A 57,671-nucleotide genomic window follows, 5' to 3' on the forward strand; every position below is an offset into this window, starting at 1 on the left:
CAGCTAGGCGCCATTTTAACTCATGGTAGCCCAGATGATTCGGGGGATAGAACCCTAGTAGGTGCCGATTACCGCTACCAAAGTACGCTGTTTAATGACTATCCTCTAGTTGCCCATGCCTTCTACCAGCAAGCGGAGCTGGCAGATAAAGTGCAGCCTAACGATGCTGATAAAGCATCATATGGCGCCTCGCTGAGGCTGCTAAACGACGCTTTTTATTTACGCGGGCGCTTTCAATATATAGGTAAAGACTTTAACCCTGCTTTGGGGTTTGTGAATCGCAGAGATTTACGCTACTACGAGAGCGTGAGTCATTATCGGATACGGCCGAAATCGGGTTGGTTAGCTCAGCATATTAATTATTATCAGTTCACTGGTTTTTATTATCTAAGGGAGAACACTGAGGGGCATCGCCAAGGGCAAAGCGTATTTATAAGGCCGCTTCAGGTTGAAACCAAAGGTGATAACTTCTTTTTCCTCAGTCACAACCGCTATCAAAAAATACTCGAGCGACCATTTAACTTTACCGATAAATTGACCTTCACAGCCGGAGAGTATAACTACAGCCACAATGAGCTCTATTTTAGAACAGCGAACAGTAAACCTTTTTACGTCACCGCCAGACTCGCAAAAGGGATGTTTTACGATGCCGACTTTGAACGACTCAGCACCACCCTTAATTACCGCCCGAATAGGCATTTATATTTGGAACTGAGCCGCGATATGTACTACTACGATACCGACACCGCCGCTGATAAGCTCTTCAACACTCAATTACGCGTGAATATCGCCTTTAATACTGAATGGTCGTGGAATAATCTGCTGCAGCATAACACCCAAGCTGACAGTTTTTCGGTATTCAGTCGAGTGCGTTATGAGCCATCGCCAGACGCCGTGTACTTGCTTAGCCTCAACCGGGGCTACGATTTGCAGCAGGGCTGGCACCAACGGGAGCAAGTGTTTGACGAAACAGCTATAAAAATGGCCTACACCTACAGATGGTAGCGCCACGAAGCTAACAGCTCCCTCCCCCTTTTTAAGCCATAACCTGTTATTGCGCGTGTGTTGTATACAGATCACTGCTAAACGCACGCGTACCACCATAGACAATGTGCCCATTTTCAACATCAAAGCCATAGTAAGCATTAAGCGGTTGCTGAGTTAACAGCTGCAAAGAGGTTGGATTTATCTTGTAGGAGGAAAGCTGCGCCTCTTTATAGTTATTTAAATACAACACCCCGTTATCAATAATGGCATTCGCATAGCTTGCCACTTCTCCTATCGGCTCAGCCTCGGGTAGCCGGCCATCAAGAATCTCGGAAAAGGAAAAACGATACAACTCATTGCTTTGATTTATGAGGTAAGCAAATTGTGGCTCGCTGTTATCGACGAGAATGCGTACCCAAGGAGCGTCTAGTTCAGCCAATAACTGCATCTGTCGGTTATAAATCCTCACTCGGCGCTGGTGCTGATTCTTCACCGTTAAAGAAAACAACGTCGGGTTAAGCCAAGACAGTGCAAAGCCATAGCCATCTATGTGTGCTCGTTTGGCTATACCGTGCTCTACAATATCCACCAGCCAGAGCTGACGATTATCATGATTAACTACGGCCAGCTTATCGTCTGGTGAAACCGCCAGCTCATTTAATACCATATGCTCGGACATAGGCACTATTTGCTGTGCTCTTTGTCCTGGGGCCTGAAAATAAATATGGTCGCTGCCAGCACGATTGGAAACGAAGTAAATACCGGGTTGAGTATGAGCGAATGCCGGCAATCGCTCATTGCCATTACTGTTGTCCAGCTCAAATCCAGGGTTTTGCCAGCGAATATCTATGTTTTTATCGTAGGTTGAGTAGATGTAATCTTTCTCATTGGGGTGGCGCGCCAGCGCGCAACATAGTCTATCGCCTAAACTGGCGATTACCTGAGACTCACCGCTTTGAATATTCAGCATTTGTAGTTGTGCGGGTTTTGATGCGGAAACATAAATAAGCTGATGCTGCGCATGGCCCCAAATAGCTTGATTCAACTGCTGCGCGACATCAATCAAAGGCTCTGCCGCCCCAGTAGCAAGATCAACCTGGTAAAGTCGACTTTGCCCTTCACTATTATTGGCAACCAATAACAAATTTTTGGCTCCGGGCTTTAAATCAAGATCAACTAAATGCCATTGCTCAGGCAACTCAACAGCCACCGGCTCAAGGCCTTGGTTCAGATTAATTCGATAGAGCCTATTTCTATGCTCATGGTTGCGGGCATGACCAAGCAGCCAAACCGACTCGGTTTGTGTATCAAAAGTGTATCGGTGCGATATTAAGCTCTCGCAATCAAGTATTTGTGCACTTGGTGCAGTCAGTGCTGCACTTTCACGACTAAACGGCACCTTGAACCAGCCGCATTGGTCTTGGTAGTAGCCTTTAACAATCAGTGCGTTGGCGGTTTGAGCAATAAGGGAGTCAAAATAGTAATCTTTACTTTCAATAACCGCACCAACATCGTCATTATTGTTGTCCAAGCGCTTATGCCATAACTCATTACCATTGGCATAGGTATTATTGATAAAGGTTACAGTGTTCCCTTTTGGCGCCACCACTAGGCTTCTTTTAGCCCCATCAACGCGGGTTAGTACGGTATTTTCACCGTAATTTAGGCCGCCGTTCTCGCCATTTTGCCAAAATAACAACAATACAACCACCGCACAAATTAGTACGGGCAACGCAGCTTTAACGGCAAGGTTGCGGCTTTTGGGCTGGGTGTTGGTGTTAATTTCATCCACATGCACGTTTGTGTTGAGGCTATCTTGAGTGTGTACAGTGGCAATAAAGCGGTAGCCCTGCTTTGGCACAGTTTGAATATAACGCGGCGATTTAGGGTCATCGGCCAATGTTTTTCGCAAGCTGGCAACAAGCTTATTAATAGCGTTGTCGGTGACTATCACCCCCTGCCAGATGGCTTGTTGCAATTCGTCTCGGCTAATAATTCTATTTGGGTTGGCAAGAAAAAACCGCAACAGCGCAACCATTCTTGGGTCTAAGGAAACGGAATATTCTTGGTTCTTTAATTCATGGGTGCTGGTATCAAACCGATACTCGCCAAAGAAAATACATTCCATTGATGGCTCGAATTGTTCTTTTTATTGCTCCCTAGTCTATAAGGAAGGCGGTTCAATGCAAGCTTAGGTTGTAACAAAATCGTCGGTGTAATCACGCGCTTAGGTTTCAGTACTGAGAATCACGCTTTGGCCTGAAATAAGCGTGGTTGCAGGCTTTAATCAGCATTGCGGCGAGACTCTTGCTCATGGCAGTAGGGAGTTATATTGGTTCTTTAAAGTAATTAAGCCCTAGCTTATTGCGATTCTTGGGTTGGTAAGTAGATAATTGGACAGGCATAAGAGTAATTAAAATTTTAATCTGCTTTCGGTAATAATGAGCGAAAGTCTATAAATCCATTTAACTATTCTATTTTTTCATACACTGGGGTAAATCACCAATGGAGATAGGTAGCCCAGCAATACAATTAAACTTTCCCTTTGCGGAGTCGAACGCAAAGGAGAGCCCATCATCTACCCATTCAAAGTCTTCAAACCAACTCCCCCCTGACCTATCGTGATTGATATTTACAACCTCGTTGCTTGGTACGCTAACTGAGCACACCTTATTGCTACTTGTTAAACCAGCGTGGAGGCCGCCTTCATAGTTTTCAATGATAAAACAGGGTTCGTACTCTGAGTTAAAACTAATTACCCTAAAAGTTCCCTTTCCTTGCACCCAATGAGTTGAAACAAAGTTAATACTTTTTGGGATAACGCCTGACTCTTCAGCACACAATGAAAACGAAAAAGGAATAATTAACAATAAAAATCTCACACCACCTCCACTTAAAAAAGCACCTTTAAATATGCATTAAACTAAATTTAAAATAACCGCCCTTAACAACCAAATCCATCTTAAACCTTACCAACATTCATATTTATCGATGGTTTTAAGCATTGTTTGCCTTATACATTAATATATTGGAAACTATGAAAAAGACATGTGTTGCGCGAACGGGATCCAGCCATTAGGCTGCCGCTGCCCCCAATTACAAGGAAGGTATCAATGTTAGAACAGATAACCCAATGGATAGAGCATACCAACAATGAGTTTACACCGCAGAGGCAGAGTTGTTATCAGTTAATGGATAACTTTGCTGATTTTTATCCTACGGCCTTTCTACATAACGCCTATTTTGTTGTCGTTGATACACTTCCTAAGCCCGACTTCCCAGAGCTTCGCCAACTTGGCCTTGGCACTTTTATCGATATGGATGCCGCTGGTATCACTTATAACAACACCTATTACTTGCAGCCTCATGTGGCAACAAACCTCCGTGTTCACTTTCATGAGTTAGTGCATGTTGCCCAATGGCAGCACCTTGGTATGGCGCAATTTATTGCCCGCTATATGCAGGAAATTCAAAGTGTCGGGTATATGGATACGCCATTAGAAAAAATGGCCTACGCCTTAGATAATCACTTTAGCCTAGATGGTGCCCCTTTCGATGTGCCGCGTTATGTAGCGCAGCATTTGCAGTGCGACAACGCAGAGCACACATCGGTAAGTGAAACGCTAGCTTTTTAATAGCACCTCAAAGCTCGTAAATACAATGGGCATAGAGGGAGTAAACACCTTATCACTGCCTGCGAGTACCCGCTGGTAGTAGTCTTGGTGTTCGCGGCGCCAATACGCCAACGAACCATCACCTTCGCCTTCTAAAGCAGCGTGAGCCTCAGTTACGGCGGAAAAGCTAAGCACCTCCACCGCACATATGCGGATCACGCACTGTGCGTGCCCCTGCCAATTGGTGACAATATGAATATCTCCAACTTGCGGTAGCGGCTCTGCGGCAGCTTCTAACTCCCACAAACTCGGAGCTGTGGCTTGTTTTCTTCCTTGTAATACCCACCGCGCGCAGGCATTGGCGTCGTGTTCATTATCGCAGAAATGCCAAACACCTTGCAGCCGAGCCTGCGCTCGGGGCTCACCCACAAGCGTATCCAGGTAGCGCAGCCATAGTTCTGTGACCGATGAGTGGGCGTGCTCAGCAACTTCAGTATTCGCTCTTTCGCTCATCACAGCTCACTAGGTTAGCGTGCCCACAACCCGCACCTCTGTAAGAATGGAATTGGCAATAAAACATTGGCTATGGGCCTTTTCATGTAGGGCATCTAGCTGCTGCTGTGAAGGTGTCGTGTGGTCGGCAAATTTAACCTCTGGAAACAGGGTTATTTCCGTCATTGCCAATTTACCGGCTTGGTTTTTTGCTATCACGCCTTGGGCATGATCATGATAAGCACTGATCTCCAACCCTGCTTTGCTCGCTAAGGCTAAAAACCACAGCATATGGCAGCTGGATACCGAAGCAACGAAGGCCTCTTCGGGGTCCACGTATTCACTGACCGAGTAGGGTATGGGCACCACTTGCGGTGACGACGAGGCCATAACCTCAATTCCGCCATCAAATTGCCAACGATGGCCTCGGCTATACGTGTTATCTAAAAAGCTCTCACCCTGAGGGAGAGACCATATCACCTTAGCTGTGTATTTTGACATGACTGCCCCTATTACTAATTATGTTCGCCAGTACGTTTAATAACTCGTGTTTTCGCTAACATATCATGCAAGCCTTGGTTCTTTTTTGAAATAAACAGGGGCAGTAGTAGCACTATATTAAACGAAACTAACATACAAAAGAGTATCGACCTCAAAAACAACTGCCATATCGAGGCCTTTTTCTCGCTAAGCTCGTCAACAATAACCAGCTTAAATATGCGCTTACCAAGGTTAATGTTGAGCGCCCAATAGACAAAAAAGCCAACTGGTACACAAACAAACATCACCAGTTCGACAGCCGGCGGCTCTTTTATAGTGTTGGTAAACAACAAGAGCTCGAGCAGGCCAACAAGGGCTGCTACTACGAACGCTGCATCAATAAAAAATGCCGGTATTCTCAGTGCGGCGGTTTTATTGTCTTTCATTATCACTTTCCTTAGTGTGTCATTATTATTTTGTCCGTACCCGCTTTATCAGGGTTTGTATATGCTCCACTACCCACTGCGGCTGCTCATGGTGTATAAAGTGGTAACTTTTATCGGTCAGTATCGCCTCTCCTTGTGGGAAGGCTTGGGCCCACTGGCTATGCAGGTCGCCCCACATAGCTCGGCCTTGATCAGTAAATAAAAGCAGTGAAGGCTCTTCATAGGTTTTCACCGAAGCAATAACGGTTACTGGAATATCGGGTATGTCTGGGTAGTCTGGCAATGGCCGCTTGGACCAAAAATCTAAATACTGATTAGACATGCCATTTTTCATATCATCGCGCTTAACTTGCGCGATTTGCCGCTCAGCGGTGGCCAAGTCAATTTGCCGCATAATATCAACGTCATGCTCGGAGGCCGGGTCAATAAGCATCAGTGCCGCTATTTTATCGGGGTAACGCGCAGCGAAGGTGCGCGCGATGTACGCACCATAGGAGTGCGCGATATAAACCACCGGCTCAGTGATAGCTAATGCTTGCAGCAAAGCCAGCGCTTCTTGAGCATACTGCTCTGAGCTATAGTGTTTTTTTACCGCACTGGAGCCGCCATTACCGACGCGAGAGTAGCGGATCACTCGGGCATGCTCGGCTAACGCGTAAAAGATAGGTTGCCAATCATCCAACCCGGCAGAGCCGCCAGCTTCAAGTAGCAAGGTAACATCGCCGCTCCCTGCGATTTCATATTCAACGTCATATGCGCCAATTTTCACTGTGGGGTAGTCGCGCGAACCGGCATAAAGTTGAGCGCTGGTGCAAATAAGTAGTAAGCCCAGCAAGCAGTGAGTGAATCGTTTCATTGTTTCTTCCTTGAGCAGATGGCTTGTTAATCCTGCGCTTCCATGGTTAATAACAGCTCTTTAATATCGTCTTTAGCGCCGCTGATGTGGCGATATAAAAACGCACAGGCATCGTCTACGCGTTGCTCGCGGCACAGTTTAAGTAACTCACGATGCTCTTCCGGTGCAGTATCTAACCCCCCGGCAAGAAGAATATGCATGCGCACGTAACGCTCTGAATTTTTGCTAAATTGCTCAACTAATTCACGGGTTTGCGGGCGCTGCGCACGGCTATATAATTTGGCGTGAAATGCGCTGTTAAGGTGCCCAGTTGCGGCTTGCGTATCCCCTGCTGCCATCGCCGCTTCTAAATCTTGCAATAGCACCTCGGCTTCGCTGAAATCAGCATCGGTGAGCTTAGTTAAAGAATGACGCAGTAGCTCGGCTTCTAACAGTGCCCGTAAGTCAAAAATTTCATCCACCTGAGATGCACTCACCTCGGTTACCGTTGCTCCTTTATGGGCCTCAAAGTTCACTAACCCTTCAGATTCAAGCTGCAGTAGAGCCTCTCGCACGGGAATACGGCTAACATTGAGCTCTTGTGCCAACGCCGCTTGGCGCAGTGGCGCACCTGATTTTAGCTCGCCAAGTAAGATTTTTTCGCGAATTGCTTCAGCAACTAGTTGGGTACGGGTTTTATGCTCAATTGCCATATAAGAGTGTTGGTAGGTGGTCCATGGAATACAGTATACCACCCTGTATTTATCTTGCGAGTGCTATCTATGTACCTGTTTTACAATTAGAAAAATGCGGACAACAGAGGGAGTGTTGGCCGCATTGGGGGGACACTTAAAACGAAAACGTTATCGGCTCAGCGCTGCACACACAGTGGCCGCAAGAACCGCCGCATCGCCTCTAAACCGACCGAGGTCGAGCGCACATCGGTGGCAGCCGGGTATGGGCCGCCATGATTCATTGATTGGCACACCTCTACACCGGTAGGCATTTGCCCATAAATCAACCGCCCTACCTTATAACTTAAGCGTTCAATAAGCGGCTGATGCTGGGTTTGTTCACCATAGATTGAAGCGGTTAGCTGCCCTTTTAAGGCATCAATAACGCGCAATAGCTGCTGCTCATCATCGTAACGAACAATAAGGGCTGCCGGTCCGAACACCTCTTGATGCAGCATCGGCGTATTGATAAAATCCTCAGCGCTGCAAGTAAACACCTGTACTTGCGCGTGGAATGGCGCACTTTTATGCCCTTGTGCCAACACTTGTACACCGTTGCATTGGGCTAACGCTTTGGTATCACGCTCATAGGCGTCAATAATACTTGGGCTAAGCAGGGTATCCGATGGCGCATCGCCTATGTGCTCGCGTACTGCCGCAATAAGCTCATCGCTGCCGTGTGTTGGCACTAACCATAGCCCTGGGCTGGTACAGAACTGGCCATGACCCATCAGCAATGAAGCACACAGCTGTTGCCCTAAAGTACGCGCACTTGCCAGCGCCTGGGGTAAAATAATCTGTGGATTGATAGCGCCAAGCTCACCATAGAAAGGGATCACCTCTTCACGGCTATGTATGGTACTCATTAACGCCTTGGCCACGGTTAAAGAGCCAGTGAAACCCACCGCCTTAATTTGCTTAGCACTGACGAGTTGGTGAGCAATGCTATGATCGGTACCCTGTAACATGGCAAAGGTTCCCTCAGGCATCTGACAGCGGCTTATTGCTTTAGCAATGGCTCGGGTCATCAACTCGCTGGTTCCCGGGTGTGCTGGGTGACTTTTGACTATCACCGGGCAGCCGGCGGCTAACGCCGCTGCGGTGTCTCCCCCGAGAGTTGAAAATGCATAAGGAAAGTTAGAGGCGCCAAAAACCGCCACTGGCCCCAGGGGTAAAAAACGCAAGGTGGTGTCAGGCTTAGGCAACGGGGTGCGATTTGGCTCGCCAGCATCGTGATAGTGCAAGTGCAAAGGCGCCAGATTGTCGGCTAAGGCATCAGCAAATGCGCGTAGTTGATTCATCGTCCGCCCACGCTCACCTTGTAACCGGGCCAAGGGCAAATTGGTTTCTAGATGAGTGGTATTGAGTAACTCATCGCCGAGCGCTTCAATTTCATCGGCAATAGCGTGCAAAAACTCACTGCGCTGCTGATACGAGGTGCTCCGATAGGCGATAAAAGCGCGCTCAGCGCTCGCGCAGGCACTCTCTACATCCTGCAAAGAGGCATTGTAAAAGGGTGTGGCCATGTCCTCATTGCGCGCCGGGCAAAAGGCATGAAATACCTGCTGTTGCTCACTTTGCCACTGGCCAGCGATAAAGCTAAGGCCACTCAGGCCTGCTGCATAGTTCTCCATCTTGGTCTCCTTATAACACTTGAAAGCCGAAGCCGTAGGGGTCGTCGTCATCAACCACAATGCAGTTGTGACCGGTGACGCGAGCCCAGCCCTCGATACTAGGAATAATGGCGGTGCGCCCTGCGATTTCGGTCACCGCCTCGATGCAGCCAATAAATTGGCTGCCGATGTAGCTTTCATGAACAAAGGCTTGCCCGATAGGCAAGCGCCCCTGCGCATATAACTGTGCCATGCGCGCGCTGGTCCCGGTGCCACAGGGCGAACGATCGATGGCCTTGTCGCCATAAAACACTGCATTAGCGGCATCGGAGCTGGTGTGTTTGGGCTGTCCGGTCCACAGCACGTGAGATGCCCCGCGCATGGTGGGGTCTTGCGGGTGGATGCACTCGACTTGGGCGTTGACAATATCGCGGATCAACGGGCTGTAGCGCAGTAAAAACGAAGCATTGCAATGCTCTATACCAGCAAAATTGGCTTGCGGCTCAACAATGATGTAAAAGTTGCCACCAAAACTAATATCTACGCTTAGCGCCCCCAGCTCAGGCACCTCAATAGTAAGTTGTTCAAAGGCCAAAAAGGCAGGCACGTTGTATAGCTTGATTGCTTCGACCTTGTCGCCACTACGACGCACATGAGCATCTACGCGCCCGGCCGGCGTATCTAAGCGCACCCGATGTGGGTCTTGCGGTGTCAGCAGGCCATTTTCCAATGCAAATGTCAGGGCGCCTATGGTGCCGTGGCCGCACATAGGTAAGCAGCCCGAAGTTTCAATAAATAAAATCCCGGCATCGCCATCTGCTGTGGTCGGCGGATACAAAAAGGCCCCTGACATCATGTCATGCCCGCGCGGCTCGAACATCAGCGCTTGACGGATCCAGTCGTAATGCTGCAAAAAGTGTTGTCGTTTCGCACTCATACTCTGGCCGCGCAGCGGTGGGTGGGCGCTTGTTACCAAGCGCACCGGGTTACCACAGGTATGGCCGTCAATACAGAAAAAGGTCCCCCGGTTCATAGGCTAGTCCAGGTTGTACTTGCTTAAGTCGATACGATTGGCAATGGCCGTGTTATAAAGGCGCTCCACTTCAGCTTTTTGCTCTGTGGTTAGTGGCAAGCGCGGTGCGCGCGTGCGCTCACTGCCTCGTCCAGCCAGTTGCTCAGCGTATTTAATGCATTGCACTAAGGTGGGGATGGTGTCTAAACGCAGCAGTGGCAAGAACCACTGCCAAAGCTCCCGCGCCTCCTCATAACGCCCCTGTTGAGCCAATTGGTAAATGGCCACAGACTCACGAGGAAAGACATTGGTAAGCCCCGATATCCACCCGGTGGCGCCGAGCATTAAGGACTCAAGAGCAATGTCATCAACACCACCAAACACCACAAAACGCTCACCAAACGCACTAAGCAACTCGGTGATACGGCGTGTATCTTCGGTCGCCTCTTTCACCGAAACGATGTTTGGCTCAAGCGCTAAGGTGTGCATGCCGGCAATAGACACATCGACGCCATAGGTCACCGGGTTGTTGTAAATCATAATAGGTAACTGGGTCGACCTAGCAATGCGCTGATAGTGATCAATGGCCTCGCGCTCAGTGCTGCGGTACACCATGCCCGGCAATACCATTAACCCATCCACTCCTGCAGCTTGCGCATCGGCGACAAATTCAATAGCAAATTGCGTGGTTGTTTCAGCCACCCCGGTTAATAGCGGCACACGTGTACCAACCACCTCTTTTGCCATTGCCAACACTTGGCGCTTTTCTTCACTGCGCAGCGAGCAGTTCTCACCGACGGTGCCAAGCACAATAATGCCATGCACCCCCTCATTAATAAGGTTATCAATCATCGCTGCGGTGGCTTTAAAGTTGATGCTGTCGTCATCATGAAATTGCGTGGTGACTGCCGGATAAACACCCTGCCAATTTACGTTCATATTAGTTCCTCTGTTGTCGTTATGCTTGCCATCATAGATATATTGTATACAATATTCAACATACAAAATTAACAAAGCCAGCTAAACGAGCGCACTCATAAACGTAATAGCATGAGTTATAAGCAGTTTAATTTTATAAAAAGAAATATCTAAGAGGTGAAAACGAGGAATGCAAAGTCAGGCTCAACATCATGCTGCTAACAACCGCGTTGCGGTGCTCGGTGCCGGCGTTATTGGCTTGAGCTGTGCATATCAATTGCACCGCCAAGGCTATCAAGTCACCTTGTATGACCCTGAGCCGCCGGGCAGCCAATGCTCTTTTGGCAATGCCGGCCACTTTGCCACCGAACAAGTGTTCCCCATGGCCTGCTCTTCATTACTCCCTAAGCTGCCTAAAATGCTGATCAGCCAGCGCTCTGCCCTGCGTATTGCGCCCACATACCTACCCCAGCTACTACCATGGCTTGCTCGCTTTGGGGCCAATATGATGCCGCATCGTTATCGTCGCCACACTGAAGTCTTGAGCACCTTAAACAGCCATGCCCTTGGCGCGTGGCAGCGCTTACTCGCAAATGATTACCACCAGTACGTACAACACCAAGGTTCGCTGTTAACCTTCGAGAGCACGACAACAAATAAAATTAAAGCCGTGGCTGCGCAGTACTCGCACCAAGGCGTGGACGTTTCGATACTCAAGCGCGCTCAGGTAAAAGAGCTAGAGCCTGCTTTAACTGCCCATATCGACGGCGCGCTTTATTTTGAAGCCGTGGGTCACAGCACCGACCCTGGCGCATTAAGCCAATACTTATTCAGCCAGTTTTGTGCTTTAGGCGGGCACTACCGCGCCGAGAAAGTCACTTCCTTGACCTGTGCGCATTCACATTGTCGGGTGAGTAGCGCACACAGCCGCGAGCTTTATCGCAAAGCGGTTGTTTGTACCGGCGCATGGAGTAAAGTACTGTGTCAGCAATTAGGCTATGCCCTGCCGCTGGAGGCGGAGCGCGGCTATCATTATCAGTTATCCGAACACCTCGGGCTCAAACGCCCGGTGGCCAGCTTTGAGCGACAGTTTATTATGACGCCCATGAGTGCAGGCCTGCGACTGGCCGGCACGGTTGAATTTGCCGGTTTGCAAGCGCCTGCAAATATGGCGCGCGCTCACGCTCTATTGGCTCATGCGCGGGAGTTGCTGCCGCAACTAGGCACTGAGTTTGACGAGCAGGCCTGTTGGCAAGGGGCGCGACCCTCTTTGCCAGATTCATTACCGGTCATTGGCGCAGCCCCCAGGCATCCAAGTCTATTGCTGGCGCTGGGCCATCAACATTTGGGGTTAACCCAAGCAGCCATCACCAGTGAGTTGATTGCTGCACTCATTAATCAACAACCCACCGCGATGAATATCGATGCCTTGAGCATCGCGCGGTTTCAAGGTAACAGGAGCAAAGCGTTATGAAAGGCATTGGCTATCAAAACCAACAACAAGCCTTAGCACAATTGAGCGATATGACCGGCGATATCAGCGCCATTGAAGAGCACGAATATCGCCAACGCATCGCCAAAGCCCAGGCTTTTATGCAGGAAAATGGCATTGATGCCCTTTATTTAAATGCTGGTACCAACATGACCTATTTCACGGGACTAAAGTGGTATGCCAGTGAGCGCTTGGTGGGCGCGTTACTGCCTGCCCAAGGCGAGCTGGCCTTCGTGGCGCCTTTTTTTGAAATAGGCTCGTTGCGAGATTACCAGGTGATTGATGCCGATATTCATGGTTGGCAAGAAGAGCAAAACCCTTATGCATTAATTGCCGAGGTGCTAAAAGGCATGGGTTGTGGCGACGATGCGGTGCTGGGCATTGACGAAAGCGCGCAATTTTTCATCGCCGACGGTATCACTAAAGCGGCGCCACAATTAACGCTGGTCAATGCTGACGAAGTCACAGCCCATTGTCGCATGCACAAATCCACTCACGAGCTTGCCCTTATTCAGCGGGCAATGGACATGACCTTAGAAGTGCACAAAGCCACGGCGTCGATGTTACATGAGGGGATCACCACAACTGAGGTCGAGGCATTTATTAATGCAGCGCATAAAAAAGTCGGTGCCAGCGGCAACTACTTTTGCATAGTGCTCTTTGGCCAAGCCACCAGCTTCCCCCACGGAGTGAAAGACCCACAAACACTGAAACAAGGGGATATGGTGCTAATTGATACCGGTTGCCAATTACACGGTTATCTCAGCGATATCACTCGCACCTATGTGTTTGGTGAAGCAAGCGCTCGACAACAACAGTTTTGGCAGTATGAGAAAAACGCCCAGTTAAAAGCGTTTGCTGCCGCCCAAGTAGGCAACACCTGTGGCGATGTAGATAAAGCCGCGCGCGATTATCTCAGCGCCCAAAGTCTGGGGCCAGACTACCAATTACCTGGTTGCCCCCACCGTACAGGGCACGGCATTGGTTTAGATATCCACGAATGGCCTTATTTAGTCAAAGACAACCCTCAGGTGTTAGCAGAACATATGTGTTTTTCTAATGAGCCAATGCTGGTGGTTCCCGGCGACTTTGGTATCCGTTTGGAAGATCACTTTTACACCACGGCTGAGGGGCCAAAGTGGTTTACTGAGCCGGCACACAGCATTGATAACCCATTTGGGTTGTAACAAAGAGGTCGCAGCCGATGTCAAATTGAACTCAGCTGCGACCATAACCCCCTCAATCATTGTGGCTTTTGTTCGACAATAATCGCCACTACGGGGTGGGCACTGAGGTTTGTGACGCGATGGCGCCAAGACGGATGCCACATGACCTCACCATCGGCTACAGTGACCTCTTGCATCCCCTGCTCGGTTTCAATAGCAAGAGTTCCGCCACGCTGAAAATAAACCGTTTCACTGTGATGGCTGTGCCACTTATCTCGTTCATTGGCGGCCAGCGTCATTTTCAAGGTCAATACTTGGTCATTCTCAAACAGCACTTGATACTGCGCTGGCGCAGCGTTCTGCGCTGGTATCGCCGCCTTAGCTACTCCTTGCAGGCTTGCCAACAGTGTCATCATGGCAATAACTAACTGAGTATTCATTTAGCCCACCTCTTTACGCATGCCCCGAATGGGGTAGTAATTGTTAACATCACGTATCCATTTGAGGCCACTAACCAAGGTATTGAGCTCGGGGCGTACAAAGGGGTTGTTAGAAATATCCACTACGTGCAAGCGCTGCTGAGCGTTGACCACAAAGAGTCCGGGCTCAGCAAAGGGGTGATCTGTTTCCTCTGGCGAGCGAGGATCCGAGACATACAACCCCAAAGCCCGCATCTGAGCAAGGCTTAAGTTATAGGCAATGGGGAAAGTCACAGTCAACTCCTCAAGGTGCTTTTCAAGTTGTTCTTTGCTATCAGCAGAGACAGCAATAACATCAACCCCCAGACTATGTAGTTGCTCAGTCACGGCCGATAACTGGGTAAGATACTTGCTACACATGGGACAATGTCGGCCCCGATAAACCACCAGCAACTGCCAGTCATAAGGTGATCGGGTATGCCCTAATTGCACTTCAGCGCCCGCCAACGTCGGCACTTTAATAACTGGAAACTCGCTGCCAGCGTGTAACTTTTGCGTATATTCGTTCATGGCGAGCTCCTTAAAAATGTGCTTCTAGGTGATCTTGAAAGCGCGCAAAATCGGCCTCAGGCTGAGCATTTTTCATCACGTCAAAAGCGCTAAATGTCGGCATTGGCGTCATATCAAAGAACTTAAAGTTCATATGCATGGGCATTAATAAATCGTCGATGCTATGACCGTCAAAAAACTCTTCAGGGTCATTAAAGGCTTGTTGCGGCGCATTGGCCGTCACCGACAACATATAACGAGTACCGCCTAAGGTACCGCCACGGCCGTAGTTTTTTTGCGGTGCATCGGCGCTGCGTCCATCGCCATTACACAGTGCTCCGCCCATACCAGCGGTATACACTTCATCCATATACTTTTTGAATGACCAGGGGACCCCCATCCAATTCAAGGGCATTTGCACTAACACGATATCGGCCCATTGGTGCTGTGCCAGCGCAGCTTCCACATCAAACCCCTCTGAGGGTTTGCTTATTTGGATGTTGTAACCTTTGTTTGCTAAAAGTGTTTGTGCTTTATCAACAAAGCTTTGGTTGAGATTTCCCGGCGAAAACGGGTAGTGATGGTGTGCATTAATGATCAGTACGTTACTCATATGCAAGTCTCCTAAGTGAATGTTTAACTTTAAAACCACGTGGTTTATAATAGTGACCTACAAACCAAAAACAATTAGTATACTTTTAGTAACCTAATAAAAAGACGAGGGTCTATCATGCAAAGTTCTGTAAAAACAGATAGTAAGGGCAGAAAAAAAGTGTTGAACGCGTGCACCGAGCCTTGCGCTATTGAAAAAGGGATGCGCCTTATCGGCGGAAAGTGGACAGGTTCAGTGATCTATCACTTAAAAGATGAGCCAGTGCGTTTTAATGACTTAGTACGCATGCTAGGCGGAGCCAGTAAAAAGATGATTGATCAGCGCCTTAAAGAGTTAGAAGCCAACAACATGGTTATACGCAAAGTGATCAGCACGCGTCCTGTGGCAGTAACTTATGAGCTTAGCGAGTTTGGCAAGTCAGCCTTGGGTATACTTGAAGAACTCAGGCAGTGGTCGGAGTCGAATAACCTGCCAAGCTAAACGTTATCGTCTTGCTTTTTCAGCCAAGCTCTCGCCTCATTAATATCGGTAAAAAAGGCCACTTTTTGGGTCGCTAATGCGGGCGTGCGCTGCATCAAAATATGCCTATTCATGGTGCTTTGAATGACAAAGGCTTTGGCTATCAGTGCTTGCGAGTTCAACCAGTCATTATAATTATCGAGGGTTTGATAAGCTTCTGGTGTGCCTCCTTCGAACTCCGTGTTATCAATTAACATTGAGAACTTCGCACCGTCAAAACCCGCAACAAGCGCTTTTACTTTACGTGCATATTCTTGTACGCCGAGCGCGTTAAAGCTGCCAATAAAGCGCGCCTCTATTACCCCATCCTGGGCGCTAACTTGCGATGTACCATGGGACAAACTTGTCATTATTATATTATTTGCCAATGAAACCTGAGCAATTATTAACACTCTTTTCATAGATAAACAATGACTCAGATCACTGCTCCAACCATTGCCTTCGATAACCACTGACCTTTGTAGCCTGTACAGGCGAGCGGCACTACTTCAGGGTATATAAATATAGATTGAACCTTTAAGCTCAGTGATAAGGCTACTTGTGTTATTGCTGCTTTACCGAGCTATGAAAGCAAATAAGTGCGACTGCCGTGAGCGCAGCTATCCCGGCGAACAGCCCCCACATTAGTTCTGGACGCCCGAGCACTAAGGTAAGCTGCGAGTAACTCCACCCAGATAAAAACCCGGCAAACAAAAAGCCCAGAGCCATGGAAACAAAGTAGTAACCCATGTAGAGCGCCGCTTGCTGCTTTGGGGCAATGCTGGCTACGTATTCTTGGCTTTTTGGTGAAGTGAGCATCTCTGCCAAGGCGATAAGCAAAATAACGCAAACCACAGCCCAACCACTGGCATGCATATCCATCGTTATGAGGTAGCAAAACGCGGTGGCCATCACCACTAATCCTGCGCTTAATACATAAAATGTTTTAAAGCGCTGACACAGTGCGCTTACCGCGATTTGCAGCAACACGATGGCGGCAAAATCTAAATTAATAAGGTACTCTGGATTGACTTGCCGATACGCCGAAAGCGCATCGACCATGGCCGTAAGTTGCACCGTACTCAGTTGCGCTTGTTGCTGAGCCAACAGTGACAAACGCTCCACCAGCACCGCCAGCTCTGCGTTGGGAACATTGACTTTGTAATGCACCCACTGCAACCGTAACGCCTCTAAATCGATGTTGCTTGGGCCTTGTTGCAGCTGCAAAAACAATGCATTAACGGCTTGTGCTAAGGCATCTTGGTCGACATGGGCAAAAAAGTTCACCGCCGAATCACCAAATACTGCCAGTAGCGCCAGCACATCGCCGGTATCAACGTAGTCGCGAATATACAAAGGCAAGGTATAAAAAAGCTGGTTATAGACGGTCCAAAATCCCGTCAGAATCAACAAGTACAAGGCAAAACGCGGGTTACTAATACGGATAGGTTGTCGCCACCAAGTCTTGGCGCTCATTGTTGCAACGGGTAGCCTATCCCAGAGCAAATTGGCCCCAACCCACAGAGCAATCAAGAGAAATGCACTGCCATAGCTGAGCCATTGTACACCGGCGCTCATCAGCACGATTACACTCAGGGCAATAAGCAGAGCAAACCGGGCATTGCCCAGGACCTGCTGCGCCTGCTTCAATATCAAACTGAGTGAGGCGTGTTGTTGACGCAAAGCAGGCGGATCACGGTAAAACAACAACACCGGAATAAAGTTCAGTACTATCCATGCTGCCGACATAAGAAAAACCGCATCCCAGCTAATCGCTCGCATGGCTCCAGCAACCATAGGGCCTATAAAACCGCCAATATTAACCATGGTATAAAAAACGCCAAAGCCCACGCCCCGGTTATGATCATTGGTGCTGTGGGAAATGGTACCAACCACCACAGGCTTAAAACAGGCCGCCCCCAATGCCACCAACGACAGCGCAGCAAAAAACGGCCAAAAGCTACGCGCCTCCCCTAACAGGTAGTACCCTGGTGCCATCAGCATAAATGACACGATAAACATCTTGCGATAGCCCACTCGATCGCCCAAGGCCCCTGTTAACACCGGCAATAAATACAAAAAGAAGGGAATAATGCCTTGAATAGCACCGCGTTGACTATCGCTAAAACCGACTCCTCCATGACTTTGTGGTGTAGTCATATACACCGATGAAACCGCGAAAAAGCCATACCAAGCGAGGCGTTCAAATACCTCCATTAAGTTAGCAATGTAGAATCGAGCACCGAAGCGCCAGTGTTTGGTTGCGGGTTGTTGAGCTTGCTGCGAAGTGGTCATAATGATGTCTTTTTATTATTGTATACAATATACATATCATACTTGTAGTGTGCTTCTCAACCACAACCAGCGCCCCTGACCAGCGAAGCAAATATCCAGCGACTAACACCCTGTCTTACTGACGCTTACAGGCATAAAAAAAACCGAGATAAACTCGGGCTTTTAGCATGGTTTCAGTTATTCGCTAGGGGTATTGAGCAGATACTTATCAAGCCACTGCTCTTGCTCCCATAAAACATGAAGCAGACTCTTACGGGCTCGGTAGCCGTGGGCCTCGTAAGGCAGCATTACCAAACGTGCATCCTTACCTAGGCCCTTCATCGCCGCATACATGCGTTCACTTTGCATTGGGAAGGTACCGCTGTTGGGATCTTCCTTGCCGTGGATCATCAACATCGGTTCGTTAATCTTATCGACATGGAAAAATGGCGACATGTTGGCGTACACGTCTTGCCCTTCCCAGAAGTTACGCTCTTCACCTTGGAAGCCGAATGGCGTTAAGGTGCGGTTATAAGCGCCACTGCGGGCAATTCCTGTTTTGAACAAGTCGCTATGGGCAAGCAAGTTAGCCACCATAAAGGCGCCATAAGAGTGCCCAGCGATAGCGATGTTGTCTTTATCGGCGACGCCTTTTTTTACCAGTACATCCACCGCTGCTTGGGCGCTGGCTACTAACTGTTTACGGAAGGTGTCGTTAGGCTCTTTGCCATCCACGCCGACAATGGGCATTTTCGGGTCATCAAACACGGCAATACCTTTAGCGAGATATGGCATTGGGCCCCAATAGCCGATATAGGTAAATTCATAGGGCGACTCCCGCACCTGAGAGGCCACGTCTTTATCTTTATACTCGAGTGGATAGGCCCACATCAGTACCGGAATGCTGCCCTGTGAAGGGTCATAACCTGGAGGTAGATACAGAGTACCCGAGAGCTCAACACCGTCATCGCGCTGATAACGCAGTTGCTCTTTTTGCACCCCTTTAAATGCCGGGTACGGGTGCGGGAACTCGGTCAGCTGAGTTAACGCATTATTGTCTAAATCACGAATAAATAAATTAGGCTGCTCGGTTTTTGACTCACGCACGGTGATAAAACGGCGCCCTTCATCATCAAGCATCCCCACCACGCGCTCATAATAAGGCGCTTCACTTTGCCACAACCGCTGGGTGCTGTTGGTTTTTACATCATAGCGGTCTAGAAACGGAATATTGCCCTTTTCTGAAGCGCCATTACCGCGTAAAAACACATAGCGGTCGCCGATGACTTTCATTACTCGAGCGCCGAGGTCGTTGGTGGTGTAAATCGGATTACCGGGATCTTTGTAGGCGTCGTTGTAACTGCGCTCTGAGAAGAGCACCGGTGAGCTGGATGCATCGTCAGGTTGAATAACCCAAGTACGTAACATGCGATCGCTAAAGCGCCATTCACTGAGAGTGGCCACCGTATCGTTACCCCAAGTAATACCAGCGAAACGACGCTCTACTTTGGCAAATAGCTTAGGCTTACGCTTAAACGGTGCACTCAAGCTATAAACGTAATCATGGTGCGGCACATCGGTTTTCATATCGCCGCCATCTTGAGCCTCAGCCCAGATCACCGTTGCCCCTTTATCAGCACGCCATTCAAAGTCACGAGGGCCGGTGCGCACACTGTCAAAGCCCTGGGGAATATTATCCGCCAGTGGCTGTTGCGCCAGCTGTTTACGCTCATAGCCACTCATGCCCCAGACAGACCAAGTCGCGGCGAAGCGATAATACGGCACCTGATAAGAAAACGGCTCATTCAATGCGCCAATCAGGAGATTGGTGCTATCGGGTGAAACACTAAAGCGACGAAATAACGCGGGTTTACCTACTTTTGTCGCCTTGCCATCGAGGCTAACGCGATACAGCTGCCCTTGCCCGTAAAACTTGAATAACGCTTCGTCATGAGGGCTGGTGAGCAAGTTTTGATAGGTACGGGCCGGTGCTTTTTCCCCTGTGGTTTGCTGGATCACCGGCACCACGGTACTGGCATCATCTTCAGGGGCTTGTTTATCGGCATTGATAGCATGGTTGATAACCACCCCGCTGGCATCGGGTAGCCACTGATAAGGCTTAGCTGCCACCACTGAGTTCAGGGCTAAATCTGAAAGCTGCTGCAGTGCCTGGTTTTCAATATCATAAAACCACAATGTGGCGCTATCTGGAGTTTCCCACACAAAACTAAGGTAGCGACTATCACTGGACCATTGCGGTGAGCGCATAATCCCCTCACCTAAACCGTCGACTTCAATGCTCTTGCTGCCATCCACTGCCTTAAAGCTTAACGCCGTGTATTTATTACGTACGCGAGAGCGAGAGAAGTTCTTTGGATTTAGTTTAATACCAGCGAGCTTGAGCTCCGGTTTAGCCAATGCTTGCAAGCTTTCAACTCGACGACGCTCAAGTAAGGCCACATATTGGCCATCAGGAGATAACATCGACCGGGGTGCAAGCTTCGCTTCTACGACTTGCGCCAGCTCTGGCGAGGGCATTTGATAGCCCGATTGTGCAGCTGCCTGTGAAGGGGCCGCATGAGTGTTGAGGCTTAGCGTACAAGCTAAGCCCAACACACTGGCAATAAAGCGTTTTTTCATTATTTTTCCTTTATTGTTATGGATTCCTGTTAATGTCTTAAAAGTATTCTAATGCCTAAGTGTTACTGAGCAACTTTTTGGGTCCAATGCCCGGTTACCAAGGTAATTGCTCTGCGCGATAGTTATAAAAACCGCCGCTTTGCGACATCTGCAACGAGTCGATGACTTGTTTTAGGCCACGGGCCGACTCACTGGCATCAATAAGCGCATGGGGTCCGCCCATTTGTGTACGCACCCAACCCGGGTGTAAGGACACCGTTTTAATGCCGTGTTCTCGCCAGTCGTTACTCAGGCTTTTCACCACTGAGTTCAACGCGGCTTTAGAGCTGCGGTAAATATAGCCACCGCCTTTAGTGTTCTCGGTGTGACTCCCGACTTTTGATGACAACGCAGCAAACACGCCGCTGTCGGCGCGCGCTAAATGCGGGAAAAAGGCTTGCGCAAGTTTAGCTGGTGCTAACACATTAATGTCCATGACCTGTTGCCAAGCAGCAAAGTCGAGATTAGCTAGGCTGTAGCCTTTAGGGCCATAGATGCCGGCGTTACTGATCAGCACATCAATCGCAAGGTCATGGTAGTGCTCTGCGAGCGCCGCGATTTGCTCATTATCGCCGATATCTAACGCCTCAATGCTGATGTTACTGTGCGCTTGCGCCAGTTGTTGTAAGGCCTGCGCCTGCTCTGGATGGCGGCAGGTAGCGATTATTTGCCACTGCTGCTGACAATACTCTTGTACTAGGGCTAAGCCAATGCCGCGATTGGCTCCGGTGATTAAAACCTGGGGCATAAATGTCTCCTTGCGCGTCTGTCATAAGTATAAGCCCAGCGTAACAAAGTCATCATCACAAGGCTGCTATTTAGGTCAATTTAAGCTAGTATGGCCCGTCATATTGCAGCTGTATTACGCCATGATAAAAAAGCATCCCAACGATAAAATCACCATATTTGATGTCGCCGAGCACGCAGGCGTATCAAAATCAACGGTCTCCTTAGTGCTCACCCACAGTGACAAGGTCAGTGATAAAAGTAAGGCAAAAGTCGAGCGCGCCATTGCCGAGTTGGGCTACGTATACAACCGCGATGCGGCGTCGTTGCGCTCAAGGCGTTCTCGTTTAGTGGCTTTGGTAATTAATGATTTAACCAATCCGTATTCGGCGCAGTTAGCGGTGGGCTTGGAGCAATATATTTATGATTTAGGGCTCGTTCCCATGTTGGTTAACACCGGCGAGAGTTTTGCTCGCCAGCAACAAGTGGTCAACACCCTAAAAGAGTACAATGTCGCCGCATTTATTATGTGCCCTGCGCCGGCAACGGATAAGCAATGGCAGAATGAGCTGATCCAAAGCGGCTTCCCAGTTATTAATATCATGCGCGAAATTAGCTTAAGCAGCGCGCCATGTATTTTGCCTGACAATCGCAAAGGCACATTTTTAGCCGCCGAACACCTCCTCAGCCAAGCGGTGCAGGAGCTAGCATTTATCGGCGGCAATAGTGATATTTCTGATTATCATGAGCGTCTCGCGGGGTTTGAACAAGCGCTCAGTGAGCACCCAAGTGCTGTACACAGCCACATCATTAACTCTGCGACGACACGCCAAGGCGGGCATCAAGCCTTTCAGAAACTGCGCCACCAAGCACCCTCGGTGCAAGCAGCGGTGTGCTTTTCCGATGTCATCGCCTACGGCTTTATTGAGGCCATGCGCGAGGTTGGCTTGATCCCAGGGAAAGACATTAAAGTGGTGGGCTTTGATGATTTGGATGATTCGGCGTTGATGACCCCAGCGCTGAGCTCAGTGCGCATTGACGCTGCAGAAATCGGGCGGCGCACCACGGCGGTATTAAAAGAAATCATGGCGGGTAATAAAGCCCCAGTACGCACCTTGATAGATGTTGAATTACAAGTACGGGAATCAAGCCTATGACCCAAGTGTTAGTGATTGGCTACGTGTGGCCAGAGCCGAATTCATCGGCGGCGGGCAGCCACATGATGTCGTTATTAAAGCTGTTTCGCAGCCAAGGGTGGCAGGTCGAGTTTGCCTCTCCTGCACAGCGCTCCGAACACATGCAAGATTTGACCGAATATGGTATCACCTGTCGCGATATCGCCCTTAATTGCAGTAGCTTTGATGCCTATATCAGCGAGTTACAGCCGGATATTGTTATGTTCGACCGGTTTATGATGGAAGAGCAATTTGGCTGGCGCGTGGATAAGTTTGCCCCCGAGGCACTGAAACTGCTCGATACCGAGGACTTGCAATGCCTGCGCGGCGCTCGCCATGAAGCGCACAAAGCGGGCCGTGAGTTTAGTCATAACGACCTACACAGTGATCTAGCCAAAAGAGAAATCGCCGCCATTTTGCGTTGCGATTTGAGCTTGATTATCTCCAGCTACGAAATGCAGCTGTTAGAGCAGGTATTCAAGGTTGATAACGCTTTAGTGCATCATTTGCCGTTTATGGTTGATACTGCCGCGCTGCATTCGCATTGGCCGAGTTTTGAGCAGCGCCAACACTTTATGACCATTGGTAATTTTCGCCACGCGCCAAATTGGGATGCGGTGCTGTATTTACAACAGATTTGGCCTCTTATTCGCAAACAGTTACCTAAGGCTGAGTTACATATCTACGGCTCATACCCACCGCCTAAGGCCACTGCATTACATAATCCGAAAACCGGCTTTATCATCAAGGGCTGGGCCGAAGATGCGCATCAGGCCATGAGCTCGGCACGGGTATGCCTTGCGCCGCTGCGCTTTGGTGCAGGCATCAAAGGTAAATTACTCGAAGCCATGATCACCCGTACGCCTTCGGTTACCACCGCCATTGGCGCTGAGGGCATGCATGGGGATTTGCCTTGGAATGGCGCCATTTGCAATGACGCGCAGCTGTTTGCCGATGCCGCAGTTAAGCTTTATCAACAACCCAGCGAATTTACTGCTGCACAACGTCATGGCGATGAGTTGCTGCAACGCTTTTATAACGGCGAAGCACTCGGTAAGCAACTGATCACGGCTCTTGAAGGGATACGCGCCGATTTAGCTGGCCATCGCCGCAATAACTTCACCGGGCAAATGCTCAAACACCACACCATGCGCAGCACCCAATATATGGCGCAGTGGATTGAAGCGAAAAATTCATTTAAACCTTGATAGAAATCAGTAGACAGTTAACCTTAGATCAATAAAATGCGCGAGCGCCTGCAATGCAAGGTGCTGTTTTATTTTAAAGATTTGAGGTCACTGCGTGGAAGACGCCCAATTTAAAGAAAAGCGTAAATTTATCGTTAAGCTCGGTAAAATGCTGCATAAGTATGGCACCCCAGCCTACCGCCTAGAAGCGCATTTGATGGAGGTGGCGACCTACTTGGAACTCAAATCCTCGTTTGTAATGTCGCCCACCTCGGTGACCTTTGTGATTTGGACAGAAGGCCATGAGAATGAATACACTCATGTTGCTCGCGTCGACCCCGGCGATCACGACCTTGGCTCCCTCGCCAATACCGATGAAGTGGTAAACTTGCTGCTTAATGGCGAGCTCAGCATTAGTGAGGCTGATCAGCGCCTTGACGACATAGCCGTGATGCCCGCGCCTTATAATAAACTCACCACCGCAGGTGCCTTTGCCATGACCGGCGGTGCCTTTGCTATGCTGATGGGCACAAGCTGGAACGATGTGCTGTGGTCAGCATTGCTGACCTTGGTGGTGTATCTGTTTGTGTTATGGTCCGGGCGCTCAAAGCGCGTGGCACACATGCTAGAGCCCTTAGTGGCGGTAATCTCGGCACTTATCGCCTGCGCCGTCAGTGTCTATTTCGACCCTTACATCAATATCCGCTTGGTGGTGCTCTCCAGCATTATTGTGTTTATTCCCGGTCTCGCCCTGGCGCTCGGGCTCGCCGAGTTGGCGGCACGGCATCTGGTATCGGGCACGGCACGGGTTATGGACTCTTTCATGCTGCTGTTTAAGCTGTATTTTGGTGCTTTTATCGGCATTGGCCTGGGCTTTGCGCTGTTTGGTCAGGCTGACTTTGTGGCCCCACAACCGCTGCCGAAATGGACCGCCTGGCTCGCAATTTTACTGTTATGCTTATCTTTGGTAGTTATTTTTCGCACCAAAACCAAACACGCACTGTGGTCTATAGCCTCAGGGTTTATTGCCTATGGTGCCAGCATTGGCTCCGCCGCCTACTTAGATTACACCCTCGGTACCTTTGTCGGCGCCCTAGCCGTAGGCATTTTTAGTAATCTGTTTAATCGCATTGCCAACGCCCCCGCTTCCATTGTGGCTATGCAAGGGCTAATCGTACTGGTGCCAGGATCAAAAACCTATATTGGCTTGAACTCCCTAATTGAAGGACAGGATTTCGTCTATGCCGATCACATCGGCCAACAAACCTTTTTGATTTTTATGTCGCTGGTCGCCGGACTTATCTTCGCTAATGTAGTCCTGCCACCGAAAAAGAGTCTGTAGCATCAGTGACTAAGTTAAAATAAAGCCCACCACTAACAACACAAGGAGTGTGAGGTGATAGTAAATATGGAAAGCTTAATAAACGTACTCTTTATAGTTTTTATGCCGCTGTTTTTATTAATGACGGCTCTATTCCACCGGGTCTCTGCCGCTCATATTAGCAAAGGCATGGAGTCTGAAGGAGTGCCGCCACCGAGCTGGGATAAAGGCGTGGGTGCTAGTGCTCCGTGCTATGCCATGGCCATTTTCTTTAAGCGCTGGCGTGGCCCAACATTTATGTTTGATGGTCGACTCGTTCCCAAATATGCTAGAACTGTAGATAAAGTGCTGGCATGTATCTATCTTTTTTCCACGTTGGGTTTAGGCACCGCGTTGATATTGGCTGCCTACTTCGACCCATACTAGTTATAGATACCTATGGCGACCATTACAAAGGGCTATAGAATTGCCGACACAGATTTAGGGGCCTTGAAAATCGAACTAATCCAAATAAAACTCTTTTTGCTCACCACTTCGTGACGCAGGATAATTTTCCTTTGCTATTTATATCAGCAATGTGAAATTACGCTTCCAAGAATTACCATTCATCTGTATTCAGGGTCTCTAAAAGAGAATTGAAATCAAAAACGGTGGTACCTATTTGCTTTTCTAATTCATCTCGAAAAGGTTTGCTTTGACTTTCATAGTGAGCCCTCACTTTTAAGAAGTTTGTAGATTCATATAAAAGCTCAGCGCTTGCTTTAGAATAATCTGAAACAGCCAGTCCTAGCTCGTTGCGCGTATAAGCTAATTGGCCAATAGCATACGCAAGCGACTCTCGAAGGCCATCTTCACAAAGGTTTTTATTTCGTATGTTTAAGTAGTAGAGTGCTTTTAAAAGATCTTCTCTGTTGACCTTAAACTTTTTAAATACGTTAGTTTCAAGTACCAAAGATGATGATTGAGCTTGCTGCTTGCACTTTGTAATCTTGGCAGATAAAAGTACAATTTTCGCTTTCACATCTTCGTCTAGCAATTTCAGTATTGCGTTATTATTGGCAAAGCTTTTCGTTGTCGCCACTAGTAAAAAAACGAGTAAAAGGGAGTAAATTTCACTCACCCTCATCTAAAACTCCTAATAAAATATGAGTGAATCAGGGTTATTGTGCACTTTTTAGTGCCCCCCTAAAATTCAGGATTTTCTCACTAAATCTTCTTATTAACTACGCCATCATTGACTTAGTATAAAGATTTCCATTTGCCTTACTGACTTGATATGCCGCCAGAAAACATTCTCAGTCAACATACCTTAGAACATACCGACTGTTGAAGAAGCTGACAATAGGCTTGCAGATTATACCCTTAGTGATAACTGACTTTTATTAACGCAATAAATTTTAACTCTTTGAATCGATAATTACTGTTCAATGACTCACTCTCTGTAAAATTATATTTAAAGTCGGTCTATCGTGATGGATATAAACAGTACGAAATGCAGGTTATGGAGAAAGCTACTGCATTTCTAGTAAGGCTAAATTTTCGATATTGGGTTTATTTATTTAGCAGAATTAAAGAAAGCTGCTAACTTAACAATACTCAATTAGTATCGGATAGATTTTAGGTTGGCTTGTTGATGAAACGCTTTACACTTATAACGATAGGATTCCTAGCGCTTTTAGGATGTGCCAAAAATTCAGGTGTAATCCCTTATGGTGAAAATACATTTATGGTCTCTAGGCAAGCAGCCACTGGTTTTTCGGGAATGGGCAACTTGAAATCAGAAGCTCTTGAGGAAGCCAGCGCACATTGCGCGAATTCGGGTAAGCAAGTGAAGGTTTTGAAAGAGGTAGATGCTGAACCACCCTATATTCTCGGTAATTATCCGCGAACAGAAATCCACTTTCAATGTATTTAGCTTTTGCTCACACAGTTGATGGCAACTATGTTGCCGCCAAAGTTTAACGAGCCAAGTCTGTGCTTGGCTCGTTCCTACCTGTACACCTCTGAGCGTTCAATCACTTCAATATCGTAGCCGTCGGGGTCTTTGATAAAGAAAAACTTAGCGACTAAGTCATCACCATTGTAAAAAGACTTAATTTCTTTGGGGTGATAGCCTGCGGCGATGGCTTTGCCGTGCAGCGACTCGAGGTGCTCTTCGGCAAAAGCGAGGTGGCCATAACCGTTACCCAAGTCATAATCGCTATCACTGTGATGATTCCAGGTCAGCTCTAGTTCAAAGCTGCTGTGTTCATTAGCTAAATAGATAAGTGAAAAATCAGCAAAATCGACCCTTCTTTTCACCTGCAATGCGAATACATCGTGGTAAAATTGAATCGAACGTTGCGCGTCTTTCACGCGGATCATGGAATGAATCATTTTGGCCATTATTTACCCCTGAGAAATCTATGTGTGAACTCTATGCATCAACTCCCCCTGAGCGCTACAGTGTTAAAAAGCGCTCTATTCGTATTCAAGGTGTAGTCACCAGCCTCGCTTTAGAAAATGAAATTTGGCATACCTTGGAGCGCATTGCTGCCCAAGAGCAGCTGCCCTTAGCGGAATTTATTTCCACCTTGTATCAGGAGGTGATTGAGCGTCATGGCAGCATAACCAACCTCGCCTCAATGCTAAGGGTCACGTGTTTAACGTACTTAGACCAGTGTAAACAAAGCTGAGTCGCTAAGGGTAGTAAAGGAATACTACATTAATAATAAAAAGCGGGTGAGCGCCTTATCGGGAGCCTCATGGGTAAAAGGCTACTCGCTCACCCCAAAGGGAAGGGATTAACTTTTCGCTGAGAGCTCTTGATTGACCTGGTCAATACCCACTTCGCTAATACGTGCAATGATCTCTTTTTGCTTCGCGTTGAGTAATGAGATGCCCTCAGCCACGAGGTCGTACACACGCCAGGTGCCAGATTTATCGCGGCGCAGCTTAAACACAATATCTATGGTTGGCTTACCGGGCTCAACAATTTCGGTTTTTACCGAGGCATAGCCATTGTCACCGTGGCCGTTAGGTTTAATAAAACGCACTTCTTGGCCTTTATAACTCATCAATGCATCGGCATACGTCACCGTTAAGTACGACTCCACCGCATCGATAAACGCCAGCGCCTGCCCCTTATTAATCTCGCGCACGTGTTTACCCAATAACTTAAACGACACAAACTTGGTATCAATGTGCGGTATTAACCGTGTTTTCACGACTTCTTTAAGTTTGGCTTTTTTGTCATCACCTTGAGCATCGACTGCGGCGATATCGACAAAGAGCTTATCGCCCACTTGCTTGAGCAGAGAAAACGGCGTATTGGTTTGCGCAGCATGAGCTGAGCCAAACGCAACAGCAAAAAAGAGTAATAAAAAATAACGATATGCTTTCATAGTGCATTCCAATGAGCTGTGAATGGTGAAATTCTAGCGCAGCGGCCTTCGCAAAGTAAGAAACAATAATGCACAGCATTGGTTCCAAAAATGCACATATCAATAACACCAGTAAAATCAGCTAATTAAGGTTTTTGTGCCATAAAGGCACAGTTGTTGTGCACGGGTGCGCATTGAAACTAAAGGGGTGGATATAGATATTACCGCTACTTTTTAGCAGCTAAACACAGACGTATGAAAGCAGTAATCATCCCATTAACCTTAGCGCTAAGTTCGCTCGTTATCACGCCTGCTCAGGCAGGGCCTCGCCATGGTGTTGCCAGTCACTACATTCAAGGTGAGGGTGATGTTAAAGGCATAAAATTGGCCTATCAGTACTACGTCAACGACTATTTACCCGAGCAATTCTCCCAGTTTGATGTGTACTTCGAGAGCAGCATCAATTTTTGGCGTTACGGCAAGGACAATCAACACGATCAAAATGTCGTGTTGGCACTATCACCGGTGTTTCAATACCCGATGACCACATTCAAAGGACGACCCTTGGTGCTGGAGTTTGGTATTGGTGTATCACTACTTGACGACACCCAGTTTGCTGGCAAAAACGTAAGCACTCACTACCAATTTGAAGACAGAGTTGGGGTGGTTTATAAAATGGAAAATGCCGATATTGGTGTGCGCTATATGCATTATTCGAATGCGGGGTTTAAAAGCCCGAATCCTGGCCTGGATTTTATCTCTGTTTCTTACACGCATTTCTTCTAACAGCAAAAAGGGCGCTAAGCGCCCTTTTATAAAACAATGTGCCACACCCGCATTAAGGCTGAATTTTGACCACTGGGCGCAATCGCGCACTGTGATTGTATAAGGTCGTCAGCGCATCTCGCACTGCCGCTTCGGTAAACGGGATCACTTCCAGATCCGGCGCAATAATCGCTCCCGATTGCACGTCTCCAATCAACTGTTGCCCCATAAAGCTAAGCTTTTGCTGTGCGCATAAGCTGTTCGCCAACCAAGCACCACCGAGCGACACCACAGAGATGTTCGGTGCGCGGCGGAATAACAGTTCTTGGGGAATACTAGGAAAGCCATTTAAACAGGCGATACGGCCACAAAAGCGCAAATGCTCTAAGTCACATAAGAATGAGTCACCACCACAGGTGTTAAGAATGGCATCAAAGCCGCCCGGACCCAGCTCATGTTTAATATTGCACTCCAGCCCTTCGCAATTGGCATCAAATACCACATCGGCCCCCAAGGCTTTCAGCCGCTCATGCTCCCCTGCTTCACTGTATACGAACACCATAGCTCCGCGCAGCTTGGCATACTGAATAGCAAAATGCGCCACTGCCCCGCAGCCAGAGTCAATCAACAGACTGTCTCCTTCTTCAAGCTGCAGCTTGTCGAGCGCCGCTAAGGCCGTCATACCGGCATTGGGCAAGGTTGCCGCAACCTCGCTCGGCACCTCAGCGGGGACTTCCGATACCGCATAGTTAGGAACGGTGGCATACTCTTTGAGCATGCCTTGCGAGCCAAGGCTGGCGTTAAACATCACCCGTGCGCCCTTGGCGGGAAACACGCCTGCGGGCGCGTTCAGTACCGTTCCCACCGCATCTAGGCCCAGCACATGAGGATATTGCCAATGGCAAAAGCCTTCTGCTGCCAGCTTGGCGTCGATGTGGTTTAACGCCACATATTCAATCGCCACTAACAACTCATTGTCATCAGCGACGGGAACGCTCTGCTTATTCATGCAAAGGGCAAATTGCGGCGACGGTTCATTGATCACCATCGTTGTCATTTGCTGTGCTGACTCTGCCATAACTCTGACTCACCTCTTAAATACTGTTCATGCGCAGAACCCCTAGATGATCGGCACCTTGTGTAGTGCGCGACTCCACCGTCCACTGAGCTCGGAATATACGCCAACCTGGGCATTGAGCCAAGTGTCACGCGTGATCAGGGTATCCTGCTGTGCTATTAAAACATCTTGACGGGCGTCCAACAACTCAAGGTATGGCAACTGCCCTTCCTCGTATGCAGCACGCGCTTGTGCATAAGCCTGTTGCGACGCTTGTAAGCGCGATTGCGCCAAGTTCAATGTTTGCTGTTGTTGGAAAACGGTTTGCAGCGAAAGTTCCGCACCGGCTATGACATTACTCAAGGTTTGCCGATAGCTGTGATACTGCGCCTGCGATAAGGCTTTTTGTTGCTGCAATTGTGCCAATAGCTCGGGGTAGCTGAACAGCGACCATTGCACTTGCGGCGTAACCTGCCACTGCCCCTGAGTCTGTTGAAAATGACTGCCACCTACGCCCAACACACCGGCAAACGCACTAAGGCTAACATCGGGGTACAACGCACGTTGAGCGCTGGTGCTCAACGCCGCCTGTTCGGTTAATTGGGCAACACTGCGGCGTACATCGGGGCGTTGCATAAGCGCTTGTTGTGGGTCTAACAAGGCGAGGTTGAGCGCCCACTGTTGATATTGCGCCTCGCTTAGCGCCGTTAGCTCCAACTGCTGCGCGCTGCTATCGAGAATCATCGCTAAGGTGGCACGCTCGGCCAGCATCAAGGCTTGTAGCTGTGGCAGGCGTTGTTTTAGCTGGAAGTACTGTGAGCGGGTGCGATTGAGTTCAAACTCGGTCGCTACGCCCTCTTCGACTTGCACCGCCAGTATATCCATACTTTGCGACAACGCCTCAAGTTGCCGCTCGGTCAGCTGCTGTTGTTGGGCAAACCCTTGCCAACGCATATAGCTGCGCACCGTGGTAACCACCAGCTCTTTACTGAGCTGTTGATGTGCCGCAAGTTGGGCATGGGTGCGGGCACTGGCAGCATCGGCAAGCGCGCGCAGACGCCCTGATAAATCCAGCTGCCAATTGAGCACACCGCGCGCACTGGCCTGTTCCTGCACGCCACTATATGTAGTTTGAACGTTCTTACCACGCTGCGCTTGAGCATTCAGGCCACCATTAGGCCAGTGGGCAAACTCACTGACATCCAAATTGGCCAACGCCGCCTTAATACGTGCGCTGGCGGCTTGTAAGTCTTGGTTGCGCACCAATACGCTATCCACCAGCTGGTTTAGTTCATCACTGTGCAGTTGCTGCCACCAACCGATTTCATCCGCACTGCGCTGCGCCATCAGTACCTGATTGCGCTCAAGGCGCTGCTGCGTTTGTTTGTCTGCCTGTTGCGCCTGAACAATAATACGCTCGCCGGGAGCAGCGCAGCCTGCTAAGGCTGCGATACTCAGGGCAATGACACTCATTTTAGTTGTGTTCATGATGCGCTCCTTTTTGTCCTAAGGTCACCACATAGTAAAATACCGGCGTAAATAGTAGCCCAAATACAGTCACGCCAATCATGCCAAAGAACACCGCATTCCCCATGGCATGGCGCATTTCTGCACCGGCCCCAGAGGCCAGTACTAAAGGCACAACCCCTGCTGTAAAGGCGATGGAGGTCATAAGAATCGGGCGTAAGCGCAAGCGACATGCTTCAATAATGGCCTGCCAATGACTGCGCCCTTGTTTGTGGCTATCGCGGGCAAACTCCACCATCAAAATGGCATTCTTAGAGGCCAACGCCACCAACACAATTAAGGCGATTTGCGTGAAGATATTATTGTCGCCACCAAGTAACCACACTCCCAGTAATGCCGAGAAAATCGTCATCGGTACAATCATGATAATCGCCAACGGCAAGCGTAAACTTTCGTACTGCGCTGCCAACACCATAAATACCAACAGCACCACTAAGGGGAATACGTAGACCATGGTATTACCGGCAAGAATTTGCTGATAGGTGACTTCGGTCCACTCATAGGCGATGCCGTTAGGCAAGGTGTCGCTGAGCACCTGCTCGATGGCCAACTTCGCTTGATCTGAGCTGTAACCCGGCGCCGGACTGCCGTTTAGCTCGGCACTGGGGTAGCCGTTGTAGTGCATGACACGATCAGGGCCGGTGGTAGGCGTGACCTTTAATACCGAGCCTAGAGGCACCATGTCGCCACTGCGATTACGCACTTTAAGCTGGGCGATTTGCTCGCGTTGCTGGCGATAATCAGCATCGGCTTGGGCTGTCACCTGATAGGTGCGACCAAAGACATTAAAGTCATTCACATACAGTGAGCCCAAATACACTTGCAGCGCATCAAACACCTCATTAAGCGGGATCCCTTGCAGCAGCGCTTGCTCGCGGTCGATATCAATGTTCATTTGCGGAACTTGAATACGGAAGCTGGAGTATAAGCCTGTTAACTCCGGTTGCTGACGCGCCTCAGCAATGACTTTTTGTAGCGCGGAAAAGAGCGCCTCAAAGCCTTTATTTGCTCTGTCTTCAAGCTGTAATTTAAAGCCACCTGTGGTGCCAAGGCCTTGAATGGGCGGCGGTGGAAATACTGCAACATAGGCTTCATCAATAGCAGCAAAACGCTGGTTAAGCTGGGCTGCGATAGCGTGTGCCGACATGCTCGGATCGCTGCGCTTATCAAAGTCATCAAGGGGCGTGAACACAATGCCGCTGTTGGTGCTATTGGTAAACCCGTTCACCGATAACCCAGGGAAAGACACGGTATTAGCCACACCGGGAACTTGCAGCGCAATTTTCTCCATTTGCTGCACCACTTTGTGGGTACGCTCTAAACTGGCCGCGTCGGGCAATTGCGCCACCGCAACCAAGTATTGCTTATCTTGCGCCGGAATAAACCCACCCGGGACTTGTTGAAATAACCCCACGGTGGAGCCTACTAATACTACATACACGGCACCGACGACCACACTCATGCGCAATAGCTTTTTCACCAGTCGCTCATAGCCGTTGGCGCCTTTGTCAAAGAGTCGATTAAAAGGTTTAAATAGCCAGGTTCCAAATAACCGCTCCAATAGCTGTGTAAGCTTGTCAGGCTTGGCATCATGGGGCTTAAGCAATAAAGCAGACAACGCTGGCGATAAGGTTAAGGAGTTAAACGCCGAGATAAGCGTGGAGATAGTAATAGTTAACGCGAACTGCTTATAAAACTGACCCGATAGCCCGGTGATAAACGCCGTGGGAATAAATACCGCACATAACACCAAGGCAATGGCGATAATGGGCCCGGTGACCTCAGTCATGGCAATGCGCGTGGCCGCCAATGGGCTATGGCCATTTTCAATATTACGCTCGACATTTTCGACCACCACAATGGCATCATCAACAACAATGCCGATGGCCAGTACCAGCCCAAATAACGACAAGGTGTTAATCGACACGCCGAGCCACTGCATCACCGCAAAAGTACCAATGAGGGAGACCGGTACCGCAATAAGCGGAATAATGGATGCACGCCAGGTTTGCAGAAATAAGATCACCACCACCACAACCAGTAGAATCGCCTCAAGCAAGGTTTTGATCACCGCATCAATCGAGCCGCGCACAAACACGGTAGGGTCGTAGGCAATATCGTATTCTACGCCAGCAGGAAAGTCTTGTGACAGGCGCGCCATGGTTGCACGAACATTATCGGAAAGTTCAATGGCGTTCGAACCCGGACGTTGGAAAATCGGAATGGCTAACGCCGGTTGCCCGTCTAGCATCGCCCGCAGGGCGTAGTTGTCTTGCCCTAACTCGATACGAGCGACATCGGCTAAGCGGGTAATTGCGCCGTTGTCATCAACACGCACCACCACCTGCTCAAACTCGTCAACGCTGGATAACCGCCCTTTGACGTTTAGCAACACTTGAAACTGACTGCTCGTTGGTGAAGGCTGCGCGCCTAGGCTACCCGCTGCGACTTGCTGGTTTTGCTCACGCAGCGCCGCAACCACATCCATAGCTGTTAGCTGACGCTCGGCCAGCGCACTGGGGTTGAGCCACACGCGCATAGCGTATTTACCACCGCCAAACATCTGCACATCGCCAACACTGCTCAGGCGTGCCAACTCATCCTTGATATACAAATCGGCATAGTTCGACATGTACGAGGTATCGTGGGTCTTTTCAGGAGAATAGAGGTGAACAACCATAGCCAAATTCGGCGAGGACTTTTGGGCCACCACGCCTAAGCGCTGCACTTCTTGCGGCAATCGCGGCAAGGCGCTATTCACTCGGTTTTGGACCTGCACCTGAGCGCGATCCAGATCTGTTCCCAAGGCAAAGGTCACCGTCAGGGTGAGGCGGCCATCACTGGTGGCTTGAGAAGACATGTACAACATGTTCTCAAGGCCATTTATTTCCTGCTCTAACGGCGTGGCAACGGTTTCAGCGATCACCTTAGGGTTAGCGCCGGGGTAAGTGGCATTGACCACCACCGTAGGCGGCACTACCTCAGGGTATTCACTGACCGGTAGCTGGAATAGTGAAATAGCCCCGGTGATCACAAACACCAAAGACAACATGGCCGCAAAAATCGGCCGGTTTATAAAAAAGTGTGAAAAGTTCATACGCTCCCCTAACGCGCTGCGTTTAATGCATTATCAGCGCCCTGCGCCGGTGCCATAACAAAGCGCGTGTCGCTAAAGTTAAGCGGGATTTCGTTCACCGACACCGTCATACCAGGGCCGACACGCGCAGGACCATTGGCAACCACCAATTCACCCGGTTCAAGTCCTGATTGAATAGCGCGAAACTCACCATAACGCTCACCGAGCTGCACTCGGCGGTATTGCAAGGTGTTATCACCATCAACGGTCAGCACAAAACGGTTTTTCAAATCGGTGCCAATGGCACGCTCCGGAACAATGGCTGTTGGGCTGGCCCCTTGTGCCGCTAAATTAATGCGCGCAAAAGCACCGGGCTTTAACTGATGAGCGACAGCGTCAAATACCGCACGGATGCGCAAGGTCCCGGTTCTGGCATTAATTTCATTGTCGATAAAATCAATGCGCCCAGTGATTGCCTCGCCCTCTGCGCTTTTACGCAAGTTTTGTAGAATAACGCGCGCCTGAGATTGCGCATTAATACCGGCAAAATCTTGATACCAGGTGCGCTCGTCAACATTAAAGTAAGCGTAAACACGGTCGTTAGAGACAATACGCGTTAACACATCTTGGCCTGCGGTGATGTGGTTGCCGGCTGTGATTTCGGCGCGGGAGATAACGCCATTAATCGGCGAGCGTATGGTCGCAAACGCTAAATCGAGTTCGGCGGCTTGCAGCTCAGCTTTAAGGGCACTGCGCTCGGCTTGGCGCTGCTTTAAAATCGCGTCGCGTTGCCCTGCTTGTTCCGTGGACATGGCATTTTTCGTCAGTAGACGCTGCGCCCGCTGCGCCTCACGCTCGGCCTGTGCCAATGCTGCTGAGTTGCTGATCAATTGCGCTTTTAAACGGTCCACTTGGGCGGCAAAAGGACGTGGATCAATTTGAAATAACGGCTGACCTTTCTGTACCTGCTCACCCTCACTAAAAAAGGTTTGCGTAATTTGCCCAGACACCCGGCTTTTCAGCGCCACTTTGCTCGGCGCCTCCAACCGCGTAGTGAAACTGTGCCAACGCTGCGCGGGTTGCATTTGCACGCTGGCCACATCGATGGTCATCATTGGCCCCTGAGGGGTTGCTTGCTGGCTGGCTTGCTCCGAGCAGCCTGCTAGTATCAATGCAGCACTTAATAGTACCGCTGTTGTTTGCGCCAATCGCATAGTTTATCTCCTTGTTCGAAAGTACTGTCGATCCTAAGGAAAGCGATTGATGATAAAAATAGTGGTTTTATAAAAACATTAATGCCAGAATGGCACCAATAAATCATCGCACTGTCATGCAGGCCGCACTATGGATACCACAAGCCGTTTAATTATGCTGCTCGAAGTGGTTGAGCAAGGCTCTTTTTCTAAAGCCGCAGAGATGCGCAATATCGATCGCTCGGTGATCTCAAAGCAAATTAGTAAGCTCGAAGATGAGCTCGGTGTGCGATTGCTCAATAGAACCACTCGTTCATTTTCGCTTACGGCAGCGGGCGCAGAAATGGTGAAAAAAGCCAAAGAACTGCGCTTGCTGCTCAATGACACCGTGCAATTGGCGGAAAACTACCACCAGGAGCCACGCGGTTTGCTGCGTATCACCACCTCCACTATTTTGGGCCGACGCTACATACAGCCGGTGATCAATGATTTTCAAAAGCGCTTTCCGCAGGTGAGTATTGATATGCGTTTGGACGATCGCTTAGTGGATATGGTTTCTGAAGGCTTTGACTTGGCCTTTCGCGTAGGTGAGCCCCGCGATTCATCTTTGATTGCTCGAAAACTGGCTCGTAACCGCGTGTTATTGCTGGCTACTCCGCAGTTTGTCAATGCCTATGGCGAGCCGCAAAGTATGGAGGAGTTGGGTAAACTGCCCGCGGCCACTTATCACAGCGCGCACAAGCGCGTCGATACCATTAGCTACATCAATGATCAGGGTGAGCAGTGTGAACAAGGGATCAATGCGGTCTACAGCGCCAATGATGGCGAGGTATTGCTGGATAAAGTGCTCTCGCATACGGCCTACGTGTTAGCGCCTGCTTTTTTAATTAACGACGAGATTAAGAGCGGTAAATTAGTGCCGTTGCTGCCCCATATTACTTTACCCGATTACAGTGCCATGTACGCCTTGTACCCACACCGTGATTTACCGGTGCGAACACGGCTTTTCCTTGATGCTGTGCGCCATTACATTGGTGAAGGGGTGCCACGTTGGGAGCGTAATATTCCCGGCTTAGATAACTTGTATCAGGGCCGTTAACGCCCGTGTAATGCATCGGTAATTTGCGTAAAGCCAACTGGTTTACCGATAAAGCTGTCCATTCCCGCCTCCAAGCAACGCTTTTTATCGAGCTCAGAAATATTGGCTGTGAGCGCGATAATATGGGGCTGCTTTATATCTGCGTTGCCGCGAATTTGTGCCGTAGCGCCAAAGCCATCTAGCACTGGCATCACGCAGTCCATAAAGACCACGTCATACCCGTCCTGCGTGTTACCCACCAACTCCACCGCTTGCTCGCCATGCTCGGCAAAATCGGCATCTAATCCCAGTTTACCTAACAGCGCTTTCATCACTACGCGGTTCATCTGATTATCATCAACCACTAAGATGCGTAAATCAGGGTTGATCCCTTGGGTATCAGGCAGGCTTCGCAGCTGCGTGGCAATCGGCTCGCCCTTCGCAAGCTTGATAGTAAAGGCGAACTGACTGCCCTGGTCGGGCTCGCTCTCAACCTCAACATGGCCACCCATTAACCGGCACAGCTCATAGACAATCGACAAACCCAGACCAGTGCCGCCAAATTCACGAGCTATATGCGAACCACCTTGGGTGAAAGGCGTAAACAATGCCTTTCGTACTTGTTCATTCATGCCCACACCGGTATCTACAACCTGGGCCTGCAAGGTGTAACCTGTCTTACTTTCAGCAAGTTGGGCACTTAAGGTAATACTGCCTCGGTGGGTAAATTTAAGGGCATTACTGAGCAAATTGGTGAGGATTTGTTTGATTCTCATGCCATCGGCTTTTACCCAAGCCTCGTTACTGACATCGAATCGATGGTTCAGGGTAATGCCTTTTTGCGCGCACAAAGGTTGATAGACAGAGATCACATCGTTAAGTAATAGCCCGACATTCAGGTCTTGATGCTCTAAGTGCATCTGCCCTGCATCTATCTTCGAATAATCAAGTACATCATTGACCAAGCGCACTAAGGTATCAGCACCACTGAGCGCAAGCTCAACACGCTGTGAGATCACCTGTAAATCTTCCTCTCCCTGCATCGCTAGCAACATGCCGTTAATGCCATTGATGGGGGTTCGCAGTTCATGACTGATTTTTGCTAAAAAGGCACTGCGGGTACTTAATAGGTGCTCAGCTTGCTCACGTTGCTGCGCGAGGGCCTGGCGTGTGTTGACAATATCTGTGATATCTTGAATTGCACCATTTATACGCACGCATTGACCCTGTTCACACTCTGGTTTGCCCTTTATCGCCACCCATTTTTGTTGGCCATCTCGGGCAGTCAACGCAACTTCACAGCTCCAAGGTTGGTGCTCAGCAATTGCATGATTGATGTGCTGTTCAATTTTGTCCCGCTCAATTGGCACGTAGAATGATAGCGCTTCACTTAAGGTCGGTTGAAAATCATCTGCGACACCATGAATGACTTTGGTTTGTTTTGACCAATATAAGCTATCGCGCACTAAGTCGACTTCCCAGGCACCGATTAGCGCCAGCTCACTCATGGCTTTAAGGGATTGATGTTGCAGTCTAAGTGCTTGAATGTCTTGATACCTGGCTATCTCAATGCCTATCCACTGGCCGAGTAAGGTCACGTAATCGAGCTGCTCACGAGTGAACGCTTGATGGTGAATATTTGGCGAGGAAAAGTTGATGGTGCCATAGACTCGACCCGCCACCTCAATAGGTGCACCAATGTAACTTTCCAATTGGAAGTTGATGTAACAAGGGTGGGTTGCGATATCGCTATTTCCTGCGTGCTCAAACGCCAAAGCGGACTTGGCATGCAGTGTATGCGTGCAGTAGGTTTCACCGAGGTTAAAATGTGCTCCTACAGCCAATGAATCATCAGGGGTAATAACATGCTCAACAATGTAGTCTTTACCATCAATTCGGCTGACAATAGCGATATCCAGTGCAAATTCATCAAGGCCAAAGCGCATTAAACGATGCACTTTTTCAAAGAAGCTGAGCTGTTGATCTGAGGTGATCTGATGTAGTCGAGCCAGTGTGCTCACGCAAATCCTTAGCAGCATTAAGCGAAAAAATAGCGGAGTATCCCCGCTGGGTACTCACTCTAGTATCACCAATAACAGCCGAATTATCTACCTCAGTGTAAAAATTCAGCCTTTGTTCGCAGCTAGACATAGAAAAACGCTCAAACCACGAATAAGTAAACTTAATTTATTTACCGGACCCCAAAATAAGCTTCAACTAAAAACAATTAATAATCATAGAGATAAAAAATAAAACCCGGTAATTCATAACTTTTCATAGTGATTCAAGACTCAAAATGCGTACTCGACCTAGGTTGATGGCAGATAAATGATAACGCTGTCATTTGTCGTGTTTGTAGCAGTCAAATAATAACTAAATGCGCTCCTTCGGGCAGTGTGCCGCCACAGGCCGAGCACAAGGGAGCACAACAACACCAAGGGGAAAGTTTATGAGTCATCAACTCACACCCGTCGCTTGGGCCATTGGCCTTGCTTGCATTGCGGGGTCGTTTAGCAAACCGGTGCAAGCGCAACAGCCGCAGGCCACCAGCAGCGATATGGAAGTGATTCAAGTGCGTGGTATTCGTTCCAGCGTAGTGCGCTCGATGAATACCAAACGCTATGCCAATGCGGTCGTCGATGCCGTTACCGCAGAAGATATTGGCAAATTTCCGGACCAAAATGTTGCCGAGTCGCTGCAGCGTATTACTGGCGTATCCATCACTCGCAGTTACGGTGAGGGCGAGCGTGTCAGTATTCGCGGTACACCAGAAAGCCAAAACCGGACGTTGCTCAACGGCCAAGCGGTGGGCTCCGCCGATTGGTGGACCAACTCAGCACCCAGTCGTGGCTTTAATTACACCATGCTGCCCTCAGAGATTGTTTCTGGGCTGGAAGTGTATAAATCGCCAGAAGCAGACCTAGATGAAGGCTCTATTGGCGGCACCGTGATCGTGAAAACACGTAAACCATTGGACTTGCCCGCCCACAAGATTGCCGGCTCGGCATTAGCGCAATACAGCGAGGTATCCGGTGAGACCGATCCGCAGCTATCGGTAATGTACAACTATAAAAATGAGCAAGAGAATTTCGGTGCACTATTGTCGTTAATTCGCCAAGAGCGCAACCTTCGACGCGATGGTATCGAAGCTTGGAGTTGGATAGACAGAAACATTACCACCGCAGCGGGCGATACCTATAGCAATGTCTACAGCCCAGGAGGCGGCGGCTCAGCGATGTTCACCCAGGAACGCGTGCGCACGGGTTACACACTGGCATTGCAATATCGTCCCACCGATGAGCTCGACATCAGTTTCAACGCTTTAGATTTTACCTTAGATGCCGACAACACCAACCAAAACTTCCTTTGGTTACCCGGATACGGTGGCTCTAACTACCTTGATGCTGAGGTCATCGACCACCCCGTTGTTGGCGATATGCTGGTCGCTGGGACCTTAGGGTTATCTCCTGATGGCAATAATATCTTGGATGAAACTAAGGTGCGTAACTCGCAAATAGATACCCTTTCTTATGACTTAAAAGTGGTGCACCAAGGTGTACTTTGGAAAAGCAGTGTACACCTTGGTTATACCGAAGGCAGCGGCGGTAGCCAAGCTGACCGCAGTGTCGGCTGGGAGGGTAACTATCAGCATAGTTTCAATACCAGTCAGGTTGAGGATGTACGCACTGAATATGGCGCCGACCCAGCGGATGGTCGTAATTGGGACTTAGGTTTTTTACGCTATGACAGCAATGATGCCAAAGATGACGAAAGCTACATTCAATTCGATTTTGAACGCCCTATTGATGTAGCGGTATTTAGCGCTATTAAACTAGGTGTAAAGTATCGCGACCATACGCGCTTTAATACGAAACACACCACCGATGCGCGTACCGATCTGGGCTGGAACCTTGGCGACTATGCCAACACCATGCCCAGTGACTATCTTGACGGTTTAGGCAGTCCCGGTACGCTCACTAATTATGCCATTACTGACTCTGACAAAGTCCGTCGCGAGGGCGATGCCCTAGACTGGCAATACCGTGTCCTAAAAGCCAGTACTTTTGAGATAAGCGAGAAAATAACCGCAGGCTATGTCAAAGCCACGATTGATGTCGAAGGTATGCGCGGCAACTTGGGAGTACGCTTAGTTCAAACACAGCAAGACTCGGGCGCCTACGCAGGTGCTGAAGGCGCACAGGTGTGGACACAACAAGATAAAGACTATTTCGATATTCTCCCAAGTATCAACTTGGCTATCGACCTGAATGACGACTTGTTGATGCGCTTTAGTGCAGCGCGAGTGATGTCGCGCCCGGATTACGCAGATTTGAGCTCGGCCACCTCCTATAACAAGGAAACCCAGACCGGAACCGGAGGGAACCCTGATCTCGACCCTTATCGCGCTGATCAGTTTGATACTGGCTTAGAGTGGTACTTCAATGAAGCAGGGCTGCTCTCTGGCGTGTTCTTTTATAAAGACATTCAATCCTTTATTGATAGCACACCCAACTTAGAGGTACATGAAGGAGTTGAGATATTAATTAGCCGCCCCGTTAATGGTCGTGCTGGGCGCATTCAAGGCTTAGAACTTGGCTACCAGCAAGAGTTATATCAAGGTTTTGGCATCGGTGCCAACTACACCTATGTCGACGGTGAGGCGAAAAATGATGAGGGTGACGATGTCACCATTCCTGGTAACTCAAAACACACCATCAACCTCAGCGCATACTACGAGAGTGCACACTTTAGTGGCCGTATTTCATATAACTATCGCACCGGTTACGACACCGGCCGAGATTGGCCCGGTTACATCGATGATTATGGTCAAATTGATGCCAATCTGACCTACAACATTAACGATAACGTCGCGGTGGTGTTAGAAGCCATTAACCTCACCGATGAGCATACGTTTAGCTATCAGGAGGAGGATGTAAAACAAGCCCTGACTTCGGTCTATGCCGATGGCCGACGATTTACTGCCGGCGTACGCTTTAAATTTTAGCCCCTTCCCCTCAATATCAACTCTGCCACTTATCGTTGGTATTGAGGGTGTTAGCAGCCATGCGCGGCTAGCACAGGCCCGCCAAGGAGGCCGTCTCCACGACCATAGGCAACGGGCCTTTATCCCCTAGTGGGGAAGCTAATAGCTCTTTGGCAAGATGCCAATGATTATATGCTGTTAGCTTTTTTTTCACTTAGTTTGTACAATTGAGTCGTTTTAAATCGCCAGAAGAAGCGCTTTGTTGCTGATATTAAAAGGCTTTACTTATATTGCGCCGTACTAACCTCGCCTCAACGACCTTTGTTATATTGTTGGTATCGCTCAGTTATGCGCTGCCGGTACGTGGCGATCTTGCTAGTGCCACCAAAGCCTACCAAGCGCAACAATACACTGAGGCGTATCAGCAATTTAAAACCCTAGCGACGCTGGGTAATGTCGATGCACTCTATAATTTAGCAGTGATGAATTTACACGGCCAAGGCCGTGAGCAAAACCTTAACAAAGCCTTTAGTTACTTTGTGTTAGCCGGTGATTATGGCTTGTCTGCAGCCGATAACCATGCCCGCCTCATTGCGCAGCAATTAGAGCATAACCCCGAGCACAGCGAGATCTTCACGCAGTTGGCGCATCAATTCGATATTAGGGAGCATAACCGTCGCTTGGGGTTCGAAAACAGTGACCTTGGCAATACCTCCACGCTCAGTACGACCTATCAAGTACAACCTAACTACCCCAGCCATGCGATTGAAAAAGGCATAGAGGGCTGGGTTTGGGCCGAGTTCGATATTGACGCCAGTGGCGCGGTAAAAAATACCGTGGTTATTGATGCCTACCCACCCCATGTGTTTGAAGAAAGCGTCCTTGCGGCGCTAAAGCGCTGGCGTTATGTCCCGCCCGAAAGCCAAAATGCCCGTCGCGGACGTTCCTTGCTGTATCACTTCAATACTCATAAAGGTGAACGTTATCGACAAAGTTTCACTAGCCAACAACGCCTTTATGCAGAAGAGATCAGTGCGCTTGTCGAGGCGGCAGAGCAAGGACAAAGCGACATTCAGTACCGCATTGCCACTTGGCTCAGCTCTGAGCAGTACAATGTCAGTCAATTACTTAAAGCGCACTGGCCAGATAACAATGCCAACATCACCTTATTGCGCGCCAGCGCGCAAAATAACAACGCTAAAGCGCAGTACCGCTTAGCAAAAAAATTGCTTAACAACAGCGATCCACGCACTCGCCAGATTGGCCTAAATTGGCTCCGTGTGGCCGCCAACAATCAACTGAGCGCTGCGCAATGGACCATGAGCTTACACACCACCAACTCCGAGCGCCAAATGTGGCTCAAACGCAGCGCCAAGCAAGGTCATTTGCGCGCTCAGATTGACTTGGTGCAGCTACTACTTGAGGAGCCAAAAAGCGCTGAGCAAGACATAACTTTTTGGCTGAACCAAGCACAACAACAGGACAACACGCACCCTGACTTATTGTGGGCACAGGCCCTATTTAATAAGCATCGCGGCCAACCCTATCAGCAGCTTATGTCGCAAGCCCGACAACAAGCACAGTCACGAGGCTGGTCTGAGGCTGCATATCAAGATTAAAGGGTATTGATGACGATATCGTACTCAAAGTCAGTAACTTGGTTGTACACTAAACGCGAGCCATCGCTGGATGTCGCCAAAGACAACGATACATCGGCGCCGTAACCATAAAAACCAAGCTTGCCAATATACGTATTCTGCCTTGGATTGTGTGTGTAACGATACAAACTCAGCTGATGCCCTTGGCGAATCACATAATAAATGCCCCCTTTGAATATCGCCGGTCGATAGATACGCATTGAATCAGCAATCACATCGCTGGGGATAAAGGCGCTAATACGTGCTTGCCACACTGCTAAAGGCTCATTTTGCGGCGCTAGCTTATCGCTGCTAGGGGACGCCACCCGAGAGTCTAAATCATATTGCCATACCTTCCATGGCACGTTTTCATCATCGCGGATATGATACTGGATGTGCTTATCATTGGCGCTAAACTGCGCCATCTTCAGGCCATATTGGGGATCCACTATCTGTACCAGCGTGCGCGAGAACACATGCAGTAAATACAGGCTATTATCAACATTGTGTATCAATAAGTAGTCACCATCGTGGGAGTAACGCATAGATTTAATGCGGGTATTAGCAGGGAATGAAGCTAATAAGCTTGGTGAGCTTTGCTGCTGGCGCTTTTGCCAAATTTCAACGGGCAGGTTCCTAGGATCGCCTGCTTTGGCATATGAGGCGTAAGCCAGCTGCTCGCCATTGGCTGACAAAGTGGGGATCACATCAAGGCGCGTTGATGAACTTAGCTGGGCTGATTGAAGCGTCCCTGGAGAGCGCCACGTGGCGGCAAAAAGGTTGACTCCAAAACTCCCCTCATTATGCACCACTCGCGTGCCCGCTTCGCTATGACTTACACTCAAATCCTGACCTAACGCAGCGGTGTCGCCAAAGCTTTGCTTCCCACCATCTAAGGCAACCAGATGCAGCTTTTGCGCACCCACCCAAAGCCCATTTTCAGACCAGGTAAGACTTTGAATGGGGTGAGTGGAGGTAAACAACTGTTGCTGTGAGCCGCTATCGATATGTCGCACCCAAACCTGAAACTGATTTCGTTCGCTGACCACATACGCCAACTGATTATCCTGGCTTAACGCCGCCACTGTGCTAGGCAGCTGAGCAATAACCTGGCGCTGGGTTAAGTGCGCTCGGGCCTGCAATTGCAAGCGATACGTCACCAGAGCAATCTCACCTTGGTGCCATTCAAATAGCCATACCGTGTCGGTACTGGGCCAAAACACCGGGCTGCCTCCCACTCGTTGCTGACAGTGCCCTAAACTGATGTCTTTTGCTAGACGCCAAAGCTCAACGGGCTGCGATGTCGGTAAAAGACGTAAGTCACAGCCAAATGCATCAAGGCGCTCATACAGCAGCCAGTGACCGTCTTTGGAAAAGGCCAACGCCTGTTCACTATACCCTGAAGTGCGAATGCTGTGATGGGCATGGCTGTGGGTGTCGTAAATCATTAAATCAAAATGTCGGCGATTTTTAGCACGTTGCGAATAGGCTAGATAACGACCATGATGTGAAAGCGTTAAATGGGTCTCGCCACCGGGAGCTGAGGAAGCCCGGTATTGTTCACTAAAGAGCTGCACTGAAGAGCCTTTCGGCCACACCCACATCAGGATAACAAGGGCCAGTGTCAGTGCTGCTACCCCGAGCCAAGGCAACCGCTTATTAAACGCAGAACGCTGAATAGTTACAGGCGTAACCTCAGCAATAAGTTGATAGCCAATGCGCGGGACGGTTCTAATAAATCGAGGTTGCCCCTTATCATCGGCTAACTTTTTGCGCAGCTGGGTGACCAATTGGCTCAACGAGTTATCGCTCACCACCACATCGCCCCATACCGCATTGAGAATATGCTCGCGACTCACGGCCTCGCCCGGACGCTCGGCAAGTACCCGCAACAGCGCACATTGCTTTGCCTCCAAAGGATACCAACGACCTTGGCGACGCACGCGCATGGCCGCAAAGTCGACAAGGATATCGCCGATATAACATGATTGATTTGCCACAGCCGGGTTATTCAAAATGTTCGCAAGGTTAAAAAGTGGTTAATGATTGCCAAGCACGATATGATACCTCAACTTTGCGCTTTTATTAGTCGCTTAGCTTGATTTTACTGAGCATGGTGAGGTTGAAGATGCGTGCCCTAACACCCAGTCGTCGTTATTTATCTTTCGCTAGATTAACATTTTATTTCATCTTAAGCGTCCCTTTTTTGGCATATGCCGAGCAACAAACCCAGTCTTCGCGCACTAAGGTGAGCATCAAAGGCTTAGAAACCATTGAAATTCGGGGCTTTCGTGACAGCGCTGTCAAATCACTCAGTGAAAAACGTCATCACGATGGTGTCAGTGAAGTGATCAATGCAGAAGACATCGGCCAGTTTCCAGATAAAAATGTCGCCGAGGCCCTGCAACGATTAACCGGCATTTCCTTGTTTAGAGCGCAAGGAGAAGGTGAGCGTATCGGTGTGCGCGGCACCACCGCTGAACAAAACCGTACTTATTTAAACGGCCAATATCTAGCAAGTAGCGATTGGTGGATCTCCAGCCTACCTAGTCGCGGCTTCAACTTTACCCTGTTACCAAGCGAAATTGTCCACTCGGTGAGTGTATTAAAAACCCCACAAGCTAAGCATGATGAAGGCTCTTTAGGGGGGGCCATTAATATCACCACCCCCTCTCCCCTAGATAACTATGCGCCAAGGACCGTGCTCGCCGCGCAGCTGCAATATAACGATCTTAGCCGCGCCTTCGACCCTCAATTTACGCTCCATAGTGAATGGCAAAATCCCGCTCATACCTTGGGCGTCATCGTGAGTTATACCCATAATCAGCGCAGTGTGCGTCGCGATGGACTGGAGTCTTGGGGCTGGGATGACCGCCATTTCAGCCAGCAAGGCACACGCTTATACCCCTTGCTTGAAGAGCAAAACCCGGCTCAAAGCATCCAGCTTTGGTCACCCGGGGGCGGTGGCTCAGCCGTATTTCAGCAACAGCGGGAGCTAAATACCTTGATGATTGCCGCGCAGTACGTACCCAATCCGCGTTGGCGATTTGCTTTGACCTCCTTGTACTCGCATTTGGACGCCGATAACACCAATCAGAATTTCCTGTGGCAACCCAGTAATGTGTATGCTCGCGGTGGCCATCTCAGTGATTATCATATTATCGATAATGTGCTCGCCTACGGCGCATATACCCAAGTGCCTGCAGATAACCCCAGCTCGCAACCGTTTAACACCGCCATGGAAGCTATATGGAGAGATTCTGCCATCGCCACCACCAGTAATACCCTCACAGCCACCTGGCAGCGAGGGTTATGGCAAGCTCAATACCAACTCGGCATGAGTCGAGGCAGTGGTGGCACACGAGAAGACCACACCACACAGTTTTCGGCAAATACCGCATTTCGTGTCGACACTCGCCAGCGACAAAACATCATCGCTGAATATGAGGTAGCGGCCACCGATGCACAGCAGTGGTTACTCAGTGACATTCGCAATGACGCTCAGGATGCCGAAGATGAGCAGTGGTATACCCAAATTGATATCACTCGCGCGGTGGATCATAGCGTTATTAATAAAATAGAGCTGGGTATCAAAGCCCGCGACCACCAACGAAGCTTCACTCGTCGGCGCTCTATTGGCGGCGACTACACTGGTTTAGCCGGAGATTCAGGCTGGCGTCTAAGTCAATTTTCAGCGCCCTTCCCTGAGCACTATTTACGCCATATTGGCAGCAGCGATACTTTGAAACGTTACGCCTATGCCGATACCCAAGCGCTGGCAAAGCAATATCGTAGTATTGACTTTCAGCAGTACGAAGAGCGGCCCAGCCGCTTTGAAATTAACGAGCGTTCATTGGCCGGTTATACCCAGCTTCATATAGGGGCTGACGCTTGGCAAGGGAACCTGGGGGTGCGCTTGGTGGCCACCGAGCAACAAGCCGAGGCCTATGCCGGCCCAGTCCACTCGGGCCGAACCCACTCAGTGGCAAACGCCAGTACTGTACAACTCGGGCAATGGCAACAAAGCCGACGCCGTTACTGGGATTTTTTACCTAGCTTAAACCTCAGTAGCCACTTAAGTGACAACTTACTGCTACGCCTCGGTGCGGCGCGAGTGATGTCTCGTCCGCAGTATCATCACCTTATGCCCTCAACCAACTACAACGTCACCCAAGCGCAAGGCCAAGGCGGCAATCCACAACTTGACCCTTATCGCGCCAATCAATTTGATGCCGCCTTAGAGTGGTATTTTAATGATATAGGTTTGCTCTCTGGCACCGTGTTTATAAAGGACATTGCTTCGTTTATTGAATTCGAGCGCCGACAGGAGGAGCATGAGGGCATTTTGATGACCATAGATAGGCCCACCAACGGTGCGGGCGGCACCATAACCGGTGCAGAACTCGCATTACAGCATGAGTTTTGGTACGGCTTTGGGGTGCTGGCCAATTACACTTATGTACAAGGCTCTCGTGAAGCTCACTCTGCGGGGACACTCAATGCCATCCCCGGGACGTCAAAGCATTCGGTGAATTTTTCTGTTTATTATCAACAGCCATTGTTTGATGTTCGCTTGGCTTACAACTACCGGACCCGCTATGCCACCGGCGTAGGCGAAACCTTCATGGATAACTATGGCCAACTTGACGCCAGCGTCCGCGTCAATCTAACCGAGCAATTACAACTGAACCTAGATGTGATCAATCTCAATAATGAAATCACCTACCTGTATGAGCGTAGTCACTTGGCGCCCACTGGCATTTACGAAAATGGTCGGCGTTTTTACACGGGCCTGCGCTACACATTTTAAAGGCAAAATGTAACTTTCTGTCAACTTGGGTAATAGTATGTAAAACACGGAATTATTAGCCGTTTAGTGCGTCTTAGAGATAACTAATAAAGAGAGTGCGCAATCGTACTCGCTAATGTTTTTAGCCATTGCATAGATAGTAAACCCAATCCCAACCTTAGGGGCTCCAGCATGGGGCCCTTTTATCGCAGCCAGTGTGACCTTGAGCGCAAACACTGGCTTTCACTTGTTGCTTTTGTACAATAGCCAAAGCTAATAACAAGTGAAGGACTAACATGAAACTACTGACAACAGCGTTAGCGCTGGCAACAGCCATGGGCACCAGCCTATCGGCCCAGGCCAGTGATACCATTACCGTTGAAGATATTCCGAAAATTAAAAGTGTGATCCAAACCGCTATCAGTCCAGATGGCGAGCAGGTTGCCTTTACGCGCTCTTTACCACGCGAGCTGTACGTTGATAAAAATGGCTACAACTACAGTGAACTCTACGTGGTTGATGACGAAGGCGTAGAGCGCCCTTTTATCACCGGCAAGGTAAATATTAAAAGCATTAGCTGGTCAGCAGACGGGCAAGACATCTATTTCCTCGCCAAACTTGGCGAAGACAAGCACACTGCGTTGTACCATATTCCGGTAGACGGTGGTCAAGCTCAGCAAGTGTTTGCCCTGAAAGGCCGCTCAATCTCCAGCTACGAACTTAGCCCAACAGGCAAGCAAGTCGCAATCCTGGCCATGCCAAGCAAAGATAAGTCGGAAAAAGAGCTAAAAAAATTAGGCTTTATGGCTGAGGTGTATGAGCAAGGGCTGAAAAACAAGCAACTGCATTTAATTGATCTAGCCAAAGCTGACAAACCGCTAGACCCTGAAGCGATTGACATTGATGGCTATGTTAGCGACATGAACTATGCTGACGATGGCAGCAAATTATTAGTCAAAACTCAGCCGACGGCATTGATTGATGATAAATATATGAAGTCGCAGTGGCACTTGTTTGATGTCCAAAGCAAGGCCGTTACGCTGTCGTTTAAAACGGAAGGGAAATTAGGCGATGCCGAACTTTCTCATGATGGTCGTTATGTAGCTATTTTAGGCGCCGAAGATAAACATGACCCCGCCACCGGCCGTTTATATTTAGCCGATACAAAAAGTGGCGAGATTAAAGAATGGTTACCTGACTTTATGGGCCACATTGCCGACATTGAATGGGCCAACACCGAAAACACCCTTAACTTTATTGCCGCTGTAAGCCCTGAAACCTTTGTTGGGCAAATTGAGGTAGGCGATGAGGACTATGACACCTTGATTGAGCAAGGCGAATTTATTGCCAGTCGTTTGAGCGTGTCTGACTCGGATAAAACTATCGCGCTACGCGCTAACACCGCCAAGCACCCGAACGAAGTATTTATGATCCGTGGTGATGAGGCAACGCGCCTAAGCGATTCAAACCCATGGCTCAACGATAAACGCTTTGCCAAACAGCAAGCGCTTAGCTTTGAAGCGCGCGATGGTGTAGAGATTGGCGGCGTCTTGGTATATCCATTGGATTATCAAGAAGGTCAGCGTTACCCACTGATCATGGCCGTGCATGGCGGTCCAGAAAGTCACGACAAGAACGGCTGGGTAACCAGTTATTCTGATCCGGGACAAATGGGCGCGGCGCGCGGGTATGCGGTCTTTTACCCGAACTATCGCGGCTCTACTGGTAAAGGCGTTGCATACTCTAAGCTGGGCCAAAATGACTACGCTGGTAAAGAGTTCGACGATCTTGTCGATATGAAGCAATACTTGGTAAAAATGGGCTTAGTCGATAGCGACCGTGTTGGTATTACCGGCGGCTCTTACGGTGGTTATGCATCAGCCTGGGGCGCCACTAAATTAACCGAGCATTTCGCAGCCAGTGTGATGTTCGTTGGCGTGACCAACCAGCTTTCTAAGTTCGGTACTACCGACATTTCCAACGAAATGTACTTAGTACATGCACGCTCTTACCCATGGGAAAAATGGCAGTGGTATTTGGAACGTAGCCCAATTTATTGGGCGGGTCAGTCTAAAACACCGCTATTGATTATGCATGGTAAAGACGATCCCCGTGTACACCCAGCGCAATCAATGGAGCTATATCGCTACATGAAGGTGCAAGGTAAAGACGTTCGTTTAGTGTACTACCCTGGTGAAGGTCATGGTAACCGCCGTGTCGCTGCCCAGTATGACTACAGCCTGCGATTAATGCGCTGGATGGATAATTACCTGATGGAAGGCAACAAAGACATGCCTGATTACAAAATTGACCACGCCAGTAAATTAAAAGCAGTTAAAGACGCCAACAAAGCAGACTAAGCTGTACTCCTTGAGAAGCCTGCATCACGCAGGCTTTTTCATCTTAACAATTAACGTTCTGTTGTATAACTTCCGCCCGCGTGCCTAAATGGCTGCTTGGTGTGGTGAATTTTCCATTTTTACTTGTAAAAGCTACATTGCCTCACTTCTTTAAAATAAAAAACATTTACTAATCATGAACTTGAAATGTGGCATTTGACTTGCTCTGTGTAGTTGGTAGCAAAGTAAAAAGGAGACACTATGACCATATTTGAAGCACTACGTCATGACCATGACACCCAACGTAAGCTCATTGATAAATTGATCGAGACCAGCGGTGACACCAAAACACGCCATGGCCTGTTGGAAAAACTCAAACATGAGCTGCAAGAGCATGCCAAATTTGAGGAGCGTTACTTCTATGACCCACTTATTTTTAAAGACCTAACTCAAGAAAAAGCGCGTCACAGCATTGCCGAACATCATGATATTGACGAATTGATCGAAGAGCTTGAAAGCACAGATATGAGTTCACCTGCTTGGCTGGCAACGGCGAAGAAGTTACACCACAAAGTGCACCATCACTTAGATGAAGAAGAACAAGAGGTGTTTCAATTAGCTGGGCGTGCCTTAAGTGATAAACAAAAACACGATTTGGCGCAAAAATACGATGCGAATATGCACTAAGCCGTAACAGTGATGACGCCGCTGCATCTAGAAAACTAGGTGCAGCCCTATCCAAGCTAGGCGATAAGCTCACTTACCCTTGCTATACATCCACCATTGAGAAATGATGGCTGGCGATGTTAAAACCCTCACGCAGATAGAATCGATGTGCAGCAAAGCGTTGAACGCCCGAGTCTAAGTGAATTTGCTCACAATTATTAGCCTGCGCATAAGTTTTAAACCAATCCAGTAAAAATTGACCTACACCACGCGAGCGATGCTTCGCATTGGTTACCAAGTCCTCAATATAGATATGTTTACCCCAAGCCAGTTTTTCACCAACACTGAACCCTGCCACAGCAAGTACTCCTTGTGAGGATTTCACATACACAAGCTGGTAATGATGTAGTTGTTGCTTGTCAATTTGCGCAGATAAAGCATCGAAAGAATACTGCGGGCGAAGCTGTAATAACACTTCCAGCACCGCTTTATAATCAGCATCCTTTTCAAGAAATTTAACTTCCATGATGTCTTCCTTATTTCAGCGAGATTTTAAGCTGTGCATAGACAGTTTTTGATAATAGCGACTATCGCCTATGTGCACCGAACACTTATTTGGAGACCGACTTTGTATACACATTAGCTGTTTATCAAACCGTACAATACCAAAGCGAGTCCTCCAGCGCTTTGCAGCGCGATGATAAGCCAATACAACACAGGAAAGCGAGCTTTGGATACGTCAAACCACACCCACCAATCGAGGAGCAATACGGTGTCAGTTTCCTCCTTGCGATAGTCCCAATAAGTAATCGCGAGCACGACCAGCCCCAGAAATACTAAAAAATACACGTCAAAATCCTTTAAGCCGACTAGAAACTCAATACCGAGCGCTCAGGTTAGGTTGCTTCATCCTAAAAAGCCCCACCTTCATGCCATTGATAGCAAATTTAGCCAAACGGTTCTAGCTTTAATAATTTAAACACGGTAGCGATGAATAAGATCCAGATTGCTACTTTATGGTTTTCGCATCGGGTGTGTTTCGCACAGTTTTACCGCTTTGGGCGCTGCTAGCTAAGCTTGCCTTCACTGAATATACTGATTACTCTAAACGCAGCGATTTTAACTAGGTGATTTAGCCTATGCAGCTTTGCATGTACATTATTGACGCCTTCACTCGTGAGCAGTTTGGCGGGAACTCTGCGGCGGTGGTGGTACTTGATTCACCATTACCCGATGCGCTCATGCAACAAATTGCCAGTGAAAACAACCTCTCGGAAACCGCATTTATCATTGCTAACCCAAGTGGTGATTATGCCATACGCTGGTTTTCACCGCTGATGGAAATTGACTTTTGCGGTCATGCAACTTTAGCCTCGGCTGTCGTGCTATTTGAATACTTTCAGTGTCATCAGACCATACGCTTTACCACTCAGCAGGTCGGTGATTTAACGGTGTGGCGCCACCATGATGGTTGTATTGAGATGCGCTTTCCCAACCTTGCTCCTAAAGCAGTAGAGACTCCTGCGGCGTTGTTGGCAGGTTTATCACGCTCTCCGAAGCAGGTGTTGGCCAACGCGCAGGCCTATTTTGCGATATATGACGATGAACACGACGTGATCTCATTGCAAAGTAACAGTGAGCAGTTAAAAACCTTGGCACCACGAGATGTGGTGGTGAGCGCCAAAGGCAGTGATTGCGACTTTGTCAGCCGCTATTTTTGGCCCGCTAACGGCGGTGATGAAGACCCTGTGACCGGCTCTATCCATGCTGGACTCACTCCCTATTGGGCAGAGCAACTAGGTAAAACCAAGTTTCACGCAAAGCAAAAATCCATCCGTGGCGGTGAGTTATTTTGTTCATTAGATGCAGAGCATGTTTTGGTCAGTGGCTACGCTGTGCTTTACGCGCAAAGCACCCTGCATATAGCCACGGCTGCAAGCTGACGGCGGCCAACAATCGCTTATTTGGTAAGTAATACCCTATGGTGTTAAGACGTATCAAAGTCGCGCGCTGGCGCGCAAACAAACATATACAGCGGCAACAGAGCCAGTGGCAGCCGCATAAAATGCGCCTATTAAAACGTTGCCAGACGATTTGGTTTAACCTTGGCAGCGCACAAAAGCTCTACCTGCTTGCCATTCTCTGCTTGGTGGTGCTGCAATCAGGCTGGCTGGCCACTGCCATCACTATTATTGCTTTAGTGGTAGAGTTTTGGCCTAAGTTTAACCAGCTGTGGCACTCACTGGCAGGTAAAGCTCTGATTTTAGTGTTCTATGCCACCATCGCAAACTTTGTGCTCGCCAGTGCCAGTGGCATTGTCAATGAAGTCACTGGAGTGTCGGCCAGCCACTTCAACTACACCCATAACTTTGCCACATTGTTGTATCTGCCCCCTTGGGCGCTGGGGATCACCTTATGTACCTTGTTGTTGTTACAGCTTTTTCTACCATTTTATATTGTCGCACTGCTGCTTATTAAACCCTTCGGCTCGCAACGCATTAAATTTATCAGCCAGAGCTATTCGCCACTAATGACCGCGTTGGTGCGGTTCTTTCTCGCCAGTGTGGTGATTGTTAATATCATTTCCTTCGTTGATGACAAACCTGCTGAGGCTGTGCTCGATGATATCACCGCCAGCTTTAGCGAGGGTAAAGCCTTAGTCGATGAGTCGCCTGCTCGTCAAGAGCAAGCGGTGCAGCAACTGAGCAAGAAAATCCAACAAGATTTGCCCACCCAACACTCGGACGCAAAACAACCCGACAACAGCACCGAAGTCCAGGTTGAGGGAGACACCGAGGCAGCAAAAAACATCCAGCAGTTTTTACACACTAAGGGCTATTTTGAGCGTAGCAAGCGCCTTATTGCCATGTTCGCATACAGCTACGAAGCCGATAGTTTCTCTCGCTGCGAAAAAGCGAACAGCGTCAAAGCGGTGGAGCTTAACGACTACGAAATCGTCGAAATTGCGCCGGATGATAGTATGCCTTATGGCTACCGCTTTCGCGTCAGAGCCTGTCAGTCACCTGGGATATCTCCGCCCTAGCAGAGATGAGTTGAAAACCTTAGGTTTTAGTCAGCACGGTTTATTACCGCAATGCTGGGTTATTGATGGCCATTGCGCTGGCTCAGCGCTTTATGGCCTACTTACTGAGGAGGTTTTAGTGTATGAGCACTCACCAGGATAAAGGTAAACGCGCTTTTGTCATTGCTGCGCTGTTAAGCTTTCTTGGAGCACTGGCGCATTTACTGACCATTTTCGCAGGAGCGCACTGGTATCGTACCATGGGAGCCGGTAAGGCGATGGCGGCCTCAGTGTCAGTGCTAAGCGATTACTGCTTGTAGGTAACGTGCAGGGGGATATCAATAAACCTCGCGAGGTCTTCTCCGTCGCGTTCCAAACGTTTTTTAAACCCTTTAGGAGCTAGGTTGAAACGATCGCCGTTAGTTAGTTGTAAAAAAAGCCGCGCATCATGACGGTCTAGCATCCGTTCATCTACAACAACCGCCTCGATATCACCAAATTGAATATGTTTCGTTTTTATTGGAAACAGCATCTTCGCGCGTATAGTCACGGCCTGTTTACGCTTATCAACCCACACCGCATAACTGCCAAACAACCCGATAAGGCCAAGTGTAGTGACCGATGCCCAGACAAACAGTGGCATATCACCACGGGCCACTGAGAACAAATTCGCCGCGCCAATTAAGGTAATAAATACACCGATAAACCGAGCAACGAAGATTTTACTGCCTTTGTTTAGCACCGCTAATTCATTAGAAATTTGCTTAAAAGACACGATGTAACTCCTTGGCAATAAGGCCGACCATTAGCAAAAAGAAAAACGGCCCGAAAATAAACTTAGCGAGCGCAGTTTTATCCCAAAAATACAGTTCTCGGCCAACGCGAGGGGGTGTATCAGTGGTCTGGTTTTGCACGGTTTCCGCTTGCACTTCACTTTTGTCAGTGCCGAAAGAAATCGTTTGCTCCGTAGCCGTAACACTCTCTTTCACGCTCAGTTGGCAGCCGAAATGCTGCGCAAGAAAGCTGGCCGCCGCTTGGGTGTCAGCAAGTGTCCCTAGCGTATATCTTTGCCCACATAGCGCAAATTGATAGTGCGTGACCATGCTAGGGATAGGTTGCACCACAATTTTAACGTTTGCCAAATGATCCATAGGCATGGGAGTGCCTGCTCTGCCCGCGAAACGTGACTCTATATATGCTTGACCTTTCGCTGCATCAAGCACCAAATACTGGCTCTTAAGCCAACAAAAAAGACAAGGGATCAATAAAATAGGTGCCACCACCGCATAAAACAGTGAATCATCAAAAACCGCGACCACGGCCGCTGATATTGAGAAAAACAGCAACAAAAAACGAAAGGTCACAATTACATGGTGCGTTTTTGTTTGCAGCGCGACACGTTCAGGTAAGAGATCCGCTTTAATATGATGACGCGCACCTTTGGATAGTTGGCTATACTGCATTTGCTTATTACTTCCTTGTTTACTCACTGTATTACTTTAAACGCTCTGCATCTTTGATTGAAGCCTTTTTATCATAAAAAGGCCTGCTTGATATCACTGTGGTTGGGTTGCTCTTTTAACGCATAGCTAGCAATCCAATCAGTGAACAGTGAGCATATGCGCAATCACCAGCACGTGAGTGGCAGCGAAAAGAGCGGTTCAGCTGTTATACCCCTTTGTTTTCGTTTACAATTAACATAATGTAAACACTCGGTCATGAATTAATAAGGATATCGCCCTATGGAAATGGCAGATTTAACATGGATACACTTTCTCGCCATCGTCGGTGCGGTGATTACCATGCTTTCAGGCATAGCGCTGACATTTTATCGCCTGCATGTACTCAATGCCGACTTTGGTCCTAACTCTATAAAAGCACTGGGAGTGATGGTGTTTTTACCGTCGCTGCTGATCCTTGCCGTGCTCACCGACTTCGGCAGTGAAACCTTAGCGGCATTACTCGGTACCGTGGCAGGTTATGTGTTATCGGGTTCAGAGTCCAAGCCCGAGCAAGGTCCTCACCAGTAAGTTCTAAAAATAGTAGCAGTGCCCTGTGCGCTGCTATCTCCTTTACCTCCAGTTACCTCGCCGATCACACTGACACAACGTGAATTTTTATCACTTTCTCCCGGACAAAGCGTCTCGCTTGGGCCCTTCCTCGCTTGCACCTGGCAGGTAGTCACCCCTTTAAATAGCCGGATTTACTTTAGAGCGGATGCATTATTCGAGTATGAATAATAGACATGTAATAAAAATGTAAGTTAAATTAATCCTTTTTTATTATTGCCAGTGATAACCATTATCATTACGATCCCGTTTCTAATCTTTGTACCTTAAATGGAGTTACGTCGTGAATCAATTAGCCCCTGTGCTTGATAGCCAATCAGCTAGCAATAGTCATAGTGACCCAAGTCACCCCTATATTTTTAACGAGAGTAACCTGCTGCATTACGAGATGGCTTCTATGCAAACCATGTCGTTAATCCATCAGGCCATACGCCGTGCTAAAAAGGTTCATTCAGGTGTTAACCACCAGCAGCTTAGCCAATTGGTTGCCGATATAGATTTAAGTCAGCCATTACATAGCGTGGATAAAGCACTGGATGAAATAAAAGCACTGTACTTAGATCATGCAGTCTACTTTCACCACCCTAAGTACGTGGCGCATTTGAATTGCCCGGTCGCCTACCCTGCGGTGATAGCCGAGCAATTGCTCAGTGCCATTAATTCTTCTTTAGATACCTGGGACCAAAGCGCTGGCGGTACCTTAATAGAGCAAAAGCTAATTGACTGGAGTGTGCAAAGAATAGGCTTTGATAGTCACGCTGATGGTATCTTCACCAGCGGCGGCAGTCAGTCCAACCTCATGGCATTATTACTGGCGCGAGACGATGCGGCCAAGCGTTTGCATGGCCATGTCATACGTGATCATGGCCTGCCAGCA

At 48.8% G+C, this 57,671-nt stretch carries 53 protein-coding genes (2 of these 53 only partly in view); 23 read left to right on the plus strand and 30 right to left on the minus strand.

Annotated elements, in window-relative coordinates; all coding sequences use genetic code 11:
• Positions 1 to 1,005, plus strand: partial view of a DUF5916 domain-containing protein gene (locus MHM95_RS06660; protein ID WP_239384776.1) — the final stretch only. The gene continues 1,185 nt to the left of window position 1, outside the view; the window shows 1,005 of its 2,190 coding nt (coding positions 1,186–2,190); its start codon lies beyond the left edge, outside the window; the stop codon is at positions 1,003 to 1,005.
• A 46-nt stretch (positions 1,006 to 1,051) separates the two neighbouring features.
• Here MHM95_RS06660 and MHM95_RS06665 read toward each other — a convergent pair whose 3' ends face one another.
• Entirely contained in the window at positions 1,052 to 3,115 is a 2,064-nt protein-coding gene (locus MHM95_RS06665) for a winged helix-turn-helix domain-containing protein (protein ID WP_239384777.1), read from the minus strand.
• A 346-nt stretch (positions 3,116 to 3,461) separates the two neighbouring features.
• Positions 3,462 to 3,869: a hypothetical protein gene (locus MHM95_RS06670; RefSeq protein WP_239384778.1), complete on the minus strand. Its 408-nt coding sequence runs from the start codon at positions 3,867 to 3,869 to the stop codon at positions 3,462 to 3,464.
• A gap of 231 nt (positions 3,870 to 4,100) precedes the next feature.
• Between MHM95_RS06670 and MHM95_RS06675 the strand changes: the two genes are divergently transcribed.
• A complete protein-coding gene (locus MHM95_RS06675; RefSeq protein ID WP_239384779.1) occupies positions 4,101 to 4,622 on the plus strand; it encodes a hypothetical protein in 522 nt (173 codons plus the stop codon).
• Here MHM95_RS06675 and MHM95_RS06680 read toward each other — a convergent pair.
• The 8 genes from MHM95_RS06680 to MHM95_RS06715 all read right to left on the minus strand — a co-directional run bounded on the left by MHM95_RS06680 (position 4,611) and on the right by MHM95_RS06715 (position 11,152).
• Positions 4,611 to 5,114, minus strand: coding sequence for an ASCH domain-containing protein (locus tag MHM95_RS06680; protein WP_239384780.1), 504 nt, complete (start codon positions 5,112 to 5,114; stop codon positions 4,611 to 4,613). The genes MHM95_RS06675 and MHM95_RS06680 overlap by 12 nt on opposite strands.
• A 9-nt stretch (positions 5,115 to 5,123) precedes the next feature.
• Positions 5,124 to 5,594 carry an OsmC family protein gene (locus tag MHM95_RS06685; protein ID WP_239384781.1) on the minus strand — a complete coding sequence of 157 codons (471 nt, stop codon included), beginning with the start codon at positions 5,592 to 5,594 and terminating at the stop codon, positions 5,124 to 5,126.
• Between the two features lie 14 nt (positions 5,595 to 5,608).
• On the minus strand, positions 5,609 to 6,019 hold the full coding sequence (locus MHM95_RS06690; protein WP_239384782.1) for an RDD family protein: 411 nt from the start codon (positions 6,017 to 6,019) through the stop codon (positions 5,609 to 5,611).
• Between the two features lie 25 nt (positions 6,020 to 6,044).
• Positions 6,045 to 6,875, minus strand: a complete 831-nt coding sequence (locus MHM95_RS06695) for an alpha/beta fold hydrolase (protein ID WP_239384783.1) — start codon at positions 6,873 to 6,875, stop codon at positions 6,045 to 6,047.
• A gap of 26 nt (positions 6,876 to 6,901) precedes the next feature.
• Positions 6,902 to 7,567, minus strand: a complete 666-nt coding sequence (locus MHM95_RS06700) for a GntR family transcriptional regulator (RefSeq protein WP_138590036.1) — start codon at positions 7,565 to 7,567, stop codon at positions 6,902 to 6,904.
• Positions 7,568 to 7,725: 158 nt separating this feature from the next.
• Entirely contained in the window at positions 7,726 to 9,222 is a 1,497-nt protein-coding gene (locus tag MHM95_RS06705) for an aldehyde dehydrogenase (NADP(+)) (protein WP_239384784.1), read from the minus strand.
• Positions 9,223 to 9,232: 10 nt separating this feature from the next.
• On the minus strand, positions 9,233 to 10,234 hold the full coding sequence (locus MHM95_RS06710; protein WP_239384785.1) for a 4-hydroxyproline epimerase: 1,002 nt from the start codon (positions 10,232 to 10,234) through the stop codon (positions 9,233 to 9,235).
• Positions 10,235 to 10,237: 3 nt separating this feature from the next.
• Complete coding sequence (locus MHM95_RS06715) at positions 10,238 to 11,152, minus strand: dihydrodipicolinate synthase family protein (RefSeq protein ID WP_138510524.1); 915 nt, start codon at positions 11,150 to 11,152, stop codon at positions 10,238 to 10,240.
• A 169-nt stretch (positions 11,153 to 11,321) separates the two neighbouring features.
• On the opposite strand from MHM95_RS06715, the gene MHM95_RS06720 reads away from it, so the two are divergent.
• Together MHM95_RS06720 and MHM95_RS06725 are read left to right on the plus strand one after the other, a co-directional pair.
• Positions 11,322 to 12,605: an FAD-binding oxidoreductase gene (locus tag MHM95_RS06720; protein WP_239384786.1), complete on the plus strand. Its 1,284-nt coding sequence runs from the start codon at positions 11,322 to 11,324 to the stop codon at positions 12,603 to 12,605.
• Positions 12,602 to 13,810 (plus strand): Xaa-Pro peptidase family protein, encoded by a 1,209-nt coding sequence (locus MHM95_RS06725; protein WP_275441897.1) that lies wholly within the window; start codon positions 12,602 to 12,604, stop codon positions 13,808 to 13,810. Before MHM95_RS06720 ends, MHM95_RS06725 begins: the two co-directional genes overlap by 4 nt.
• Before the next feature lie 56 nt (positions 13,811 to 13,866).
• Here MHM95_RS06725 and MHM95_RS06730 read toward each other — a convergent pair whose 3' ends face one another.
• The 3 genes from MHM95_RS06730 to MHM95_RS06740 are packed head-to-tail and all read right to left on the minus strand — an operon-like array spanning position 13,867 to position 15,370.
• A complete protein-coding gene (locus MHM95_RS06730) occupies positions 13,867 to 14,229 on the minus strand; it encodes a cupin domain-containing protein (RefSeq protein ID WP_130145876.1) in 363 nt (120 codons plus the stop codon).
• Positions 14,230 to 14,778: a redoxin domain-containing protein gene (locus MHM95_RS06735; protein ID WP_239384787.1), complete on the minus strand. Its 549-nt coding sequence runs from the start codon at positions 14,776 to 14,778 to the stop codon at positions 14,230 to 14,232.
• A gap of 10 nt (positions 14,779 to 14,788) precedes the next feature.
• Positions 14,789 to 15,370, minus strand: a complete 582-nt coding sequence (locus MHM95_RS06740; RefSeq protein WP_045978924.1) for an NAD(P)H-dependent oxidoreductase — start codon at positions 15,368 to 15,370, stop codon at positions 14,789 to 14,791.
• Between the two features lie 117 nt (positions 15,371 to 15,487).
• Here MHM95_RS06740 and MHM95_RS06745 point away from each other — a divergent pair, with 117 nt between their 5' ends.
• Positions 15,488 to 15,850, plus strand: coding sequence for a helix-turn-helix domain-containing protein (locus MHM95_RS06745; protein WP_239384788.1), 363 nt, complete (start codon positions 15,488 to 15,490; stop codon positions 15,848 to 15,850).
• Here the strand turns inward: MHM95_RS06745 and MHM95_RS06750 are convergent.
• The 4 genes from MHM95_RS06750 to MHM95_RS06765 form a co-directional block, all read right to left on the minus strand.
• On the minus strand, positions 15,847 to 16,239 hold the full coding sequence (locus tag MHM95_RS06750) for an STAS/SEC14 domain-containing protein (protein WP_239384789.1): 393 nt from the start codon (positions 16,237 to 16,239) through the stop codon (positions 15,847 to 15,849). The two genes, MHM95_RS06745 and MHM95_RS06750, sit on opposite strands and share 4 nt — an antisense overlap.
• A gap of 193 nt (positions 16,240 to 16,432) precedes the next feature.
• Positions 16,433 to 18,163 (minus strand): MFS transporter, encoded by a 1,731-nt coding sequence (locus tag MHM95_RS06755; protein ID WP_239384790.1) that lies wholly within the window; start codon positions 18,161 to 18,163, stop codon positions 16,433 to 16,435.
• A 177-nt stretch (positions 18,164 to 18,340) separates the two neighbouring features.
• Entirely contained in the window at positions 18,341 to 20,782 is a 2,442-nt protein-coding gene (locus MHM95_RS06760) for a prolyl oligopeptidase family serine peptidase (RefSeq protein WP_239384791.1), read from the minus strand.
• A 94-nt stretch (positions 20,783 to 20,876) separates the two neighbouring features.
• Positions 20,877 to 21,569 carry an SDR family oxidoreductase gene (locus MHM95_RS06765; protein WP_130145886.1) on the minus strand — a complete coding sequence of 231 codons (693 nt, stop codon included), beginning with the start codon at positions 21,567 to 21,569 and terminating at the stop codon, positions 20,877 to 20,879.
• Between the two features lie 121 nt (positions 21,570 to 21,690).
• Here MHM95_RS06765 and MHM95_RS06770 point away from each other — a divergent pair, with 121 nt between their 5' ends.
• From MHM95_RS06770 to MHM95_RS06785, 4 genes are all read left to right on the plus strand, one after another.
• Complete coding sequence (locus MHM95_RS06770) at positions 21,691 to 22,704, plus strand: LacI family DNA-binding transcriptional regulator (protein WP_239384792.1); 1,014 nt, start codon at positions 21,691 to 21,693, stop codon at positions 22,702 to 22,704.
• On the plus strand, positions 22,701 to 23,930 hold the full coding sequence (locus MHM95_RS06775; RefSeq protein WP_239384793.1) for a glycosyltransferase: 1,230 nt from the start codon (positions 22,701 to 22,703) through the stop codon (positions 23,928 to 23,930). The genes MHM95_RS06770 and MHM95_RS06775 overlap by 4 nt, the downstream gene beginning before the upstream one ends.
• Before the next feature lie 94 nt (positions 23,931 to 24,024).
• Positions 24,025 to 25,251: a threonine/serine exporter family protein gene (locus MHM95_RS06780; RefSeq protein WP_239384794.1), complete on the plus strand. Its 1,227-nt coding sequence runs from the start codon at positions 24,025 to 24,027 to the stop codon at positions 25,249 to 25,251.
• A gap of 66 nt (positions 25,252 to 25,317) precedes the next feature.
• Entirely contained in the window at positions 25,318 to 25,656 is a 339-nt protein-coding gene (locus MHM95_RS06785; protein ID WP_239384795.1) for a hypothetical protein, read from the plus strand.
• A 172-nt stretch (positions 25,657 to 25,828) separates the two neighbouring features.
• On the opposite strand, the gene MHM95_RS06790 is transcribed toward MHM95_RS06785, so the two are convergent.
• The gene (locus MHM95_RS06790; protein ID WP_151173968.1) at positions 25,829 to 26,350 is read right to left on the minus strand and encodes a hypothetical protein; all 522 of its coding nucleotides are present in this window, start codon (positions 26,348 to 26,350) and stop codon (positions 25,829 to 25,831) included.
• Between the two features lie 513 nt (positions 26,351 to 26,863).
• Between MHM95_RS06790 and MHM95_RS06795 the strand changes: the two genes are divergently transcribed.
• Positions 26,864 to 27,145 (plus strand): hypothetical protein, encoded by a 282-nt coding sequence (locus tag MHM95_RS06795; protein ID WP_239384796.1) that lies wholly within the window; start codon positions 26,864 to 26,866, stop codon positions 27,143 to 27,145.
• A 74-nt stretch (positions 27,146 to 27,219) separates the two neighbouring features.
• Here MHM95_RS06795 and MHM95_RS06800 read toward each other — a convergent pair whose 3' ends face one another.
• On the minus strand, positions 27,220 to 27,615 hold the full coding sequence (locus MHM95_RS06800) for a VOC family protein (RefSeq protein ID WP_045978911.1): 396 nt from the start codon (positions 27,613 to 27,615) through the stop codon (positions 27,220 to 27,222).
• A 20-nt stretch (positions 27,616 to 27,635) separates the two neighbouring features.
• On the opposite strand from MHM95_RS06800, the gene MHM95_RS06805 reads away from it, so the two are divergent.
• Positions 27,636 to 27,905 carry a ribbon-helix-helix domain-containing protein gene (locus tag MHM95_RS06805; protein WP_053909659.1) on the plus strand — a complete coding sequence of 90 codons (270 nt, stop codon included), beginning with the start codon at positions 27,636 to 27,638 and terminating at the stop codon, positions 27,903 to 27,905.
• A gap of 108 nt (positions 27,906 to 28,013) precedes the next feature.
• Here MHM95_RS06805 and MHM95_RS06810 read toward each other — a convergent pair whose 3' ends face one another.
• Complete coding sequence (locus MHM95_RS06810; RefSeq protein WP_022946612.1) at positions 28,014 to 28,613, minus strand: ABC transporter substrate-binding protein; 600 nt, start codon at positions 28,611 to 28,613, stop codon at positions 28,014 to 28,016.
• A gap of 234 nt (positions 28,614 to 28,847) precedes the next feature.
• On the opposite strand from MHM95_RS06810, the gene MHM95_RS06815 reads away from it, so the two are divergent.
• Positions 28,848 to 29,378: an acyloxyacyl hydrolase gene (locus MHM95_RS06815; protein ID WP_239384797.1), complete on the plus strand. Its 531-nt coding sequence runs from the start codon at positions 28,848 to 28,850 to the stop codon at positions 29,376 to 29,378.
• A gap of 52 nt (positions 29,379 to 29,430) precedes the next feature.
• Here MHM95_RS06815 and MHM95_RS06820 read toward each other — a convergent pair whose 3' ends face one another.
• Genes MHM95_RS06820 through MHM95_RS06835 form a run of 4 tightly spaced genes read right to left on the minus strand, consistent with a single transcriptional unit; the run spans position 29,431 to position 36,231 of the window.
• Positions 29,431 to 30,435 carry a zinc-binding dehydrogenase gene (locus MHM95_RS06820; protein WP_022946610.1) on the minus strand — a complete coding sequence of 335 codons (1,005 nt, stop codon included), beginning with the start codon at positions 30,433 to 30,435 and terminating at the stop codon, positions 29,431 to 29,433.
• A gap of 42 nt (positions 30,436 to 30,477) precedes the next feature.
• Entirely contained in the window at positions 30,478 to 31,902 is a 1,425-nt protein-coding gene (locus MHM95_RS06825; RefSeq protein WP_239384798.1) for a TolC family protein, read from the minus strand.
• Positions 31,889 to 35,038, minus strand: a complete 3,150-nt coding sequence (locus MHM95_RS06830) for a multidrug efflux RND transporter permease subunit (RefSeq protein WP_138588491.1) — start codon at positions 35,036 to 35,038, stop codon at positions 31,889 to 31,891. Before MHM95_RS06830 ends, MHM95_RS06825 begins: the two co-directional genes overlap by 14 nt.
• Positions 35,039 to 35,046: 8 nt before the next feature.
• The gene (locus tag MHM95_RS06835; RefSeq protein ID WP_239384799.1) at positions 35,047 to 36,231 is read right to left on the minus strand and encodes an efflux RND transporter periplasmic adaptor subunit; all 1,185 of its coding nucleotides are present in this window, start codon (positions 36,229 to 36,231) and stop codon (positions 35,047 to 35,049) included.
• Positions 36,232 to 36,361: 130 nt separating this feature from the next.
• On the opposite strand from MHM95_RS06835, the gene MHM95_RS06840 reads away from it, so the two are divergent.
• Positions 36,362 to 37,309 carry a LysR family transcriptional regulator gene (locus tag MHM95_RS06840; RefSeq protein ID WP_022943685.1) on the plus strand — a complete coding sequence of 316 codons (948 nt, stop codon included), beginning with the start codon at positions 36,362 to 36,364 and terminating at the stop codon, positions 37,307 to 37,309.
• Here MHM95_RS06840 and MHM95_RS06845 read toward each other — a convergent pair.
• Positions 37,306 to 39,309: a GAF domain-containing hybrid sensor histidine kinase/response regulator gene (locus MHM95_RS06845; RefSeq protein ID WP_239384800.1), complete on the minus strand. Its 2,004-nt coding sequence runs from the start codon at positions 39,307 to 39,309 to the stop codon at positions 37,306 to 37,308. The two genes, MHM95_RS06840 and MHM95_RS06845, sit on opposite strands and share 4 nt — an antisense overlap.
• Positions 39,310 to 39,737: 428 nt before the next feature.
• Here MHM95_RS06845 and MHM95_RS06850 point away from each other — a divergent pair, with 428 nt between their 5' ends.
• Together MHM95_RS06850 and MHM95_RS06855 are read left to right on the plus strand one after the other, a co-directional pair.
• On the plus strand, positions 39,738 to 42,293 hold the full coding sequence (locus MHM95_RS06850; protein ID WP_239384801.1) for a TonB-dependent receptor: 2,556 nt from the start codon (positions 39,738 to 39,740) through the stop codon (positions 42,291 to 42,293).
• Between the two features lie 269 nt (positions 42,294 to 42,562).
• Positions 42,563 to 43,891, plus strand: a complete 1,329-nt coding sequence (locus MHM95_RS06855; RefSeq protein WP_239384802.1) for a TonB family protein — start codon at positions 42,563 to 42,565, stop codon at positions 43,889 to 43,891.
• On the opposite strand, the gene MHM95_RS06860 is transcribed toward MHM95_RS06855, so the two are convergent.
• Entirely contained in the window at positions 43,888 to 45,909 is a 2,022-nt protein-coding gene (locus MHM95_RS06860; RefSeq protein WP_239384803.1) for a transcriptional regulator, read from the minus strand. The genes MHM95_RS06855 and MHM95_RS06860 overlap by 4 nt on opposite strands.
• Positions 45,910 to 46,037: 128 nt before the next feature.
• Here MHM95_RS06860 and MHM95_RS06865 point away from each other — a divergent pair, with 128 nt between their 5' ends.
• The 3 genes from MHM95_RS06865 to MHM95_RS06875 all read left to right on the plus strand — a co-directional run bounded on the left by MHM95_RS06865 (position 46,038) and on the right by MHM95_RS06875 (position 51,724).
• Positions 46,038 to 48,719, plus strand: coding sequence for a TonB-dependent receptor (locus MHM95_RS06865; protein WP_239384804.1), 2,682 nt, complete (start codon positions 46,038 to 46,040; stop codon positions 48,717 to 48,719).
• A gap of 275 nt (positions 48,720 to 48,994) precedes the next feature.
• On the plus strand, positions 48,995 to 51,058 hold the full coding sequence (locus MHM95_RS06870) for a S9 family peptidase (RefSeq protein ID WP_239384805.1): 2,064 nt from the start codon (positions 48,995 to 48,997) through the stop codon (positions 51,056 to 51,058).
• 240 nt (positions 51,059 to 51,298) lie between these two features.
• On the plus strand, positions 51,299 to 51,724 hold the full coding sequence (locus MHM95_RS06875; RefSeq protein ID WP_138509268.1) for a hemerythrin domain-containing protein: 426 nt from the start codon (positions 51,299 to 51,301) through the stop codon (positions 51,722 to 51,724).
• 82 nt (positions 51,725 to 51,806) lie between these two features.
• Here MHM95_RS06875 and MHM95_RS06880 read toward each other — a convergent pair whose 3' ends face one another.
• Positions 51,807 to 52,229 (minus strand): GNAT family N-acetyltransferase, encoded by a 423-nt coding sequence (locus tag MHM95_RS06880; protein ID WP_138509267.1) that lies wholly within the window; start codon positions 52,227 to 52,229, stop codon positions 51,807 to 51,809.
• Positions 52,230 to 52,342: 113 nt separating this feature from the next.
• Entirely contained in the window at positions 52,343 to 52,552 is a 210-nt protein-coding gene (locus tag MHM95_RS06885; RefSeq protein WP_138509266.1) for a hypothetical protein, read from the minus strand.
• Between the two features lie 290 nt (positions 52,553 to 52,842).
• Here MHM95_RS06885 and MHM95_RS06890 point away from each other — a divergent pair, with 290 nt between their 5' ends.
• The 3 genes from MHM95_RS06890 (at position 52,843) to MHM95_RS06900 (ending at position 55,045) form a co-directional block, all read left to right on the plus strand.
• Positions 52,843 to 53,646: a PhzF family phenazine biosynthesis protein gene (locus MHM95_RS06890; protein WP_239384806.1), complete on the plus strand. Its 804-nt coding sequence runs from the start codon at positions 52,843 to 52,845 to the stop codon at positions 53,644 to 53,646.
• A 38-nt stretch (positions 53,647 to 53,684) separates the two neighbouring features.
• Positions 53,685 to 54,746 (plus strand): hypothetical protein, encoded by a 1,062-nt coding sequence (locus MHM95_RS06895; protein WP_239384807.1) that lies wholly within the window; start codon positions 53,685 to 53,687, stop codon positions 54,744 to 54,746.
• A gap of 122 nt (positions 54,747 to 54,868) precedes the next feature.
• Positions 54,869 to 55,045: a hypothetical protein gene (locus MHM95_RS06900; RefSeq protein WP_239384808.1), complete on the plus strand. Its 177-nt coding sequence runs from the start codon at positions 54,869 to 54,871 to the stop codon at positions 55,043 to 55,045.
• Here the strand turns inward: MHM95_RS06900 and MHM95_RS06905 are convergent.
• Both MHM95_RS06905 and MHM95_RS06910 read right to left on the minus strand, forming a co-directional pair.
• Positions 55,033 to 55,500: a hypothetical protein gene (locus MHM95_RS06905; RefSeq protein WP_138548424.1), complete on the minus strand. Its 468-nt coding sequence runs from the start codon at positions 55,498 to 55,500 to the stop codon at positions 55,033 to 55,035. The genes MHM95_RS06900 and MHM95_RS06905 overlap by 13 nt on opposite strands.
• Positions 55,490 to 56,215 (minus strand): hypothetical protein, encoded by a 726-nt coding sequence (locus MHM95_RS06910; RefSeq protein ID WP_239384809.1) that lies wholly within the window; start codon positions 56,213 to 56,215, stop codon positions 55,490 to 55,492. The genes MHM95_RS06905 and MHM95_RS06910 overlap by 11 nt, the downstream gene beginning before the upstream one ends.
• A gap of 252 nt (positions 56,216 to 56,467) precedes the next feature.
• On the opposite strand from MHM95_RS06910, the gene MHM95_RS06915 reads away from it, so the two are divergent.
• On the plus strand, positions 56,468 to 56,755 hold the full coding sequence (locus MHM95_RS06915) for a hypothetical protein (RefSeq protein WP_022945058.1): 288 nt from the start codon (positions 56,468 to 56,470) through the stop codon (positions 56,753 to 56,755).
• A gap of 322 nt (positions 56,756 to 57,077) precedes the next feature.
• A protein-coding gene (locus MHM95_RS06920; RefSeq protein WP_022945057.1) for an aspartate aminotransferase family protein crosses the window boundary here: on the plus strand, positions 57,078 to 57,671 show its beginning. The gene runs 954 nt beyond the window's last position; only the first 594 of its 1,548 coding nucleotides appear in the window; the start codon lies at positions 57,078 to 57,080; its stop codon lies beyond the right edge, outside the window.

This window comes from Pseudoalteromonas sp. CnMc7-15 (genome assembly GCF_022347925.1).
Taxonomy (GTDB): domain Bacteria; phylum Pseudomonadota; class Gammaproteobacteria; order Enterobacterales; family Alteromonadaceae; genus Pseudoalteromonas; species Pseudoalteromonas ruthenica.

Coding starts and splice junctions, on each gene's coding strand:
- MHM95_RS06665 (WP_239384777.1), bottom strand. CDS start 3,115: ATGGAATGTATTTTCTTTGGCGAGTATCGGTTTGATACCAGCACCCAT.
- MHM95_RS06675 (WP_239384779.1), top strand. CDS start 4,101: ATGTTAGAACAGATAACCCAATGGATAGAGCATACCAACAATGAGTTT.
- MHM95_RS06680 (WP_239384780.1), bottom strand. CDS start 5,114: ATGAGCGAAAGAGCGAATACTGAAGTTGCTGAGCACGCCCACTCATCG.
- MHM95_RS06685 (WP_239384781.1), bottom strand. CDS start 5,594: ATGTCAAAATACACAGCTAAGGTGATATGGTCTCTCCCTCAGGGTGAG.
- MHM95_RS06690 (WP_239384782.1), bottom strand. CDS start 6,019: ATGAAAGACAATAAAACCGCCGCACTGAGAATACCGGCATTTTTTATT.
- MHM95_RS06695 (WP_239384783.1), bottom strand. CDS start 6,875: ATGAAACGATTCACTCACTGCTTGCTGGGCTTACTACTTATTTGCACC.
- MHM95_RS06700 (WP_138590036.1), bottom strand. CDS start 7,567: ATGGCAATTGAGCATAAAACCCGTACCCAACTAGTTGCTGAAGCAATT.
- MHM95_RS06705 (WP_239384784.1), bottom strand. CDS start 9,222: ATGGAGAACTATGCAGCAGGCCTGAGTGGCCTTAGCTTTATCGCTGGC.
- MHM95_RS06710 (WP_239384785.1), bottom strand. CDS start 10,234: ATGAACCGGGGGACCTTTTTCTGTATTGACGGCCATACCTGTGGTAAC.
- MHM95_RS06715 (WP_138510524.1), bottom strand. CDS start 11,152: ATGAACGTAAATTGGCAGGGTGTTTATCCGGCAGTCACCACGCAATTT.
- MHM95_RS06720 (WP_239384786.1), top strand. CDS start 11,322: ATGCAAAGTCAGGCTCAACATCATGCTGCTAACAACCGCGTTGCGGTG.
- MHM95_RS06725 (WP_275441897.1), top strand. CDS start 12,602: ATGAAAGGCATTGGCTATCAAAACCAACAACAAGCCTTAGCACAATTG.
- MHM95_RS06730 (WP_130145876.1), bottom strand. CDS start 14,229: ATGAATACTCAGTTAGTTATTGCCATGATGACACTGTTGGCAAGCCTG.
- MHM95_RS06735 (WP_239384787.1), bottom strand. CDS start 14,778: ATGAACGAATATACGCAAAAGTTACACGCTGGCAGCGAGTTTCCAGTT.
- MHM95_RS06740 (WP_045978924.1), bottom strand. CDS start 15,370: ATGAGTAACGTACTGATCATTAATGCACACCATCACTACCCGTTTTCG.
- MHM95_RS06745 (WP_239384788.1), top strand. CDS start 15,488: ATGCAAAGTTCTGTAAAAACAGATAGTAAGGGCAGAAAAAAAGTGTTG.
- MHM95_RS06750 (WP_239384789.1), bottom strand. CDS start 16,239: ATGACAAGTTTGTCCCATGGTACATCGCAAGTTAGCGCCCAGGATGGG.
- MHM95_RS06755 (WP_239384790.1), bottom strand. CDS start 18,163: ATGACCACTTCGCAGCAAGCTCAACAACCCGCAACCAAACACTGGCGC.
- MHM95_RS06760 (WP_239384791.1), bottom strand. CDS start 20,782: ATGAAAAAACGCTTTATTGCCAGTGTGTTGGGCTTAGCTTGTACGCTA.
- MHM95_RS06765 (WP_130145886.1), bottom strand. CDS start 21,569: ATGCCCCAGGTTTTAATCACCGGAGCCAATCGCGGCATTGGCTTAGCC.
- MHM95_RS06770 (WP_239384792.1), top strand. CDS start 21,691: ATGATAAAAAAGCATCCCAACGATAAAATCACCATATTTGATGTCGCC.
- MHM95_RS06775 (WP_239384793.1), top strand. CDS start 22,701: ATGACCCAAGTGTTAGTGATTGGCTACGTGTGGCCAGAGCCGAATTCA.
- MHM95_RS06785 (WP_239384795.1), top strand. CDS start 25,318: ATGGAAAGCTTAATAAACGTACTCTTTATAGTTTTTATGCCGCTGTTT.
- MHM95_RS06795 (WP_239384796.1), top strand. CDS start 26,864: ATGAAACGCTTTACACTTATAACGATAGGATTCCTAGCGCTTTTAGGA.
- MHM95_RS06800 (WP_045978911.1), bottom strand. CDS start 27,615: ATGGCCAAAATGATTCATTCCATGATCCGCGTGAAAGACGCGCAACGT.
- MHM95_RS06805 (WP_053909659.1), top strand. CDS start 27,636: ATGTGTGAACTCTATGCATCAACTCCCCCTGAGCGCTACAGTGTTAAA.
- MHM95_RS06810 (WP_022946612.1), bottom strand. CDS start 28,613: ATGAAAGCATATCGTTATTTTTTATTACTCTTTTTTGCTGTTGCGTTT.
- MHM95_RS06815 (WP_239384797.1), top strand. CDS start 28,848: ATGAAAGCAGTAATCATCCCATTAACCTTAGCGCTAAGTTCGCTCGTT.
- MHM95_RS06820 (WP_022946610.1), bottom strand. CDS start 30,435: ATGGCAGAGTCAGCACAGCAAATGACAACGATGGTGATCAATGAACCG.
- MHM95_RS06825 (WP_239384798.1), bottom strand. CDS start 31,902: ATGAACACAACTAAAATGAGTGTCATTGCCCTGAGTATCGCAGCCTTA.
- MHM95_RS06830 (WP_138588491.1), bottom strand. CDS start 35,038: ATGAACTTTTCACACTTTTTTATAAACCGGCCGATTTTTGCGGCCATG.
- MHM95_RS06835 (WP_239384799.1), bottom strand. CDS start 36,231: ATGCGATTGGCGCAAACAACAGCGGTACTATTAAGTGCTGCATTGATA.
- MHM95_RS06840 (WP_022943685.1), top strand. CDS start 36,362: ATGGATACCACAAGCCGTTTAATTATGCTGCTCGAAGTGGTTGAGCAA.
- MHM95_RS06850 (WP_239384801.1), top strand. CDS start 39,738: ATGAGTCATCAACTCACACCCGTCGCTTGGGCCATTGGCCTTGCTTGC.
- MHM95_RS06865 (WP_239384804.1), top strand. CDS start 46,038: ATGCGTGCCCTAACACCCAGTCGTCGTTATTTATCTTTCGCTAGATTA.
- MHM95_RS06870 (WP_239384805.1), top strand. CDS start 48,995: ATGAAACTACTGACAACAGCGTTAGCGCTGGCAACAGCCATGGGCACC.
- MHM95_RS06875 (WP_138509268.1), top strand. CDS start 51,299: ATGACCATATTTGAAGCACTACGTCATGACCATGACACCCAACGTAAG.
- MHM95_RS06880 (WP_138509267.1), bottom strand. CDS start 52,229: ATGGAAGTTAAATTTCTTGAAAAGGATGCTGATTATAAAGCGGTGCTG.
- MHM95_RS06890 (WP_239384806.1), top strand. CDS start 52,843: ATGCAGCTTTGCATGTACATTATTGACGCCTTCACTCGTGAGCAGTTT.
- MHM95_RS06895 (WP_239384807.1), top strand. CDS start 53,685: ATGGTGTTAAGACGTATCAAAGTCGCGCGCTGGCGCGCAAACAAACAT.
- MHM95_RS06900 (WP_239384808.1), top strand. CDS start 54,869: ATGAGCACTCACCAGGATAAAGGTAAACGCGCTTTTGTCATTGCTGCG.
- MHM95_RS06915 (WP_022945058.1), top strand. CDS start 56,468: ATGGAAATGGCAGATTTAACATGGATACACTTTCTCGCCATCGTCGGT.